This window comes from Streptomyces sp. NPDC008086 (assembly GCF_042957325.1).
GTDB lineage: Bacteria > Actinomycetota > Actinomycetes > Streptomycetales > Streptomycetaceae > Streptomyces.
Genome location: NZ_JBIBIA010000007.1, coordinates 56,044 through 111,449, shown reverse-complemented (window position 1 = coordinate 111,449; position 55,406 = coordinate 56,044). Strand labels below are relative to the sequence as shown.

Below are 55,406 nucleotides of genomic sequence, written 5' to 3'. Positions count from 1 at the left end.
CGCGCCGGTCCGGGCGAACGGCAGGGACGAGGTGCCCGTGCCGGCCGCCAGGTCGAGGACCTTCTGCGCGGGGCGGGCGTCGACCGCCTTCGCCACCTCCTTGCGCCAGACACGGTCCTGGCCGAGCGACAGCACGTCGTTCGTCAGGTCGTACCGTTCCGCCACGTCGTCGAACATCGAGGCGACTTCGTGCGGCTGCTTGTTCAGGGATGCGCGGGTCACGGGCCCATTGTGGCAGTCGGCATCACAGGGTCGCGGTACGGCCTCCCGGGAGGAGTCTCGGCTTCTTCTTCCCGGCCACGTCCTCGACCCAGCCGCACAGCAGCACGAAGCCGGCGATCAGGATCCAGCCGATGCCGAACATGAACCACTGGCTCTCCAGTGGCAGGTACGTCTCGAACGCGGGCACGTTCCAGAACTGGTCGATCAGCGGGACGGCGAGGATCAGGGCGATCTCGTGCCAGAGGTAGACCGTCACCGCGCGCGCGTTGAAGATCGTGACGAGGCGGTCGAGACGCGGGAACCTGGTCAGCCGGGCGAAGTCGATACCGAAGTGGTCCTTCGCGTACATCAGCAGCGTCACATAGCCCGCCGACCAGAACGCCTGCGCGAGCGGGATGTCGTCCAGGTCGTAGGAGCCCGTCTCGGCCTGGTGCGTGAAGGCGTACCAGCCGCCGTACGCGACGGCCGCGAGGGAGAGGGCGGCCACGGCGAACGGCTTGAGGCGGCGCAGGACGCCCTCGCGGTGCGCGAAGCCGAGGATCCAGCAGAAGAGGAACGTGGCCAGGTCGGTGAGCGCGCTGCCGAAGCGGTTGTCCGGGGGTTCCGAGGCGAAGTGGACGACCAGGATCGGGGCCGACGACAGCAGCAGCACCGGGACCGGGGCCAGGCGGAACAGCCTGAGCAGCAGCGGGGAGAGCAGGACGAACCAGAGGTAGGTGCGCAGGTACCAGAGGATCTCCCAGGCCTGCTCGCCCCACGCGTTGCCCGGCGGGTCGCCCAGCGGCACGACCCAGTAGATGATCTGCCAGCCCGGCATCCAGCCGTGGATCAGCATCGCCACGACCACGAAGAAACCCCAGAACCAGAACGGGGGCAGCAGGCGCCGCAGCCGCCCCCGGATCACCTTGGGCGCGGGGCGCTCCAGGGACTTCGCCATCAGGGTGCCGGCCAGGGCGAACATGACACCCATGGAGGGGAAGACCATGCCCGCCCAGGCCCAGCCGAAGGAGTGGTAGGTGACGACCCTGATCAGGGCCACGGCCCGGAGCGTGTCGAAGTACCGGTCACGACCGGTCGGTCTGGGTGCGGGTGACGGGTCGGCAGCCTGCTGGACGGAACTACCGGCCACAGTCGCCGGTACGACCCGCGCCGCGCCGCCTCTCCGGTGCGAACCCACCGTCAGCTCACCCCCGCCGGCGTCCCGACCTCACCGGTCCGCTTCAGCTTCTGCCAGCGCAGGCGGCCGCCCGTGAGCGCGGTGATGCAGGAGTGGATGAGGACGAGGTACATCATCTGGCGGTAGGCGAGCTGCTGGAGCGGCATCATCAGCAGATAGCGGTACTTCTCGCGGTCCAGCCGGAAGGCGTACGCCGCGCACAGCAGCTGCACCCCGAGCACCGCCAGCCATGCCAGCAGCGCCGCCGTGAAGTCGACGAAGATCATCGAGTAGACGGTGAAGACGTCGATCAGCGGGGCGAAGACCGGCGTGACGATCTGGAAGATCACGACGAGCGGCATGCCGACCCGGCCGAAGCGGCCCGAAGGACCCTTGTCCGTCAGTGACTTGCGGTGCTTCCACAGGGCCTGCATGGTGCCGTAGGACCAGCGGTAGCGCTGCGACCACAGCTGCTTCAGGGAGCCCGGCGCCTCGGTCCACGCGCGCGCGTGCTCCTGGTAGACGACCCGCCGGCCCGCGCGGTGCATGGCGATGGTGATGTCGGTGTCCTCGGCGAGGGTGTCCTCGCTCATGCCGCCGACCTCCAGGACCGCCTCACGGCGGAAGGCGCCGATCGCGCCCGGGATGGTCGGCATGCAGCGCAGCAGGTCGTACATACGGCGGTCGAGGTTGAAGCCCATCACGTACTCGATGTGCTGCCAGGCACCGATGACCGTGTTGCGGTTGCCGACCTTGGCGTTGCCGGCGACCGCGCCGATCCCGGGGTCGGCGAAGGGCTGCACCAGCTGCCGTACGGTGTCGGGCTCGAAGACCGTGTCGCCGTCCATCATCACGACGATCTCGTGACTGGCGCTGCGCACGCCGTTGTTCAGCGCGGCCGGCTTGCCCGCGTTCTCCTGGCGGATGACGCGGACGTTGGTCATGCCGAGTTCGTGGGCCGCGTCGCGCGCGATCTCGGAGGTGCCGTCCGTCGAGCCGTCGTCCACGACGATGATCTCGATCGGGTGGGTGCTCTTCGACAGCGATGCGAGGGTGTTGGCGATGCACTCCTTCTCGTTGTACGCCGGGACGATCACGCTCACCGGCTGGTGGACGGGCGGTCCCCAGCTGAACCGGCGTCTGTTGCGCTGCCGGTAGTGGCGGCGGGCGAGGAGCAGCATCATGCCGAAGCGGCCCATCACTGCGACGCCGACGACCATGAGGCCGACCGACAGCACCGGGACCGCCCATTCGGCGACCGCGACGGCCCCGATCAGGGCCTTGCCCTCGTAGAGGGTGGCGCCGGTGGCCTCGCGGTGGGCGGCCTGGAGGGTGGCGGTCCCCCCGCCACCGGCCTGTCCGCTCGGGAGCTGCTGCGGCTGCCCGTCGGGCTGCTGACCGGAGCCCGGAGCGGAGCCCTCCGCCTGCTGCCCGCCGCCGTCCGTCGCGCCGGTCCCGGTCTGCTGCCCGCTCGCCTGCTGCCCGTCGGCCTGCCCGCTCGCCTGCTGCCCGTTCGCCGACTCCGCCTGCTGGATGGCGCCGCTGATCGTGGTGAAGGTGTAGCCCTTCGCCTTCATCTTCTCGATGTACTTCGGCAGGGCCTTGATCGTCTGCGACCGCTCGCCGCCCGCGTCGTGGAAGAGGACGGACGCGCCCGCCCCGTCCTCCGGCGTCGCCCACTTGATGATCTTCGAGACGCCGGGCCGCTTCCAGTCGTCGCTGTCGGTGTCGACGAAGACGCTGGTGTAGCCGTCCTCGCCGAGCTTCTTGTAGACGGGCCAGCTGTAGTTGTCGATGGCGTCCGTCTCCGACGAGTACGGCGCCCGGAACAGCGTCGTCGTGATGCCGGCCGCGCCGGCGAGCGCCAGTTGCGTCTGCTGCATCTCCCGGTTGACGCGGGCGTCGCTCTGGTAGGAGAGGTCGACGTGGGTGAAGGTGTGAATGCCCACCTCGTTGCCCTGCTCGACCATGTCCCCGACGATGCCCGGGTAGCGCGAGACCATCGAGCCCACCACGAAGAACGTGGCCGGGATGTCGTACTTCTCGAGGATCTTCAGGACCTGCGGCGTCCAGGTGGGGTTCGGGCCGTCGTCGAAGGTGAGCGCGATCGTCTTGTCCGGGACGGAGACGGTGGTGGCCTGGCCGCCGCGGAAGGTGAGGATCGGTCCGCCGTCGAGGATCTTGTCGGGGACCTTGCTGGAACTGGCTCCGGTGCGCACCCGCTGGTCGCCGCCGACCTCGGCGCGCAGATAGCCGTCGAGCAGCATGACGCTGGTCAGCGCGAGCAGGAGCAGCAGAGCCAGGATGACCCGGGGTTTCTGGAGGGCCGCGGCCTTGCCCGCCACCCGCTCGATACGCGAGGGGGCGCGACGGCGGCGACGTGAGGGCGTCGTCGTGGACATGAGTGGGGCTGCGCTCCGGTCAGTTGGCGGCCGCGGCGGGCGATGCGGAGGTGGACGGGACGGGGGCGCCCGAGGGCGGCGCCGACGGGGTTCCGCTGGGCGGCGCGACCGGGTCGCCGCCACGGCCCTGGGGCTGGTTGCCCGGGCCCCCGCCGCCGGGGCCGCCCCGGCCGTTCGCGAACGGCAGCAGCTCGGACGGGGTGAGCGAGGTGCCGATGCCCATGAGGGCCATGCCCAGCACGACCGCGTACCCGAGACAGGCGACGCCGACCAGGAGGCCGAGGCGACGCAGCAGCTTGGAGCGGCGTCCGGAGTTGTCAACGAACACGGGACCCTCGGCGGACCCGTTGCCGCGTTTGCGGCGGCGACCGCGCACGGCGGGTGCGGCGGCGCGGTTTTCGATGGCAGGCTCGGAATGCATTCCCCGGATATTAGGGAGCCTTTATGTGCGCACGGCTCTGTGCTTCATGTGAGACGCCCATGAGAAACGTCTTAACCTGTCCGTTTCCTGAGAGTTTCGGCGAACCTCTGCCCACTTCACAGCCATGTGAAAGGAGTTGAGGGCCCGGACCTGGATGGGTGTGAGACATTTCCGTGCGGGATACGCACCGGGTTTTCCGGCCCGAGACAGAAATCACGAAAGCGGGTACACACGCAATGCGGAGTTTCCATACGGCGACGGCCGGGCTCACCTGTATGTTCGCTCTGGCCGGCACGGGGTGCTCCGCGGGCTCCGACAACACGGCGGACGCGGCACCGCCGACTCCGCGGCAGCCCACCGCGTCGGCCGACGCGTCGCCCTCCGAATCGGCCTCGACGACCACGTCGTACGCCCCCTACGTCAGCGCCACCGATGCCTCCGGCAACGACTCCGCCGGCTCCCCCGTCACGTACAACCTGGCCTTCGTCATCTCGGACGGCGGCGACTGCACCCCCAGGTGGAACGGCACGACCGCCCTCTCCGACTCGGCCACGAAGTCCCGTGTCGCGAAGCTCACCCAAGAGGGCGCCACCGTCCGCGTCTCCTTCGGCGGCGCCTCCGGCAAGGAGCTGGCGGCGAGTTGTGACAGCGCGTCCAAGCTGGCGGCGGCGTACGGGAAGGCGCTGGACGCGGCCGGTTCCCGTCAGGCGGACTTCGACATCGAGGGCGACGAGCTGACCGACTCCGACTCGGTGGACCTGCGATCCGAGGCGATCGCGCTGCTGCAGAAGGAGCGGGGCGATCTCGAGGTGTCCTTCACTCTGCCGGTGATGCCGTCCGGGCTGGACGACGACAGCGTGGCCTTGCTGGAGTCCGCCAACGAGCATGACGTTCAGGTCTCCACGGTGAACATCATGACCATGAATTACGGCGAGTCGTACGACGGGGACATGGGTGACTACGCCCTCACCTCGGCCAAGGCCGCGCACGCGCAGTTGAAGGAGCTTTTCGGGACGTCGGACGCGGGCGCCTGGAAGGGGATGGCGTTGACGTCGATGCTGGGGGTGAACGACGTGGACGGCGAGACCTTCACGGTTGATGACGCGGCGCAGGTGCGGGAGTTCGCGGAGGAGAAAGGGATCGGGTGGGTGTCCATGTGGGCGACGTTTCGGGATCAGGCGTGTGGTGATGATCCGTCTTCGGAAGACGCGTTGACGAATTGCAGTGGGGTGGATCAGGAGGAAGGGGCGTTTGCGGAGGCGTTTTCGGGGTGAGCTCGGGAGGTTCTGTCGTGTGCGGGGTGCGGGCCGTTCGTGGTTGATCGCGCCCACGCGGGGGAGCCGCAAATCGATACAGCCCCGCGCCCCTGAAAGCAGGCGTTCTCCTACCGTCGGCGGTAGACGATCCGGCCTTCCGCCACCGTTGCCACGCACGTTCCCGCACCGCGCTCCGCCAGTTCTGTCTCGTCCCGCACGTCGAACACCGCGAACCGGGCTGCGGAGTGACGTTCTCTCGGTTCCGCGAACGTCACCGGCCACTCGGCATCGTACGGATCGAGGGAGGGGGTTCCGCCGGGGCGTCCGATGCGGCCCATGACCGCCAGGCCGGAGCGGTGCACGGCGTCGCGCACCGCGCGGTTGCGTAGTTCCTCACAGGCCGCTCGGACCGTGCCGTACGCCAGCATGCGCTGCACCCCGCGGCGAGCGCTCGCGCCCCACCGGGCGTCGTCCATGTCCAGCGCCGCCAACGCGTCCCCGGTCAGCGGCTCGGTACCCAGCTCGTCGGCCTCGCGGGGGTCAGGGTGGTACGCCTCCTCCAGCAGCTCGTTGCCGTGGATGTTGACCAGGCCGGGCGTCAGAATCCCCGGCCACTCCCGCACCCGCGCCCGCGGATGCGCGGCGGCCAGTTCCTCCAGCGTCCCCGCGTCCGCGATCCACGCGCCCCGGACGACGAGCGCGTGGCCCCTTGAGTCGGCGTGGATCGTCAGCACGGGTACGTCAGTTGGAGGCCAGGAGCTTGAGCTCGGGGTGGGCCGTGCCGCCCTCGATGGCGGTGGACGAGATGTGGGAGGCGACCCGCTCGTCGACGGGGTCGTTCGCCGGGTCGTCGTGCACCACGATGTGCTCGTACGTCGTCGTCCGCTGGGCCGGAACACGCCCCGCCTTGCGGATGAGGTCGATGATCTCCAGCCGGTTGGAACGGTGCTTGGCGCCGGCCGAGGACACGACGTTCTCCTCCAGCATGATCGAGCCGAGGTCGTCGGCACCGTAGTGCAGCGACAGCTGGCCGATCTCCTTGCCGGTGGTCAGCCAGGAGCCCTGGATGTGGGCGATGTTGTCCATGAAGAGGCGCGCGATGGCGATCATCCGCAGGTACTCGAAGATCGTGGCCTGCGTGCGGCCCTTCAGGTGGTTGTTCTCGGGCTGGTAGGTGTACGGGATGAAGGCCCGGAAGCCGCCGGTGCGGTCCTGGACGTCACGGATCATCCGCAGGTGCTCGATGCGCTCGGCGTTGGTCTCGCCCGTGCCCATCAGCATGGTCGAAGTGGACTCGACACCGAGGTTGTGCGCGGCCTCCATGATCTCCAGCCAGCGTTCGCCGCTCTCCTTCAGCGGGGCGATGGCCTTGCGCGGCCGCTCGGGCAGCAGCTCGGCGCCGGCGCCCGCGAAGGAGTCGAGGCCGGCCTCGTGGATCCTGGTGATGGCCTCCTCGACCGACACACCGGAGATCCGGGCCATGTGCTCGACCTCGCTCGCCCCCAGGCTGTGGATGACGAGCTGCGGGAACTCCTTCTTGATCGCGGCGAAGTGCTTCTCGTAGTACTCGACGCCGTAGTCCGGGTGGTGGCCGCCCTGGAACATGATCTGGGTGCCGCCCAGCTCGACGGTCTCGGCGCACCGGCGCAGGATGTCGTCGAGGTCGCGGGTCCAGCCCTTGGCCTGGTCCTTGGGGGCCGCGTAGAAGGCGCAGAACTTGCACGCCGTGACGCACACGTTCGTGTAGTTGATGTTGCGCTCGATGATGTACGTCGCGATGTGCTCGGTACCCGCGTACCTGCGGCGGCGTACGGCGTCGGCGGCGGCGCCCAACGCGTGCAGCGGGGCGTCGCGGTAGAGGACGAGCGCTTCCTCGGGGGTGATGCGTCCGCCCGCCGCGGCACGGTCGAGCACGGCTGTGACATCAAACGACGTGAGGTCGGCCTTCTCGGTCACCGGGGGCGTCCCTTTCGTCAAGGGGTTGGACGGACCGGACCAGCCTACGCCAGCGGTCTCGCGCCCCCGAGGTCAGGCCGCGTACGCGCCGATCAGCAGCCCCACGAACGCCCCGCCGAGCAGGAACGGCCCGAACGCGATCGCCGTCCTGCGCCCGGCCCTGCGCAGCAGCACCAGGGCCCAGCCGTAGAGCGCCCCGAACAGGAACCCGGCGAAGGTGCCGAGCATGACCGTCGACCAGCCGTACCAGCCCAGCGCCGCCCCCACCCCGAGGGCCAGCTTCACGTCGCCGAAGCCCATGCCGCCGGGGTTGACGAGGTACAGCACGTAGTAGCCGGCGCCGAGCGCGAGCGTGGCCCACAGGGCGGTCGGCCAGTCACCGGCGTGCTCGGGGACGAGCGCGACCAGGCCGAGCAGGGCCGGTGCGGCGAGCGCCAGGGTGAGGGTCAGCGGGTTCGGCAGCCGTCGTACCCGGAAGTCGACGACCGTGAGCAGGACGCCGACGGGCGCCAGCAGCAGCCAGACGCCCAGCTCGGGCCGGGTGTCGGTGGCGGCGGCGAGGGTGGCGCAGACCAGGGCGGTGGCGGCGGCGAGCCCGGGGGCGCCGGGCCCGTACGGCGGCGTACCGGCCTCGCACCGCCCGCACCGGGCCCGCCCGGACCAGCCCCCGATCGGATGCCCACCCGGACACCGCTCCCGCCACTCCTCGCCCTCCGGCACGGAGAACCGGTACGCGGCCCGGGGCAGCAGCGCCCCCGCGGCGGCACCCCAGAGCGCGGCGACGAGCACCAGCAGGGCGGTGTTCATGGCGATGTCCTGGGGTCGGCTTCGAAGAGACGGGTGCGGCGGGGAAGGGGATATGAGGATCCGTTGAAGGTATCGAGATCTTATGGACTCCCACCCTCCCCGTCGAAGACGGCGCCGACGACGTACTCAGTAGAGTGCCGCGAGCAACAGCGGTCGGCGTGACACGGGGGAAGACAGCAGTGCGCACAACCATGGCGAACGGCACAGGCGGGACCCGGCACTCATGGCGCACCCGGGCCGCCCGCGTGCTCCTCGCGCTCTGCGCCCTGACAGCCCTGTTCGCGACCGCCACGGTCCCGGCCCGGGCTGCCGTCGACACCGCCCCGCAGGCCGCCTACCTCGCCGACCGCCTCCGCGAGAACCCGGTCCACGTCACCGACCAACTCCCCCGCGAGGTACCGCGGTCCACTGCCCGCGACTTCGCCGAGGTGGCCGAGCGCACCGGCGTACCGACGTACGTCCTCGTCCTCCCGAGCCTGAGCGGCGCCGAGCCGGGGCTGCTCGACGCGGTCCACGCGCGCCTCGGCCGGGACGGGCTGTACGTGCTCCTCGACGAGTCGAGGGTGACGGACGCCGTGGCGTACGGGGTCGACGCCCCGGCGGACGACGCCTCGACGGTCGCCCTCTACGAACTCCCCTACGACGCGGGCCCGCTGCGTCGCTTCGAGCGCTTCGCCGAGGTCGTCGCGCAGGGCGACGCGAAGGCGGCGGCGCGGGCGGAGGCGGCACGCGAGAAGTACGACGACGGCGCCGAGCCCGCGAACGCGTACATCGGCTCGACCGACCGCGGCGAGCAGTCGGCCTTCACGGGCGTCCTGCTCGTCGTCGTACCGCTGCTGATCCTGGTGCTGGTTCCGTACGTACGGCGCTGGTGGCTGCGCCTTTCGCAAGCCCCCCAGCCCAAGGGGGCCAAACTGACCAAGCAGGGAAAGCAGGGAAAGCAGAACAAGCAGGCCAAGGGGCCGGTGGTGCCCAAGGCGAGTCGCGCCCTGCGCTGGAGCGTCGCGGTGCTGGCCCTCGCCTCCGCCGTCGCCATCGTCGTGGCCGCCCCCCGCGTCTACGGCCAGACCAGGTCGAGCTGGTCGCCGCCGCCCCGGGCGTTCGAGCTCAACGCCCGTCTCGACCGGGTGGTGCAGGGCCTGGCCGAGGACCCGGTGTACGCGGACCCGGAGAGCCCGCGGGTCCTGGACGCCGCTCAGCTGGACCGGCTGCAGAGCCGCATCGGTGCGTTCGCGCGCTCCGAGGGCGGCGGCCCGGTGTTCGTCTCGCTCGTCCCGCAGCTGATGGAGGACGAGTCCGGCGGCGACGAGGCGGCGTTCGCCGCGGCCATCCACGACAAGCTGGGCGAGGACGGGGTGTACGTCGTCGCCGACCCGCTGAACGGCTCCATCGACGTCTTCAACTACGGCCTGCGGCTGGATGGTTACAGCCTCGCCTTCGAGCTGCCGGAATCCATCACGGTCGGCGACGCCAACGCCGTCGAGGCCGACGACCATCTGATGGGCAGCCGCCTCGCCGCCCTGATGAGCGTCCTCGACAAGACCGAGCGCTCCGACGAGCCGATGACGGCCGACAGCCCGTACCCGGTCACGGACGCCGTGCGCGAGGACGAACTGCCCCCGCTCTTCGGCCCCGACTTCTGGTCGGCGCTGTTCACGGGCGTTCTGGTGGCCGGGGCGGTCTTCGGGGTGGTGGCGGCTCTACTGGGGATCGTGGGCCGGGTGGTGCGGCGCCGGAAACCGAAACCGGCTGTGTGAGCGTGTGCTCTGGCGAGCCACATACGTACGGGGGGGTTGTCGTGAGCCAGGTGCTGTACGGCGAGCGGTCGTGGAATCCGCTGGCGCGGACCGTCGAGTTGACCGAGGACGGGCTGCGGCGCGGCGGTAGGGTGACGCCGCTCGCCGAGCTGAACCTCGCTGCCATGGCCGAGGCGTTCCGGCGCGGGTCCTGGCTCGGCGCGGGCGGGGCGGAACGCCCGTTTCAGCGGCTGGCCGAGGGTCCCGGCATCGTCCCGGTCACCCGCGTCACCGGGACCGGCATGCCGGTGAAGGTGCGGCAGGCCGCCCAGTTCGCCCGTGCGCTGGGCGAGTTGGCGGTACGGCGGTGTGGTGGGCCCGGGCAGGTGGCCGCGTTGGCTGAGCGGGCCCGGGCCGAGGGCGTGCCGTTGTGGATCGCCCGGCGGTTCGCGCCGGGTCCCGTCGGGCCGATCGCCGTCGCCGTGGACCGGCGCCTGGTGCGCGTGGACGTGTGGGGGCCGGGCGCCCCTGTCGTCCGCATCCGGGCACCGCACGGGTTCCGCCGTGACTCCCCCCAGCCGGCCAAGGGCCTGCGGCTGACCGTCGGCGACATGACCGCGCAGCTCACCCTCGACAAGAGGCGGCGCAGGTCGAAGAGCTCCGTCGAGGTGCGGCTGCCCGGGCAGCGCTGGGTGCTGCGGCGGGAGAACGCGACGAGTTCGTGGCTCCTGCGCGACGAACGCCCCGTCGCCCTGCTGACCCGGCCCCCGCGCCGCCAGGTGCCCGAGCCGGGCTCGGTGCTGCTGCCGCTGACCCCGGTGCGATGGGAGAGCGCCGACCCGCTGGACGCCGTCATGGCGCACGTCTTCGCCGTCGCCTTCGGGCTCGGGGACACGACGGGCCTGGCGCGTTTCCGGTCCCAGCGGCGCCCGGCGGCGGGCGGGGACGAGCCGATCGCCTTCGACGAGTGGTGGGACCGGCCCTGGTTCACCAACCTCGGGAGCGGCAGCGACGACAACGAGCCCGGCGGCGGCGACGGCTGGGGCTCGGACGGCGGGGACGGCGGCAGCGGGGACTCCGGTGGGGGCGGCGGCGACGGCGGGGGTGACGGCGGAGGCGGCGGCGGGGGCGGGGACTGAGGGGCGGGGCCCGTCGGCCGCCAGGGTCCGTCAGGCCCGCTCAGACGGCGGGCATGGCATAGATCTCCGCCCCGTTCGCCACCATCAGCCGGTTCCCGGCGAGGGCGATTTGCCACTCGTCGTAGTCGCTGTCGTCGGTGAAGGTCCAGCGGACCTTGCCGGTCCTCGCGTCGATGGCGGCGACACCGCCGGCCAGCGAGGAACCCGCCCCGTACAGGGTCGTCCCGGCCTTGAGGAAGGTCCGCGCTCCCCTGTTGTTCTCGTCGCAGAGCCAGATCCGCTTGCCGGTCCTGACGTTGACGGCCCAGACGCCGCGGTCGTGGTCCCTGACGTAGAGGACGCCGTCGATGACCGTCGGGTCGTCGAAGCCGCGCCGCCCGTTCGGGGACAGGATCCAGCGGGTCCTCCCCGTCTCGGCGTCCACGGCCGTCAGCTTCTCGCCCGGCAGGAAGACCAGCCCGTTCGCGACCGTGGGGCGCCAGCTCCAGTCGTCGCCGATCTTCTTGGACCACAGCTGGGTGCCGGTGGCGGTGTCGCGGACGGTGACGTTGAACTTGGAGTCGGTGTAGACCAGGTACCGGCCGGAGACCGTGCCCTCCACGTCGTAGTCGTCGGTGCCCCAGTCCCGCTTCTGCAGCCACACCCTCTTGCCGCTGGTGTGGCTGATGGCGGCGACGGCCGTGCGGTGGTCGGTGGCGGACTTGGCGTCGCTGTAGTCGGTCACCGTGACGTAGACGTTCTTGTCGTCGATGGCGATCGTGTCCTGGACGTCCAGCGACTTGCCGAGCCGGCTCCGCCACGCCTCCTCGCCGGTGCGGACGTCGTACGCGACGAGGATGCCGTCGATGCCGCCGTCTGACAGGAACACCTTGCCGCCGTGGAAGAGGAGTTGAGCGCCGGCGGGGCAGATGTCCAGCTTGGACCAGCGGGCCTTGCCCGTCCTCACGTCGTACGCCACCAGCGGGTCGCCGCTGACCAGGAGCATGCCGTCGTGGACGAGCAACGGTACGGACGTGCTGGTGCTGTCGTCGGCGACCGTCTTGCGCCACAGCGGCTGCGGTGCCACTCCGGCCGGCGGAGTCGTGAACGTCTCGCGGGCTGGTTCGGCGGAGGCGCCCTTGCCGCCCTTGCCGCCCTGGCCCGACGCGGTGGGGGAGGTGTCGTCGTCCCGGCCGAACCACCACGCCGTGCCACCGCCGACCGCGGCGACGGCGGCCGCGCCGCCGAGGGCGAGGGAGAGGGCGCGGCGGCGGGAGGGCGCGGGCGCGGGGGACGCGCCGAGCCGGACCGTGCCGGGCTGCGGGGTGCCGTATCCGGGGGCCGGGGTGCTGGGTACGGGGGCGCCGTGTGGTGTGCCGTAGCCGGGCACGGGCACCGTCGGGGCGGGCGCCGCCTGTGGGTAACCGTATCCCGGCGCCGGCCCGAACTCTGCCGCCGCCCGCGCCTGCTGCTCCGGCGCCTCCAGGTCCAGGATCCCCGCGGCGTGCGTGGCGATCGTCGACGCCACCGCAGAGGGCAGCCAGTCGTGCAGGGCGTCCCCGACGCCCTGCGGTGCCAGCGCCGCCACGACCTCGGCGGGAGCCGGCCGCTGTGCCGGGTCCTTCAGCAGACAGGCCCGGATCAGCCCGAGGAGCGACGGCGGTACGTCCGCCAGGTCGGGCTCGCCGTGGACGACCTGGTAGAGCAGCGCCGCCTGCGAGGCGGCGCCGTCCCCGAAGGCGCTGCGGCCCGTCGCGGCGAAGGCCAGTACCGCGCCCAGCGAGAAGACGTCACCGGCCGGCCCGAAGTCCTGCCCGAGGGCCTGCTCCGGCGGCATGTAGCCGGGCGAGCCGACCACGACTCCCGTCTGTGTCATACGGCTTCCGTCCACCGCACGCGCGATGCCGAAGTCGATGACCCGGGGGCCGTCGGCGGCCAGCAGGACGTTCGAGGGCTTCAGGTCGCGGTGGATCAGGCCCGCCGCGTGGACCTCCTGGAGCGCGGCCGCGAGCCCCGCGCCCAGCGCGCGGACCGTGCGCTCGGGCAGCGCCCCGTGCGCGGCGACCACGTCGGTGAGGTCGGGACCGAGGACGTACGACGTCGCCAGCCACGGCAGCGCGGCGTCCGGGTCGGCGTCCACGACGGGTGCGGTGTGGCGGCCGGAGACCGCCCTGGCTATGTCGACCTCGTGCCGGAAGCGTTCCCGGAAGTCGGCGTCGGCCGCCAGATCAGGGCGGATCACCTTCACCGCGACGGTGCGGCCACCGGGCGAACGAGCCAGGTAGACGCGCCCCATGCCGCCCGCGCCGAGCCTGCGCAGCAGTCGGTACCGGCCCAACTCCCGTGGATCGTCGGCTTGCAGTGTCTCCATGGTGGGTCTCCCCCGTCGGCGTGCTCGCGTGCGGGGACACAGTAGTAAGCGCGGTTACGGGAGTTGCCACCGCTACTGGACCTCCGGCCCCGCTTGCCGGACCTACGGCCCAGCTACTCGTCGACCTTCGACAGCCGCGCCTCGGGGTTCCCCTCCGCGTCGCTCTCGGACCGGTACAGCAGGTCGTCGCCGGTCGGCGAGATCCGGACGGTGTGCGGTTTCGGGTTGCAGCCGCCGTGGTTGGTCTCGCGGCCCACGGACGTCACGACGAGCTCCTTCGCCGTGACCTTCTTCAGCGTCAGTACGTCGTTGCAGGCGAGGCCGAGCAGGTCCGTCGCCCGGAGGGTGCCCAACTCCGCGCCGACGGCGGCCTTGTGCACGGTGAGCCGGAAGGTACCGGCCGGCAGGGCACCGTTCAGGGCGTTGGCCTTGCCCTCCCAGGTGCCGACGTAGCGGGCGGGCACGTCGCTCCCGATCGGTGCGCCGGAGACGCCGTCGCCCGGCGCCGCGGGGTCGGGGGCATCGGAACCGACGTTGGTGTCCTGGTCCTTGCCCGGCAGCAGCTCGAACACGAACACGGTCCCCACCGTCACCGCGGCCAACGCCCCCGCCACCGCGAGCGCCACTGTGCAGCTCAGCCGCCGCCCGCGGCCGCCCTCCGCCGACGTCGAGGCCGCCGCGACCGAGAGGGACACCTTGCCGGGGCGGTCGCCGGACGCGGGGGCCGTGTCCTGCGGCACGGCATCGCGCGGTTCGGGCACGACCACGGGCGGCCCGGTCTCCGGCACGGACGCGCCCCCCACGGGCACCCCGGGCATCACCGGCGGCGGCCCGAACTCCCCCACCGCCGCCGCCCGGCTGAACGCCACCGGCCCCGAGCCGGCCTCCGCCCCGGTGTCGGCCGCGTCCAGGTTCAGCAGCCGCACCGCACTGCGGCTGACCTGCTCGACCAGCCCGCCCGGCAGCCACCCGCCCGCCACCAGCCGGGCCGCCCCGTCCGGAGCCAGCCGTCGCGCCAGCTCGGCCGGGGTGGGCCGGGCGCCCGGGTCCTTGGCCAGGCAGGCCTCCACCAGCTCACGCACCTCGCCGCCCAGCGAACCGTCCGGCGCCCCGTCCGGCGGACCGAGTTCGGGCTCCTCGTGCACGACCTTGTACAGCAGCGCCGCCGACGAGTCCCCGGAGAACGGCGGCCGACCGGTCGCCGCGTACGCCAGCACCGCGCCCAGCGAGAAGACGTCGGCCGCTCCCGTGATGCCCTTGCCGATGATCTGCTCGGGCGACATGTAGCCGGGGGAGCCGATGGAGACCCCGGTCGACGTCAGGGACGCGGTGCCGTCGGTGGCCCGGGCGATACCGAAGTCGATCAGCACGGGGCCGTCGAGGGTCAGCAGGACGTTCGACGGCTTCACGTCCCGGTGCACCAGCCCCAGTTCGTGCACGGCCGCCAGTGCCTCGGCCAGCCCGGCGCCCAGCGCCCGTACGGAGTGGGCGGGCAGCGCGCCCGAGTCCGCGACAGCGGCGGCCAGCGAGGGACCCGCCGCGTACCCGGTGGCCACCCACGGCACCGGAGCCTCCGGGTCCGCGTCCAGCACGGGCGCCGTCCAGGCGCCGCCCACCCGCCGCGCGGCCTCCACCTCCCGGCGGAACCGGGCCCGGAACTCCTCGTCCAGCGCGAAGTGCGGATGCACGATCTTGACGGCGACCGTACGGCCGCCCGCGCTGCGGCCCAGGTACACCCGGCCCATGCCGCCGGAGCCGAGCCGGCCGAGCAGCCGGTACGGTCCGACGGCTGTGGGCTCGTCAACTCCGAGCGGCTGCATCGGCGTCCACCCTTCCCCCGTACGGCTCAATACGCCGGTAAAACTCTCCAGAAGGTTAGTGCGCGAGCGCCCCGGCCTTCACGGCTGGAGCAGATCCACCTTCACGTCCGCCGGGAACCCCGTGGTCGGCCCTACCCGGCGCGCGAACTCCGCGACCGCCTCAAGCTGCGGGCCGCCGAAGCGGAAGTCGAGGGTAGTGAAGTACCGCTCCAGGATCCGCTCGTCGAAGGCCTCCCAGCGGGCCGCCTGCTCGGCGACCTTGCCGACCTCCTCCAGGGAGAGGTTGCGGGAGTCGAGGAAGGCCTCGTGCACCTTGCGGGTGATGACCGGCTCGCGCTCCAGGTAGTCCCGGCGCGCCGCCCAGACCGCGAAGACGAACGGCAGCCCGGTCCACTCCTTCCAGAGCGCGCCGAGGTCGTGCACCTCGAGGCCGTAGCGCGGGCCGTCGAGGAGATTGGCCCGCAGCGCGGCGTCCCCGATGAGCACGGCCGCCTCCGCCTCCTGCATCATCAGGCTGAGGTCGGGCGGGCAGGTGTAGTAGTCGGGGCTCACGCCGTAGCGCTCGGCGAGCAGCAGCTGGGCCAGGCGGACCGAGGTGCGCGAGGTGGAGCCGAGGGCGACCCGGGCTCCGTCCAGCTCGTCCAGCGGGACCTGCGAGACGATCACGCAGGACATCACGGGGCCGTCGCAGCCGACCGCGATGTCGGGGAAGGCGACCAGGTCGTCGGCGTTGCGCAGGAACTCGACGAGGGTGATCGGCCCGATGTCCAGGTCGCCGCGCACGAGCTGCTCGCTCAGCTTCTCCGGGGTGTCCTTGGTGAGCTCGAAGTCGAGGAGCGTGCCCGTTCTCGCGAGCCCCCAGTACAGGGGCAGGCAGTTCAGGAACTGGATGTGGCCTACGCGCGGCCGGGTGCGAGAATTGTCCACATCGCGACAGTAGACCCCATGGGGTAGCGTGCAGCCCTCAGGGTCGTGACACCTCGGTCACAGCCGCCCTTAACCCCCGGCTCGTCAAACCGACACGGGATCTTTCCGTCAAGCCGACACTCGATCTTCAAACATCCGGGTGACGTGATCTTGACCTCTATTGCTTTCGGCTGCCCGCGTGCTAGGCTCGCCGCAAGTTGCAGTTTGGTTTCCCTTGCAGTACAGAGCCTGCGGAGCATGTGACCGCGGGCTCTCGTCGTTTTCAGACGTATGCAGTTGTGCGGCATCTTGTTTTCACACTTGCAGGGTTCTGGAGCAGGGCAACCCTTTGGGCCCAAGGAGGGCTTATGGCTACCGGAACCGTGAAGTGGTTCAACGCCGAAAAGGGCTTTGGCTTCATCGCCCAGGAAGGCGGCGGCCCCGACGTCTTCGTTCACTACTCCGCGATCAACGCGAGCGGATTCCGTTCGCTGGAGGAGAACCAGCAGGTCTCCTTCGACGTGACGCAGGGCCCGAAGGGTCCGCAGGCGGAGAACGTCACCCCGGTCTGAGTCTTCGGTCTCGGAGCCTGGTGCTTTGATCCGGAACAGATAGCAGTACCCAAGGAGCCCCGCGCCGCAAGGCAACGGGGCTCCTGCCTTTTCCGTGCGCCGCGTGAATCGGCTCACACGTGCTGCATGATCAGCACGAACGTCGTCCCGGGCAGCAGCGCCTCGTAGGTGTGCGGCACATCCCCGCGGTACGTCATGTAGTCCCCGGGCCCCAGCTCCACCGCCTCCCCGCGCGGCCCCGCCTTCAGCCGCCCCGTGCTGACGACCAGATGCTCCACGGATCCCGGAATGTGCGGCTCCGACTCCCGGGCCGCCCCTGGTTCGGCGCGCAGATGGTAGATGTCCCGGCGGGCGCCGGGCGGGCTGGCCGAGAGCAGGGTGGCGACGTAGTCCGCCCGTTCGGACGCGACGGCGGGCCCCTCGCCGGACCGGATCACCTGGACCGCGGGCGACGGCGGCTCCACCAGCGTGCTGAACGGCACGCCGAGCGCGACCCCGAGCGCCCACAGCGTCTCCACGCTGGGGTTTCCGCCACCCGCCTCCAGCTGGGAGAGCGTGGACTTGGCGATGCCGGCCCGTTTGGCCAGCTCGGACAGGGACAGCCCGGTCCGGCCGCGCTCGCGCCGCAGGGACGCCGCGATCCAGTCGAGGGGCAGCCGGGAGGGCGGGGGCGCCGCATCGGACATGGTGTTCGCTCCATCGGTACGACCGTTCGCCTTGACGAACGGTGGACTTACTGTCCATTGTAGAAAACATGCGTTCGCCACTCCGAACACCCCTGTCCCCCTCACGCGTCCCCCTCGACACCTCCCTGGTCCGCGACAGCTCGCTCGTCTGGCTGGCCAGCGGTGTCGTCGGCGTCTCCTTCGGCGCCATCTCGGTCGCCGGCGGGCTGCCCGTGTGGGTGCCGGTGGTGATGTCGCTGGTCGTGTACGCGGGCTCGGCCCAGTTCAGCGCGGTCGGGGTGCTGCTCGCCGGGGGCGGGCCGGTGGCCGCGGCGGCCACGGGGCTGCTGCTCAACACGCGCACGCTGGCCTTCAGCCTCGCCGTCGCGGACATCCTCGGCCGGGGCCGCCTGGCCCGACTCCTCGGCGCGCACCTGGTGACCGACGAGACGGTGGCCTTCGCCCTCGCCCAGTCGGATCCGGCGCGGCGGCGGGCGGCGTTCTGGATCTCCGGGCTCGGCCTGTTCGCCGTCTGGAACCTCGGTGTCGTGGCCGGGGCGCTGGCCGGCGACGCGCTCGGCGACACCGGCGCCTACGGCCTGGACGCCGCCTTCCCCGCCGTACTCGTCGCCCTGGTCCTGCCCGCCCTGCGCGCGGATCCGGCCGTCCGGCGCTGCGCGCTGGTCGGCGCCGGGCTCGCGCTGGCGGTGACGCCCGCCGTCCCGGCCGGGGTGCCGGTGCTGGTGGCACTGGCGGGGCTCCTCGGGCACGGGCGCGGCAGGGGGCGTACGGCATGAGCGCGACGGTGGCCATGATCCTCGCGCTGGCGGTCGGGACGTATGCCTTCCGGCTGGCGGGACCGGTGCTGCACGGCCGGGTGGCGCTGCCGCCGCGGGTGCGGGAGCTGCTGTCGGCGGGGGCGATCGTCCTGCTGGTGGCCCTGTTGGCCACGGGTGCGCTGACCGAGGGCGGCGGCTTCGCGGGGTGGGCGCGGCCGGCCGGGGTGCTGGTGGCGGGCGTACTGGCCTGGTGGAGGGCGCCGTTCCCGGTGGTGGTGCTGGGGGCGGCCGGGGTCACGGCGGTGCTGCGGGCGGTCGGGGTGGCGTGAGAGGGGCCGTGGGAGAATTGCAGGGTGACCAGCGATGACGAGAACAACCACGGGGAGAGCGGCGGAAGCGCCGCGGGCAACAAGCTGGCGACGGGGATGTCCGTCGGGCTCAGCGTCGGCGTGAGCATCGGCCTTGTCCTGGGGATGACCGTCTTCGACAACCTGGCCCTGGGGCTGTCGCTGGGGATGTGCATGGGCATCGCCGTCGGCACCGGGGTCGGTGTGGGCCGGATGCGGGCCGGGGAGCAGAAGGACGCGGGCGACTAGCCGCACTCCTTCGCTAAGGTCCCGGGCCATGACCGACTCCGACTTCCTGACCACCACCCGCACCTTCTACGACGCCATCGCCGAGGACTACGCGACCCTCTTCAAGGACGCGCTCGCGAACAGGCCCCTGGAGCGGGCGATGCTCGCGCTGTTCGCCGAACTCGTCGACGGGGACGGCCCGGTGGCCGACCTCGGCTGCGGTCCGGGCGAGGCGACCGGCCATCTCGCCTCGCTGGGGCTGCCGGTGTTCGGTATCGACCTGTCGGAGTCGATGCTCACGATCGCCCGCCGCGAGAACCCGGGGCTGCGTTTCGAGCGGGGCTCCATGCTGGAGCTGGACCTCCCGGACGGTACGCTGGCCGGCGCCATGTCGTTCTACTCGTCCATCCACACACCGGTGGAGCAACTCCCGGCGCTCTTCGCCGAGTTCCATCGCGTGCTGGCCCCGGGCGCGCCGCTGCTCGTCGCGTTCCAGGCCGGCGACGAGCACCGCCACCACGACCGGCCCTTCGGCCACCCGGTCGCCCTCACCTTCCTGCGCCGCCGCCCCGAGGACATCGCCGAACTGCTGACGGCGGCCGGATTCGCCCTCGTCTCCCGGACGGTCCGCGAGCCGGACCCGGCGTTCGACGAAACGGTCGCGCAGGCGTTCCTGATCGTCCGCAAACCCGCCGCCTGACGCCGCTCAGAGAGCCCCGGCGATGTCCCGCGCCGCGATGTACCCGAACGTCATCGCCGGGCCGATCGTCGAGCCCGCGCCCGCGTAGCTGTGCCCCATGACGGCCGCGCTCGCGTTTCCGGCGGCGTACAGCCCCCGGATCACCGAGCCGTCCTCGCGCAGCACGCGGGCGCGGGCGTCCGTGACGAGGCCGCCCTTGGTGCCGAGGTCGCCGGGGACGATGCGGAAGGCGTGGTAGGGCGGGAGCCAGAGGGGGGCCAGGCAGGAGTTCGGGAGGACGGACGGGTCCGTGTAGTAGTGGTCGTAGGCGCTGTCGCCCCGGTGGAAGTCGGGGTCCTTGCCGCGCCAGGCCTGGGAGTTGAAGCGGTCCACGGTGGTGCGCAGGGCCGTCGCCGGCACGCCGATGGAGGTGGCGAGCGCGTCCAGGGTCCAGGCCTTGTGCGCGGCGCCGGAGTCGTACCAGCCGGCCGGGAAGGGCAGGGTCGGCAGGACGTCCTTGAAGAGGTACCGGTTGCGGTAGTTCTGGTCGACGATCAGCCAGGCCGGGATGGCGGGGCTGGTGTCCTGGACGTCGTACATGGTGTGGACGACGTCGCTGTAGGGGGCGGCCTCGTTGACGAACCGCGCCCCGGCCGCGTCGACCAGCAGGCCGCCGGGAAGGGTGCGTTCGGACAGGCAGAAGTACGGCTGGCCGGGGAGCGGGATCGCCGGGCCCCACCAGGCGTCGTCCATGAGGCCGAGGGCGGCGCCGAGCCGGTGGCCGGCCCGGATGCCGTCGCCGGTGTTCTCCTTCGCACCGACCGTCCAGTCCGTGCCGATCGGTTGGCGCTGGTACCGCTCACGCATCGCCGCGTTGTGCTCGAAGCCGCCCGAGCCGACGATCACGCCCCGGCGGGCGCGCACCAGGCCGGGCGTGCCGTCCCGGGTGACGACCGCCCCGCTCACGGCGCCGCCCTCGACGTACAGGTCGGTGAGGGGCGTGTCGAGCCACACCGGGACCCCGGCCGACCGGAGCCCCAGCCGTAGCCCGGCCGCCAGCGACTGCCCCATGGTCAGCGGCTTCTCCCCGCGCAGTGCCGCCGCCGTGCCCCGCGCGAGGCACTCCGCCGCCACCGCGGCCCCCTTGACGTTCACCGCGGCCAGGGCCAGCCACTTGTAGTCGGCGCTGAAGACGACCATGCCGGCGGGCACGTCCATGTACGGCGGGTTCAGCCGGGCCAGTTCGGCGCCGAGGAGGTTGCCGTCGAGCTGGTCGGGCTCTACGGAGCGGCCGTTGGGGAGGCCGCCGGGCAGCTCGGGGTAGTAGTCGCTGTAGCCCTCCATCCAGCGGAAGCGGAGGGGGCTGTGGGCCATGACGAAGGAGAGCATCGCCGGGCCGTGAGTGAGGAAGGCCCGCTGCCGGTCGACGGGCACGTCCGGGCCGACGACGGCGGCGAGATAGGCGGCCGCCTTCGCGGGGGTGTCCGGTACGCCCGCCGCGACCAGCACGGAGTTGTTGGGGATCCAGATCCCGGCACCGGACCGGGCGGCGGATCCGCCGAAGGTGGGCGCCTTCTCCAGCACCACACAGCTCAGTCCCTGCCTGGCGGCGGTGAGGGCGGCGGTCATGCCGGCGGCCCCGGAACCGATGACCACGACGTCGTACGTGCCGAGCAGGGGCAGATCGGCCGCGTGGGCCGCGGTGAGCCCCAGGGAGGCCGTGACCGTGCCGGCGGCACCGGCGGCGAGGACGTGTCTTCGGGAAGGGCGCGCGCTGATGGCCATGGGGCAGCTCCCGCCTGGGCTCGCATTTCTGAGGATGTGTCAGAAATGCGAATGTGACGCGGATGCGTGGTGAAGTCAAGCGCGGAGCAAGGCAGTTGACGTACGACGTACGCGGTGGGTCGGCACCCGCCCCCTCCCCGCCATCGTCCGGACTCCGGCGGAGGCGAGGAGCGGGTTGCCGCCCGGGCCCTTCCGAAATCGTCGTCCATCGGGCAAAGCCCAGTCAATCCTTGGGATTTGTCACCGGACCCAAGCATTAACTTGGAGGTCATGACCCTCGATGACCTACGGGTGTTCGTGGCCGTGTGCCGGGCCGGAAGTCTCAGCTCGGTGGCGCGGGAGCTGGGCTGCACCCAGTCCGCGGTGAGCCAGCATGTGAAGCGGCTGGAGCGGGAGACCGGCGTCGCCCTGCTGGAGCGCCAGCCCCGGGGCGTGGTGCCCACGCAGGCGGGGCGGGTGCTGGAGGAGGCCGCCGCCGAGGGGATCTCGGGGCTGGATCTGGCGGTACGGCGGCTGCGGGACCTCGTCGACGGGGAGAGCGGGTACGTGCGCGTGGCGACCGGGGCCACGACCGTACGGCACTTCATGTCGGAGGCGGTCGTCGCATATCGGCGGCGGCACCCGCGGGTCAACCTGGAGTTCCGCACGGTCAGTTCGGGCCGGGGCAGCTTCGACGCGCTGGCCGACGGCACGCTCGACCTGGCCTGGATCACCCTCGGCCCACCGGTCCGCGGCATCGAACAGCGGCCGGTGGTGGAGCTGCCCTGGGTGCTGGCGGTGCGCGCCGACGATCCGCTGGCGCGGCGGCCGTACGTCGACGTCGGCGCCGACCTGCGGGACGTACGGCTGATCCGGCTGCCGCCGAACTCCGCCTCGGCGGCTCATCTGGACGCCGCCTGCGCGGAACTGGGCGTCCGCCTCGCGCACGACACGAGCGTCGCCGACTGGGACACGGCGCTGCTGCTGGCCGAGCTGGGGGTCGGGCGGGCGGTGCTGCCCGCGCTGCCGGGGCTGCCCGTCCCCGGCGGCGACGGCGACCTGAGGCTGATCCCGCTGCCCGCCCTGCGCCCGCTGCCCGTGGGCTGGGCGGTCCGCCGCTGGGACGCGCTCAGCCCGCCGGCCCGCGCGTTCGCCGACCTGGTGGAGAGCCGGCGCAGGGCGGCGGGCGGCTCCGGCTCCCCAGGGGGGACGAACGGCTAGGGCCTGTCGTTTGGATCAGGCTGGCTGAAAGAGACAGCGCCTTTCTGCCAACCCGAGCGGGGCGATGGGGGTGCCCCCGCGCGAGCCGGGCGAAGCCGGTTCGAGCGGGGGGAGCGTGCAGCTGCAAGGCGGAGGAGGGCGTCGACGCGGAGCGTCGGCAACCGACGACAACGCCGCAGATGCGCGTGCCACGCCCCGCGACGCCGGCATGATCCAAACGACAGGCCCTAGTTCAGGCCGATCGCCGCGCAGTCCGCCGCGTACTCGGGGGTGCAGATCTGCTTGACGGTGTAGACGTCGTCCTGGATCACCGTCTCCTCGATGTTGCTCTTCGTGAGGGCGACCACCGGCACCAGCTGCGCCGGGATGCCCTCGTCGGTCGGGCTGTCGACCGAGTCCTGGGTCAGCGCGTCGAACTCGATGTCGCGGCCCTGGACCTTGTACACGGCCATCTTCGCGGCGTTGGTCGCCTCCAGCAGGAAGGACTTGTACACCGTCATGAACTGCTCGCCGGAGACGACCCGCTGCACCGCGTCCAGGTTCGCGTCCTGCCCGGTCACCGGCGGGATCTTGCTCGCGCCCGCCTCCTTGAAGGCGTCGATGACGCCGTCCGCCAGGCCGTCGCTCGCCGAGTAGACCGCGGCGATGTTGTTCAGCCCGACGGCGGCGATCGCCTTCTTCATGTTGGCCTTGGCCACCTCGGGCGACCACTTGTCGGTGTCGTACCGCTTGACGATGTTCACCTCGCCCTCCAGCTCGCCGAGCGCGCCCCTCCTGACCAGGCCCGTGTTCGGGTCGGCGGGATCGCCGTTCATCATGACGACCTTGCTGGACGCGGCCTTGGAACCGAGCTCCTCGACCAGCGCGCGGCCCTGCACCTCGCCGACCTGCTCGTTGTCATGGGAGACGTACGCGTCGATCGGCCCCTGGGCGAGACGGTCGTAGGCGATGACGGGGATACCGGCGTCCTTGGCCTTCTGCACGTCCGGGGCGATGCCCTTGGCGTCCAGCGCGTCCACCAGGATCACGTCGACCTGGCCCTCGATCATCTTCTGGAACTGCTGGCTCTGTCTGTCCGGGCTCGCTTCGGCGTTGGCGTACTCGACCTTGCCCTTGCCGTCGGTGAGGGCGCCGACCTCCTTCTTGATGAGCGGGTAGTCGAACTTCTCGAAGCGTGCCGTGTCCTTGTCGGGCAGCAGCAGGCCCACCGTGATGTCGTCGCCCTTCTTGGGCGACTCGGAGCTGTCACCGCCCGCGATACCGTCGACGACACCGCACGCGGTGAGCGACAGCGCCGAGGCCGAGGCGGCCAGGGCTATCGCGACACGGCGTACGGCGGGGGTGTGGGGGGTACGTGCGTTCACTACTGGTGCCTTCCGAGCGGGTGAGCGGCCGTGCTGACCCGGGGGGCGGCAAACCCGGGTGGCGGTAGCCAACGCGGCATCGGCATGTCACGTCAAGCAGTTGTCGTAACGAGACGGCAACCGTTTTCCGTACTCACCAGTACTGCCCGCTACTTCTCGTACAGCTCCTCGACCTCCGTCGCGAAGTCCCGCATGACGGCTTCCCTGCGCAGCTTCATCGACGGCGTCAGATGGCCGTCCATCTCGGTGAAGTCCGCTGGGAGGATCGCGAAGCGGCGGATGGACTCGGGTCGGGAGACGAGCTTGTTGGCCTCGTCGACCGCACGCTGGAGGATCGCCCGCAACTCGTCGTCGTTCACGAGGAGTTCGGCGGGCACGGGGTGCTTGCCGTTCATGCGGCGCCAGTGGCTGACGCCGTCCATGTCCAGGGTGATCAGTGCGGAGACGTAGGGGCGGCGGTCGCCCAGGACCATGCACTGGGAGATCAGGGGGTGCGAGCGCAGCCAGTTCTCCAGCGGCGCCGGGGCGACGCTCTTGCCGCCCGCGGTGATCAGGAGTTCCTTCTTGCGGCCGGTGATCGTCAGGTAGCCCTCGTCGTCGAGGGTGCCGATGTCGCCCGTCGGCAGCCAGCCGTCCGCCGCCGCCGGGACCACGCCGCCCGCCGACGGGTCCCAGTAGCCGCGCAGCACCTGGTCGCCGGCGACGAGGATCTCGCCGTCCGCGGCGATCCGGACGCGGGTGCCGGGCAGGGGCCAGCCCACCGTGCCCAGGCGGGGCTTGAGGGGCGGGGTGACGGTCGCGGCACCGGTCGTCTCGGTCAGGCCGTAGCCCTCGTAGATCTCGATGCCCGCGCCGGTGTAGAAGGCGGCGAGACGGCGGCCGAGCGGTGAGCCGCCGCAGATCGCGTACCGCACCCGGCCGCCCATGGCGTTGCGGATACGGCGGTAGACCAGCGGGTCGTAGAAGGCGCGGGCGGTCTTCAGCGCCGTGTTCGGGCCGCTGCCCGTGCCGGCCGCCCGGGCCTCCATCGCCTCGCCGTAGCGCTCGGCCACGGACGCGGCGCGGTCGAAGGACGACGCCCGGCCGCCCGTCTCGGCCTTGGCGCGGGCGGAGTTGAAGACCTTCTCCAGCATGTAGGGGATGGTGAGCAGACAGGTGGGCCGGAAGGCCGCCAGGTCCGGCAGCAGGTCCTCCGCCTTCAGGCTCGGCGCGTGGCCCAGGCGGACCCGTGCCCGGACGCACGCCACCGCCACCATGCGGCCGAAGACGTGCGACATGGGCAGGAAGAGCAGCACCGAGGCCTCGTCGCTCGTCCTCGCCTTGAAGATCGGGTAGAGGAGCTCGATCGCGTTGTCGACCTCGGCGAAGAAGTTGCCGTGCGTCAGCGCACAGCCCTTGGGGCGGCCCGTGGTGCCCGAGGTGTAGATGAGCGTCGCGAGCGTGTCCGGCACCAGCATGCCGCGCCGTACGCTCACCTCCCCGTCGGGCTCCTGCCTGCCGTGCTCCGCCAGCCGCTCCACATGGCCCTTCTCCATCACCCACATGTGGCGCAGGTCGGGCACGCGGTCCAGTTCGGGGCCGAGGGCGGCCGCCTGGGCGGCGGTCTCGGTGACCAGGGCGACCGCGCCCGAGTCCTGGAGGATCCAGCGGGTCTGGAAGGCGGAGGAGGTGGGGTAGACGGGAACGGTGACGAGTCCGGCCGCCCACGCGCCGAAGTCGAGGAGCGTCCACTCGTACGTCGTACGCGCCATGATCGCGATCCGGTCGCCCGGCACCAGCCCCTCGGCGACCAGCCCCTTGGCCACCGCCTGCACCTGCTCGGCGAACTCCGCCGCCGTCACGTCCGTCCAACGCCCGTCCGCGCCCTTGCGGCTGAGGACCACGGCGTCCGGCGTCGCCGCCGCGTTGTCGAAGGGGAGGTCCGCGAGCGACCCGTGGGTCACCGGCGGCGCGAACGGCGGTACGTACGCCTCCCGTACGGCACCGTCCAGTCGCCGCGTCTCGGGCTGAACCAGGTTCGGTCCCGGAGCGTCGTCGTAGGCGGCCGACGGGGCGAAGGAGGGAAGCGGGGTGGACACGGGCGGCTCCTGCGGCGGGCGTGCAGCGACGGAAACACTGCTTGCTGCATGACGTACGTGCCTCGCGCACCGTGGCGTTCACCTGCGGAGGCATGCGGAGGTCTGCGGAAAGGGTTACCGCTGGTTAGGCAGGAGATCGTACGGCGCCCGCGTGTGGGGGTTGTGCGGGTTCGGCGGCGGTCCGGAGCCGGGTATGTGCAACGTCGGGGGTTATGTGAGGGCCCCTCAGCTTCGTCTCACCTGATCCTTACCCACGCTCCACCACGGCCGTCACCCGCGTTCCAGAACGGCCGTCAGGCCCTGCCCGCGCGCGCCGCGCAGACGGAGATCAGCCCGCGTCGTCCGGTGAGGCGAGAGTGCGTGCCGGGTGCCGTGGGGGCGTGCCCGCACCGCCCCGGGGTCGCTTGGGTCGAGATCGCGGCTGTGCTTGAGGACGGCCCCGGCGACGAACTCGCCGACCACACCCGGATCGCCGAGCCGGTGCCGCTCGACCAGTCCGTCGACCACGGCCGTGAGCATGTCCTGGTGGGAGGCGGTGGCGTACGGGCCGTCGGAGCGGGCGAACGGGACGCGGGTGCCGCCGATGATCGCGACGCGCCGTACCGACGGTGGTTTCACGGGCCCCATCTCCACCCGCTCCTCACGTCACCATGGGCTTACCTCGGGTAACCTTACTCCGGAGTCAGCACCGGATCAGCACTGGAGTGGCACATGGCCGACCGCTATCTGACCTTCACCGGCACGACGCCCGGCCGCTTCCTGACCCGCCGTCTGGGGTTGCCGCAGCCGGCCACGCTGAAACGCTGGTCACCTCAGCGGCCCGCGCTGGAGGGCGAGCGGCTGCTGCTCACGGCCGGCAAGTCGGACCTGGAGTGGAGGGACGCGGGCCTCGATCTGACGGCCTCCGCCGGGAAGCCGGCCGCCGTGCTCCTGGACGCCACCGGGGTACGGGACGTGGAGACGCTCGCCGAGGTGCACGCCGCTCTCCACCCCGTCGTACGGTCCGTCGCCGAGAGCGGCCGGATCGTCGTCCTCGGCGCGCCCCTGTCCGCCTCCGACCATCACCAAGCGGCCGTCCAACAGGCCCTGGAGGGCTTCACGCGCTCGCTCGGCAAGGAGATCGGGCGGGGCAGGACCGTGAACCTCGTCCGACTGACGGACGTCCGCGCCGCCGGGTCGACCCTGCGGTTCCTGCTGTCTCCCAGGTCGGCTTATGTCAGTGGTCAGGTGATCGTGGTGGGTGCCTACGGCGAGGGGGCCCATGGCGGACGCGAGGGTGCTCACACCGGCGGTGCTCGCGACGCGGGTGAGGCGCCCGCGGGGTCCGACCGCCCCCTCATCGACCCGGACCGCCCGCTCACCGGCCGCACCGCCCTGGTCACCGGCGCCGCGCGCGGTATCGGTGAGGCGGTCGCCGAGACGCTGGCCAGGGACGGTGCCCGGGTCGTCGTGCTCGATGTGCCGCAGGCCGAACAGGACGCCCGGCGCGTGGCCGACCGGCTCGGCGGCACCGCCCTCGCGCTCGACATCACCGCCTCCCACGCGGGCGAGCGCATCGCGGCCGCGCTGCCGGACGGGCTGGACGTCCTGGTCCACAACGCCGGGATCACCCGGGACCGGCGCCTGGTCAACATGCCCGCCGAGCGCTGGAGTTCGGTGCTCGACGTCAACCTGGCAAGCGTGCTGCGCACGACGGACGCCCTGTTGGAGAGTGGGACGCTGCGGCGGGGCGGGCGGATCGTGGCGACGGCGTCGATCGCGGGGCTGGCCGGGAACGCCGGGCAGACCAACTACGGCGCGAGCAAGGCGGGCGTCGTCGGTCTGGTCCGCTCGCTCGCGCCGCGTGCGCTCGCCGAGCACGAGGTCACCGTCAACGCGGTCGCGCCCGGCTTCATCGAGACCAGGATGACCGCCGCGATCCCCCTGTTCATCCGTGAGGCGGGCCGCCGTATGAACTCCCTCGCGCAGGGCGGCCTGCCGGTCGACGTCGCCGAGACGACGGCGTGGCTGGCGCACCCGGAGTCGGGCGCGGTCAACGGGCAGGTCGTCCGGGTGTGCGGCCAGAGCCTGCTGGGGGCCTGATGACGACCGCGACCGTCCTGACCGGATCCCCCTCCCTGCCGGGGCTGCTCGCCCGGGGCGCTGTGCTCTCCCCCTTCAAACGCCCCCGCCCCGACGCGGAGTTCCCGCGGACCCGGCTCGTCCTGCCCGGCCTGCGCGTCGACCTGGCGCGGCTCGCGGCCTACGAACGGGTCTGCGGCTTCGCGACGGGCGACGACGCACTGCCGGTCACCTATCCGCATGTCCTCGGATTTCCGCTGGCCATGCGGCTGATGAGCACCCGGGAGTTCCCCCTGCCGCTGCTCGGCCTCGTCCACACCTCCATCGGCATCACCCGGCACCAGCGGCTGACCGCCACGGGCGCGTACGAACTGTCCGTGCACATCGACGCCCTGGTGCCGCACCGCCGGGGCACGGAGGCCGTCGTGGTCACCGAGGTGCGGGACGGGGAGGCCGTCGTCTGGGAGTCGCGCAGCAGGTATCTCGCCCGGCACCGCACGGAGGGGCAGCGCGGCGAACCGTCCGCGTCGGGCGAACCGTGCGCGTCGGGCGGGGCGCCCGAGCCGCCCAAGCCGCTCCCCCCGGTCGCCGAGTGGCGTCTCGCCGGTGACGTCGGCCGCCGCTACGGCGCCGCCTCCGGTGACCGCAACCCCATCCACCTCCACCCCCTCACCGCCCGGCTGTTCGGCTTCCCGCGCGCCATCGCCCACGGCATGTGGACGGTGGCCCGCTGCCTCGCGGCGCACGGCACTCCGGAACGGGCGCTGGTGGAGGCCCAGTTCCGGGCACCCGTGCTGCTTCCGGGGACCGTGACCTATGCGGCGGAGGGCGGGCGGTTCGAGCTGCGGGGCGCCAAGGGGCGCGTCCACCTCGCCGGGGAGGTCTACCCGCTCGCCTCGTGAGCGGCGGCCGACGGCGCCTCGACCGACGTCGCTCCGGCCACGGCCGGGGGTGACCATGGTCGGCCTGCCATGAGGTTGCCGAGGCCCGACCAGGAGAAGTTCATGAGGGTCGCCGCGGCCTCTCGCGCCGTCACCCCGGGTGTGGCGTTGGCCCAGTCCGCCAGGGACTCGGCCGCGCCGACCAGGGCCTCGGCCAGCCCCGCGACCTCACTCTCGGGCAGGTCGGGGTCGCGATGGGCCTCCCGCGCGGCCGCGAGGATCAGCTGCGTCACAAACGCGACGATCTCCGCGCGCATCGCGGCGACCTCGGAGGCGAACGGCTCCCCGTGGGTGCGGGCCTGGAGGTGCAGTACGGCCCAGCCGTCCGGGTTCTGCGCGGTGTGCGTGAAGAACGCGCCGAGCCCTTCCCAGAGCTGACGGTCGGCCGGCGCGTCCCGCCGGACTCCGGCCCGGACGGCCTCGGTGAGCGCGGCCGCCTCCCGCCGGATGCAGGCCGTGAAGAGGTCTTCCTTCGAGTTCAGATACAGGTACACCAACGGCTTGGAGACGCCCGCGAGTTCGGCGATCTCGTCCATCGACGCGGCCATGTACCCCCGCCGGCCGAAGGTCCGCACGGCGGCGTCCAGCATCTGCTGCTCACGGACGGCGCGCGGCATCCGCTTGGTCTTCACGGCACCCATGCCGATTAGCGTACGGGCCGGGAGGGGTGATCCCACCCGGCCCACCGCACATCGCCGCCCACGCGAACGGCTACTCCTCGCCTCTCGCCTCGTCCGCGAACCGCGCCACCTGGTCGATCAGCGGCCGCCCCTCCCCCGACGGCAGCGCCGTCAGCCGGGGCAGCAGCTGTGCGGTGAGCAGGGTGGACAGGGCCGAGGTGTCCGCGCCGGAACCGTCGGTCCGTACGACCACCGGCTGCGGTGCCTTCCCGGCGAGCTTCGCGCCCACTTCCAGGCGGCGCCGGGCCAGTTCGTACTGAAGAACCGCGCGGTTGTCCCGGTAGGCCTTGGCGAGGGCGCGCTGGGCGCGGGCCTCGTTCTCGGCGGCGATCAGGCCGCTGCGGCCCCGCGTCTCGATCTCGAACCGCACCCGCTGGGCGTTGGTCTCCTGCTGCTCCAGCAGCTGGGCGACCTCCTCGCGGGCCCGGTTCAGCGCCGCCTTGACCTCGACGATCCGGGCGTCCCGCACCTTCTTGGCCCGCTCGATGTCCATGCCCAGCTGGTCGATGCGGCGCTTGCGGACGAGCCCCCACTCCTGGTCGTACGCCGTGCGCTCCTTGGCGACCCGCTCCCGGGTGGCCAGGTGCTGCTGGTACTGCGTCGGCAGCTGCACGTCCGGGATGTTGCAGCCGGTGATGCGCACGCCGTAGCCGGACAGCTGGCGGTTGAGGAGCTCCTGCATGTCGGCCACGTCCGAGCCGCGCAGGTCGTAGGCGCGCTCGGTGCGCATCTTGCGGGCGCGCTGCCGGATCGCGTCCTGTACGGCGCTGGAGAGCACCAGGTCGAAGTTGCCCGCGCCGATCGTGCGGACGAACAGCACGGCGTCGTTGATGCGGAACTTCAGGAAGAACTCGATGGACCTCAGCGGCACGTTCTCCTGCGTCGGGCAGGCCATCACCGGTGCGGAGTACGGGATCTCGGTGGCCGTGTCGACCACGAAGTCGACCCGGGACCAGGGGTGCCACAGGTAGTGGCGGCCGGCGTCCAGAGTGCGGACCACGGCGCCGTAGCGGGTCAGCACGCCGTTGGTGCCCTGCTCGATCTCGACGATCGAGGAACGCCACCACCACAGCACGCCGATCAGCAGCAGTACCGCGCCGCCGGCGTAGGACACGGTGGCGAGGGTGCCGTAGGCGAGGTCCCCGGCGACCGACTCGGACTCCGCCGCGCCCAGCGTCAGCATCAGGCCCATGAACAGGGCGTAGACGCCGAGCCACAGCGGCAGCATCCACCACAGGCGGCGCCGGTGGCGGGGGATGATCACCGGGATCAGGGTGTCGGCCTCGCCGCCGCGCAGCAGCCGCGCGATGTCGGCCCAGGGGGCGACCTTCTCGGAGATGACCGACCTGCGCTGGGAACGGGCGGTGCTCATCGGGTGGCCTCCTCGGCGGTGTCGGAGCCGGCGTCACGGGCGTCGTCGCCTGCCGGTGCGGGCTGGTCGGGGACCTGCGGCACCGTCGGCCGGTCGGCGGCCAGCAGCGCGCCGATCTCCGCCTCGCGCGCGGCGATCCGCTCGGACACCTCGGCGAGACGCGCCCGCACGGCGGCCATGTCCTCGTCGGTGAACAGTTCCGTGCCCCGCTCGCCGATCAGTTCGCGGGCCAGCTCCAGGAAGTCGATACCCGCGTCCGCGGTGCCGCCGATGCGGACCAGGCGCGGCAGATGGTCGGCGACCTGCTCCAGCGTGTCCAGCACCTGCTGCTGGTAGCGGTACTCCAGGATCTCGGGGGCCTCCGCGGCGGTCACCGCGCGGATGTCGAGGGCCTGCGCCTCCAGCAGGGCCGCGTTGGCCTTGGCCTCCGACTCGGCCTGGACGTACCGCTGCCGGGCGAGGGCCTCGGCGCGGTTGGTCTCGCGCTCCACGGCCGTGTCCATCTGCGCCTGGTACTGGGCGATGTCGGCCTGGATCGCGGACAGGGTCTCCTGGCTGGAGGCGAGTTCCCGGGTGAGGTCGCCCTCGTCCTGCTCCTTGCGGAGCTGGAGCGCGTACTCGTGGGTGTACGCCTCCTTGGCGACCCGCACCATCTCGGGCGCCGCCAGGTCCATGCGGTAGCGCTGGTCGGAGGGCTCGGCGTGCGTGATGTTGGCGTTGGTGAGCTCGACGGCCGGGCGGAACTGCTGGTTGAGCTGCTCCAGCAGCCGGCCGGAGTCCTCGCCGACCATGTCGTAGATCCCGGCGGCCTCCTGCTCGTAGATGAGGCTGCGGATGGTCTCGCTCACCGCATTGCTCAGCTTCTCCTCGAAGCCGCGGACCGCGCCCAGCGTGTAGACGAACTCGGTCGGGTCGCTGATCCGGAACTGGATGAACAGGTCGATCGACGCCTTCACGCCGCCCCGGGTGGGTGCCTCGCGCACCGGCGCGTTGAACGGGTACTCGATCGTGGTGTTGACGATGTACGACACCCGCTTCCACGGGCTGAGCAGCACGATCCGGCCGGGGCCGACGACCTTCTCCAGCTTGCCGAACCGGGTGATCAGCGCCTGGCAGCCGTCCGGCACCATGACCATGCCCTGGCGCCACCAGACGAAGGCGACGGCGAGCAGGGCGATGAGCCAGGAGTGCACGCCGAACAGCGGGTTGGTCAGCACGTCGGCACCGGAGGCCCCGACGAGGGCCGCGCCCACCAGGCTCAGCACGAGCAGCGTCAGCACCGGCAGCATGGAGATGATCGAGCGGCCCTTGGGGATCACCATCGGGCAGATGGCGTGCACCACCTCGCCGCCCTCGCGGATCTGCTCGCTACGGCCGAGCGCCTCCCCCGCCTCGTCCAGCGGCACCGTCTTCTGACGCATGACGGTGGAGGTGGATCCGCCCTGTTCCCGGGCTGCCAGGAAGTCGGCCGGGTCGATGGCCCAGCCCTGCGCGTCGTACTCCTCGCCGCCTTCGCGTGCTCCCCGTCCGCCGATCTGCCGCTGCAGTTCCTCCTGCGCGGCCTTCCGCGGATCGGTGCCGGAGGCGACGGCCTCGGCGACGCGTCGTGCGCCCTGTTTGGCGCGCGCTCGTGCCACGGTTCCCCCTTGTGTTCCGATGCCCGTTGGATGCGGGTCCTACTGGTGATACACCGGTCGGCCCGATGCGGTTCCAGTCATCCCACATCATGATCCGGACAAAGGTAAGGGGGGCGCTCGGCACAGTTACCGATCGGTATCACTGCCGGGACCCGGAAGAGGGCCCGGTGTCAGGGACGGGTGGAAGGACTAGGAGGAAGCCTGGCCCTGCGCCCGCGTCGCCTCGTCGACCACGTCGTCCTCCTGGCTGCGGTTGGCCTCCAGATTGGCCTTCACGCGGTCGACCTTCTGCACGATCTGGACGGACGCGCGGTCACGTTCCTTGCGCAGGACGACGAAGCTGATCGGGGCGGAGATCACCAGGGCGAGCAGGACGACCCACATGCCGTTGGAGTCGCCGAGGCCGCGCGGCGCGACGCCGGAGTAGACGAGGCCCCAGACGACCACGAGGCAGCCCACGAAGATCCCGAGGCGCATCAGTGTGTAGCGGAGCATCTCAATCCACTCTTCCGATTCCAAAAAGGGCCGCTGTCCAGTGAAGCACGCGCGGCCCTCGATCTTGCAGGGGGGTCGGCGGGCCGTCAGCCGAGGGGCAGCAGCATGATCACGTCGTCCCGGTCGTCGCCGGGCTCGACCCTGATGGCGTCCGGGATCCGGCCGACCTCCTTGTAACCGCAGGAGCCGTAGAACCGCTCCAGGCCCAGGCCGCCCCGGCAGGTGAGCCGCAGCGCCTCGATGCCGTCGAAGGTGCGGGCCTCCCGCTCGGCGGCCGCCAGCAGGTCGCGGCCGTAGCCCTTGCCCTGGTGCCGGGGGTGCACCATCACCGTGTACAGCCAGGCCCAGTGGGTCATCAGCCGGTGGGTGTTGAAGGTGAAGAACGCCGTCGCGGCCACCTCGCCCGCCTCGTCCTGCCCGACCAGCAGCCGGGTGCGGCCGTCGGCCATCGCCGCGAGGTGCTGCAGCAGCGCCGGCCGGACCGCCTCACGGGTCACGGGCGGCACGAAGCCGACGGCCCCGCCCGCGTTGGAGACGTCGGTCCACAGGTCGAGGATGCCGTCGCGCAGGGCGGGAGTGACGGCCGGGTCGAGTGTGAAAGTAAGGGACACCGCGCCATGGTAGCCATTACGGCAGGGCTCGTGCCGCCACTTTCAGATCGGAGACCAGGCCCTCGTACGCGGCCTTGCGCTCCGCGTCGTCCCGCGCCCGCAGCACCGACGAGGGATGCACCGTGGCCACCAGCTTCTCCGGCCGGCCGTGGACCTCCCGCTCCAGCAGCGCCCCACGCGCCTCGCCGACCCGGAACGACGACCCCAGCAGCGCCTTGCCCGCGGTGGCGCCCAGGGTCACGATCAGCTCGGGCTCGACGACGGCCAGCTCGGCGGCCAGCCACGGGCCGCAGGCCGTCATCTCCCGCAGGGACGGCGCCTTGTGGATGCGGCGCTTGCGGGGTTCGGCCTGGGTGAACTTGAAGTGCTTCACCGCGTTGGTCACGTAGGCCTCGGCGGGGTCGATGCCCGCCTCTGCGAGTGCCCGGTCGAGCAGCTTCCCCGCGGGACCGACGAAGGGTTTGCCCTGGCGGTCCTCCTGGTCGCCGGGTTGCTCGCCGACGAGCATGACGCGGGCGTCGGCGGCGCCCTCGCCGAACACGGTCTGGGTCGCGTCCCGGTGCAGGGGGCAGCCCCTGCACTCCGCTGCGGCCCGGCGCAGGGCGGACAGGCTGCGGGCCCCGTCCGGGAGGAAGGGTTCTGCGGTGTAGGCGTCCTCAGGAGCCTTGGTGCGCACCATGGCGTCCGGGTACCCGCCGTGGGAACTCGGACCCATGTCGTCTGCGGGTGCGTGGGAGCTGGTCGCGGCGCGGCGGAGCCGCATATCGATACGGCCCGCGCCCGTTCGTTGGCCGGTCCCGCTCCCTGCAACAGCAGGCGACCTCACACCCGCATCGGCTGCGGGGCCTCCCTGCGCGCCGGGTCCGGGCCCTCGTACTCCCGGATGATCTCGTACCGAGTGTTCCGCTCCACCGGTCGGAAGCCCGCGTCCCGGATCAGGTCCAGCAGATCCTCGCGGGTCAGCTTGTTCGGCGTGCCGTAGTTGTCGGCGTCGTGCGTGATCTTGTACTCGACGACCGAGCCGTCCATGTCGTCGGCGCCGTGCTGGAGGGCCAGCTGGGCGGTCTGGACGCCGTGCATCACCCAGAAGACCTTGACGTGCGGGACGTTGTCGAAGAGCAGCCGGGAGACCGCGAACGTCTTCAGGGCCTCCGCGCCGGTCGCCATCTGGGTGCGCGCCTGGAGGCGGTTGCGTACCTTGCCGTCCTTCATGTCGACGAAGTCGTGCTGGTAGCGCAGCGGGATGAAGACCTGGAAGCCGCCGGTCTCGTCCTGGAGCTCACGCAGGCGCAGAACGTGGTCGACGCGGTGCCGCGGCTCCTCGATGTGGCCGTACAGCATGGTGCACGGGGTCTTCAGACCCTTCTCGTGCGCCAGGCGGTGGATGCGGGACCAGTCCTCCCAGTGGGTGCGGTGGTCCACGATGTGCTGACGGACCTCCCAGTCGAAGATCTCGGCGCCACCGCCGGTCAGCGACTCCAGGCCCGCGTCGATCAGCTCGTCGAGGATCTCGGACGCCGACAGGCCGCTGATCGTCTCGAAGTGGTGGATCTCCGTGGCCGTGAAGGCCTTCAGCGAGACGTCCGGGAGGGTGGCCTTGAGCTCCCGCAGCGAGCGCGGGTAGTAGCGCCAGGGGAGGTTCGGGTGCAGGCCGTTGACGATGTGCAGCTCGGTGAGGTTCTCCGACTCCATCGCCTTGGCGAGCTTGACGGCCTCCTCGATGCGCATCGTGTACGCGTCCTTCTCGCCCGGCTTGCGCTGGAAGGAGCAGTACGCACAGGAGGCCGTACAGACGTTCGTCATGTTGAGGTGCCGGTTGACGTTGAAGTGGACGACGTCACCGTTCTTGCGCGTCCGCACCTCGTGCGCGAGCCCGCCGAGCCACGCCAGGTCGTCCGACTCGTACAGCGCGATGCCGTCCTCACGGGACAGCCGCTCACCGGAGCGGACCTTCTCCTCCAGCTCGCGCTTGAGCCCGACGTCCATGCGTGCACCTCTCCTAGACAGACTTCGACAACCGTACTCCCCCACCCTCCGGGCGGCGGGACCCCCGAACGCGCTCCGCGCCTACGCCTCTTCGGGCAGTTGCCCGACCCGGTTCTCCCACTTCGTGGAGAGCACGATCGTCGTACGGGTCCGGGAGACGCCCACGGTGCCGCTGAGCCGTCGGATGATCTTCTCCAGGCCGTCCACGTCGGCCGCGCGCACCTTGAGCATGTACGAGTCGTCGCCCGCGATGAACCAGCAGTCCTCGATCTCGCCCAGGTCCCGCAGGCGGTTCGCCACGTCCTCGTGGTCGGTGGCGTCGGAGAGCGAGATGCCGATCAGCGCGGTGACGCCGAGGCCGAGCGAGGCGGCGTCGACGGTGGCGCGGTAGCCGGTGATGACGCCGGCCGCCTCCAGCCGGTTGATGCGGTCGGTGACGCTGGGTCCCGACAGGCCGACGAGGCGTCCCAGCTCCGCGTAGGAGGCCCGGCCGTTCTCCCTCAGGGCCTGGATGAGCTGCCTGTCCACCGCGTCCATGCGATTCGAAGCCTTCCGCTGAAGAGTTCCAGAAGTGATGAGAGTCAACTGACGAGAGTCGAGTGACGACAGGTACCGCGACCTGCCCGTCGTGCCTTATGTGCCGTTCCCGAGCTCGCCCTTCCACCGCCGGTACAGCCCGTGCTCGACGCCCGCCGCGTCCAGCACGCGTCCGGCGACGAAGTCCACGAGGTCCTGGATGTGGGTCGCGCCCGCGTAGAAGGCCGGGGACGCCGGTACGACGCTGGCGCCGGCGTCGTCCAGTGCGACGAGGTGCCGGAGGGTCTGGCCGTTCAGCGGGGTCTCCCGTACGGCCACGACCAGCTTGCGGCGTTCCTTGAGGGTGACGCTCGCCGCGCGCTGCAGAAGATCCTTGGACAGCCCGAGCGCGACGCCCGCGACACAGGCCGCCGAGGCGGGCACGATCAGCATGCCTTTGACGGGGTACGACCCGGACGACGGCCCGGCCGCGAGGTCACCCGCGCTCCAGTGCCGTACGCCGGCGATGTCGACCTGGAAGGTCCCGGGCTTGCCGTCGGCCCCGCGTGACAGCCATTCCCGCAGGTCGGCCTGCCAGTGGGCGTCCCGGAACGGGATCCCCGTCTCATCGAGCAACGTGAGCCGTGACGCCCGGCTGACGACCAGGTCGACGCTCTCCCCGGCGACGAGGAGCGCGCGCAGCACCGCGGCGGCGTATGGGGTGCCGGAAGCGCCGGACACCCCTACGATCCAAGGCGTACGCGGCGTCTCTCCTGGCTTGACTGGGTTCACGACACCGAGCCTATCCGGCGCCGCCGGGTGAGAACCGACCAAGGGTGGCCGGGCGTTCCTTGGACGGGACGAGTTGGGGGGTGGGGTCGCGATGACTGGTACGCCGGTGGTGCGGACTGCGGAGGGCGAGTGGTCGCGGGGTGACCGCGCGAAGGCCGCCGCCAAGTTGATGCTGGGCTGGGTCGCACTGCTGTGGCTGCTGGAAGTGGCCGACGTGGTCAGCGGGCACGCCCTCGACGGCTTCGGCATCGTCCCGCGCACCCCGTCCGAGCTGGTGGACGTCGTTCCGGCGTCCTTCATCCACTTCGGCTTCGCCCATCTCGCCGCGAACAGCGTGCCGCTGTTGATCCTCGGATTCCTCGCGGCCCTCGGTGGGATACGCCGGTTCGTCGCCGTCTGCGCCCTGGTCATCGTCGCCGACGGCCTCGGTGTGTGGCTGATATCGCCGTCCGGCACCAACACCGCGGGCGCCTCCGGCCTGGTCTTCGGCCTCTTCGGCTTCCTTCTGCTCACGGGCTTCGTGGAGCGCCGCCCGCTCGGCGTCGTGGTCGGCCTCCTGGTGGCCGCCGTCTGGGGCGGCTCCATGCTGGCGGGCCTCGCCCCGACCCAGTCCGGCGTGAGCTGGCAGGGGCATCTGGTGGGGCTGGTGGCGGGGGTCGCGGCGGCGTTCGTGCTGGGGCGCCGGGAGGGTGGGGCTGCGCTCAGGACGCGCCGGGCGACTCAGGGTCCACAGGAAGGCGGCTGGTATCGACCGTGAGGCGTCCGATCTTGGTCTCCACAGTGACCTTGCCGCCGTAGGGAAGCGTGTCCCGCCCGCGGTAGCCGTCGGGGCCCGGATTCCAGAGCGTGACGAGATGCCCCTTCTGCGGATCGAAGATCAGGTAGTTCGGGATGCCCCGAGACGCGTACTGCTTGTTCTTGACCTCGTAGTCGTTGCGAACGCTGCTGGGGGACACGACCTCGACGGCGAGTTCAATGAGGTCAGGCGCGTAAGAGGGCTGGTTTCGGTTCTTCTCCTCCGCGGGGATGAGCGCGAGATCGGGGCAGAACTCGAAGTCGTCGCTGAACGGGACGGCCACATCGCTGATGAAGCCCCACTCCGGGCCCATCTGAACTTCCAGCTGCGTCCACAGCCGCACGATGGTCTCGTTGTGGAACGGCCTGAGCGGACTCATCACGATGTTGCCCTCGACAATCTCCATCCGGTACCCGCGGAACATGTCCTCGTACCGGGCGAGCTGCGAGTGCAGGCGGTCGCTGTCCGAGATGGTCACATCGGCCTCCCTCTCTCTGCACTCGATGGTAGGCCGCACCGTAGTCACACGGTCAGACCCCGAACCAGGAGATCAAGCAGCGCACACACGAACAGGGCAATCCCGATGAACCCATTGACGCTGAAGAACGCCCTGTTCAGGCGCGACAGGTCATGCGGCCGCACGATCGAGTGCTCGTACACGAACGCGCCGGCCACGATCAGCAGGCCCAGCCAGAAGAAGGAGCCCGCGTCCGTGGCGAGGGCATACCAGACGAGCAGGGCCGTCGTGATCGCGTGGCAGACCCGGGCGCCCCGGATCGCCGCCGGGATACCGAAGCGGGCCGGGACCGACATGACGCCGGTCTCGCGGTCGGTGTCGACGTCCTGGCAGGCGTAGATCAGGTCGAAGCCGCCGATCCAGATGCCGACGGCGAGGCCCAGGATGACCGCGTCCCAGGACCAGGCGCCGGTGATGGCCAGCCAGCCGCCGACCGGGCCCATCGCCTGGGCGAAGCCCAGGATGGCCTGCGGGAAGTTCGTGAACCGTTTGCCGTAGGGGTAGACCACCATCGGGATCACCGCGATGGGGGCGAGGGCGAGGCACAGGGGGTTCAGCAGGGCCGCCGAGCCCAGGAAGATCACCAGGGCGATCAGGGCGCCCGTCCAGGCGTGCCGGACCGACATCGCGCCGGTCACCAGCTCGCGGTGGGCGGTGCGCGGGTTCCGTGCGTCGATCTCGCGGTCGATGATCCGGTTGACCGCCATGGCGAAGGTCCGCAGGCCCACCATGCAGACGGTGACCAGCAGCAGCCGGCCCCAGTGGATGTTCCTGTCCCACTGGAACATGGCCGTCAGCGCGGCGATGTACGCGAAGGGCAGCGCGAACACCGAGTGCTCGATCATCACGAGGCGCAGGAACGCCTTGGTACGTCCTGGCTGCGGGATCGCGGCGGAGGCGCTGCTCACAGTCCGTACTCCTTCCAGCGGCGGTCGACCTTCGCCGCCGTCTCCGGGTCGGACTCCACCATGTCGGGCCAGCCGCCGTCACGGGTGTAGCCCTCCTCGGGCCACTTCTTCGTGGCGTCGATACCCGCCTTGCCGCCCCAGAACTGCTGGTAGGAGGCGTGGTCGAGGTGGTCCACCGGGCCCTCGACGACGGTCAGGTCGCGGGCGTAGTCCGTGTTGCCGAGCGCCCGCCAGGAGACCTCGTGCAGATCGTGGACGTCGCAGTCGGAGTCGACGACCACGATCAGCTTGGTCAGGGACATCATGTGGGCGCCCCAGATCGCGTGCATCGTCTTCTGGGCGTGCTTGGGGTACTTCTTGTCGATCGAGACGATCGCGCAGTTGTGGAAACCGCCGGACTCCGGCAGGTGGTAGTCCACGATGTCCGGGACGATGATCTTGAGCAGCGGAAGGAAGAAGCGTTCCGTCGCCCGGCCGAGCGGTCCGTCCTCCGTCGGAGGCCGGCCCACGACGATCGACTGGAGCAGCGGCCGCCGCCGCATCGTCACACAGTCGATCTTGAGGGCGGGGAACGGCTCCTGCGGCGTGTAGAAGCCGGTGTGGTCGCCGAACGGGCCCTCCGGCAGCATCTCGCCGGGCTCCAGCCACCCCTCCAGCACGACCTCCGCCTGCGCCGGGACCTGGAGCGGAACGGTCTTGCAGTCGACCATCTCGATCCGCTTGCCCGCGACGAAGCCCGCGAACAGGTACTCGTCGATGTCCCCGGGAAGCGGGGCGGTTGAGGCGTACGTCACGGCGGGCGGGCACCCGAAGGCGATCGCGACCGGCAGCCGCTCGCCCCTGCGCGCCGCCACCTGGTAGTGGTTGCGGCTGTCCTTGTGGATCTGCCAGTGCATGCCGATGGTGCGCTTGTCGTGGCGCTGGAGGCGGTACAGCCCGAGGTTCCGTACGCCGGACTCCGGGTCCTTGGTGTGGGTGAGCCCCAGGTTGAAGAAGGAGCCGCCGTCCTTGGGCCAGGTGAACAGGGCCGGCAGCCGGTCCAGGTCGACCTCTTCCCCGTGCAGCACGACCTCCTGCACCGGCGCGCTGTCCGACTTCACCTTCTTCGGCGGTACGTGCGTCATCGCGCCGAGCTTGCCGAAGGCCTCGCGCACCCCGACGAACCCGTGCGGCAGCTCGGGCTTGAGCAGCCCGCCGATCTTGTCGGAGATGTCGCCGTAGGACTTCAGGCCGAGGGCCTTGAGCAGTCGTCGGTCGGTGCCGAAGACGTTCATCGCGAGGGGCATCGAGGAGCCCTTCACGTTCTCGAAGAGCAGCGCGGGACCGCCGGACTTCTGGACCCGGTCGACGATCTCCCCGACCTCCAGATACGGATCGACCTCAGCCTTGACGCGCTTGAGGTCACCTTCGCGCTCCAGTGCCCTGAGCAGGGAACGAAGATCGTCGTAAGCCATGGGGTCAAGTATCCCCGAGCGGCTACCCTGGCCCTGAACCCGGGGGCCATGCCCCCGGCCCCGACGACCGTTTCGCTGGAGAGGGCCCATGCTCCGGGTGCTGATGTTCCTCGTGCCACTGGCGCTGAGCGTGTACGCGTTCATCGACTGCATCAGCACGAAGGAGGACGACATCCGCCACATGCCCAAGCCGCTGTGGGCGATCCTCGTCCTGCTCTTCCCGCTCGTCGGCTCGATCTCCTGGCTCATCGCGGGCAAGAAGCGCAGCCCGGCCGCCGAGGGCTGGTCCGGCGTACGGGACCAGCGTCGGCGTCAGCAGTGGGTGGCGCCCGACGACAACCCCGAGTTCCTGAAGTCCCTGGACGAGGACGACGACAAGCGGGACGACAAGCGGAAGGACGACGGGCCGAAGCGCGACGAGCCCTGACGGGACCGTCCCGGCACACTCCCCACGAGCGCCCCAACTCTCCACGACAGCCTCACAGTTGACCGTGGATACCGGCTTGCACCCGGCGCCACCTTGAGTAGTTAATGGCCATCAGGCAGTGATGGGCATCAGTGATGGGTTGTCATCACCCATACCTCAGGGGGACCGTTGGAGAGAGTCGAACCGCCCGGACATCACGACATACCGCCCCCGCCCGCCGTACCGCCGAGGGCGGCGACAGCGGTCGACCTGCGGGTCGGCAAGCGGCTGCTGTGGGTCGACGGGGCCGCGTATCCGCTGGAGAACGTGACACGCGTGTACACGTACACGCTCACGCCCCGGCGCAAGGAAGCCACCCTGCTCTTCGTCAAGCGCGTGGGGGTCATCCTGTCGGTGGCGTTCGCCCTGACGATCCTCGGTGGTCTCACGAGCATCGCCAACGAGGGCGCGGGCGGCACGATCCTCACGTTCGTCTGGCTGGGTGCGCTGGCCGCGCTCGCCTTCAGCATCGTGGAGCTGGTGTCCGTCCTCACGGCGCCCTCGCAGTACGTCCTGGCCGTCGAGACGTCCGGCCCGTCGATCGCCATGGTCACGAGCGCCGACCCGCGCCAACTGGACCAGCTCGTCGGCTCGATCGTGCACGCGATCGAGAACCCCGAGGTGGAGTTCCAGGTCAGGGTGGACCGGCTCATGGTCAACCCCCGTAACTACTACTTCGGGGACAACGTCAACATGTACGGCGGCACGGGCAACGTGGGGGTGGCGCACGGATGAGCGGCGACAACTACTACTTCGGCGACAGCGTCACCCTGCACGGCGGCCGGAACAACGTGGGCATCGACAAGCGGCAGATGGTGTCCGACGAGGCGTCGGCGGCGTCCGCCGAGATGCTGGCGGCGGTCCGGGAACTGCTGCGGCTCGTCGAGGAACTGCGCACCCAGGTCCCGGCCGCCAGCGCCCGGACCATCGAGGACTCGGTGCCGGCCCTCAGCCCCGACACCGAGACGGCACCGCAGGACCGGCACCGCGCCCTGATGGCCATCGCGGGCATCGCCGCGACGGTGGGGGCGGTGGGACAGCCGGTGCTGGAGGCGGTCAACAGGGTCCTCGGGCTGCTCGGCGGTCAGTAGGAGTCCCGTCCGGTCCGGCCGCCGTTCCGGTGGGTGACGCTCCGCCGTCGAGGCACGCAAGGCGTGCGGCGCGGGTACATTTCCGCACGTTGGCCCTCGTGTTCCGAGCACTGGAGAGTCGGTGAGGATGGAGCTCCTGGATCAGGCGACGGCCCGGACCTGGCTGGCCACCGCCGTCACGGAGGCCCGTGCCGGGCTGGCCGAGGGCGGTATCCCGATCGGCGCCGCGCTGTACGGGGCCGACGGGACGCTGCTGGGGCGCGGCCGCAATCGGCGCGTCCAGGACGGTGACCCGTCGCTGCACGCCGAGACGGCGGCGTTCCGGGCGGCCGGGCGGCGGCGGTCGTATCGCGGCACGACCATGGTGACCACGCTCTCGCCCTGCTGGTACTGCTCGGGACTGGTCCGGCAGTTCGGCATCTCCCGGGTGGTGATCGGCGAGGCGGTCACCTTCACCGGAGGCCACGACTGGCTGGCCGAGCACGGCGTGGAGATCGTGCTCCTCGACGATCCTGACTGCGTGGAGCTGATGCGCGGCTTCACCAAGGACCACCCCGACCTGTGGAACGAGGACATCGGTGAGTGACCTGCCCAGCACCCCTCAGACCCCCCGCCCCCACCAGGCCCCCGGCGCCCCTCAGTCCCCCCGCATCCCCACGATCGACCTGCGCCCCTGGCTCGACGGCGACCCCGACGCCCGCCGGGCCATCGCCCGCACCGTCGACGAGGCCCTCCAGACCGCCGGATTCCTCCTGGTCACCGGGCACGGCGTGGCCCCGGCCCTGCGCGCCCGCATCCGCGCGGCGGCCCGCGCCTTCTTCACGCTCCCCGTCGAGGTCAAGCAGGCGTACGAGGCGAAGGTCGGCGGCCGCGGCTGGCTCGGGCCCGGCGCGGAGGCCAACGGATACGCGGAGGGCACCGAGACCCCGCCGGACCTGAAGGAGTCGCTCACCTTCGCCACGCACGAGCCCTTCGACGACCCGGTGATCAACGCCGAGTGGTACGCGCCGAACGTCTGGCCCGCGGAGACACCCGAACTGCGGTCGCTGTGCGAGGAGTACCTGGCACGGATGGGCGAGCTGGAGAACCAGCTGCTGTCCCTGCTCGGCGAGGCCCTCGGCCTCGAACCCGACTTCTTCTCCCGGCACATGGACCATCCGACGTACGGCTTCAACATCAACTGGTACCCGGGGACGGAGGTGATCGGCGCCCCGGAGCCCGGTCAGTTCCGCATCGGGCCGCACACCGACTTCGGCACCGTGACGATCCTCGACCGGCAGGCGGGCAAGGGCGGCCTGCAGGTCTACACGGACGACGGCGGCTGGGAGGACGCGCCCTTCGACCCGGAGGCGTTCACCATCAACATCGGGGACCTGATGGCCCGGTGGACCGGTGACCGCTGGCGGTCCGGACGGCACCGGGTGCTGCCGCCGCCCGCGGACGCGCCGGCCGAGGAGCTGATGTCCCTCGTCTACTTCGGTGAGTGCACCCCCGGCACGCTCGTGGAGTCCGTACCGGCTCCGGTGGGGCGGGTGGCGTACGAGCCCGTCGACTCGCACGTGTATCTGCGGGCGAAGCTGGACTCGATCACCGTGGACTGACGCCGGTCACCGTCGACCGACCGCAGCCGCCGTCACCGCCACCGTCACCGTCACCCGGGAACGGTCCTCACGGGCCCTCTTGGAGTACGCCGATCAGCCGCTCGAAGCGCGCCCGCCACCGGGGCTCCGACTCCTCCCCGCCCTGGAACTCATGGGTGAAGCGCAGGACGCTGCCCTCGTCCCCGTCCCGCTCCAGGTGGAACCTGATCCGGCCGCCGGTCCCCACCGTGTACTCGGCGACCCGCTCCACGTCCCACGCGGTGATCGAACCCGACCCGATGTCACGCAGCGTGACCGCGCCGCCGAGCCGTGGCTCCAGGACGTCGGCGGCCGTGAACCAGGACGCGAGCCCCTCCGCGCTGGTCAGCGCGGGCCAGACGGTCTCCATGGCCTGGGGAAGCCGCACCAGGAAGTGCAGGATGTGCGTGTTTCCATGGGTCTGGCTGATGCCCTGTTCCACCGAACCGGTCATGACACCAGCCTGACCCCACGGGGCGCGGAACGCACCCCGCTCCGGGCGCCCCCGGACCTACACCCCGGCGTAGGAGTGCTTGCCGGAGACGAAGATGTTGACACCGTAGTAGTTGAAGAGCCAGCAGCCGAAGGCGATCAGCGCCAGGTAGGCGGCCTTGCGGCCCTTCCAGCCGGCCGTGGCGCGGGCGTGCAGGTAGCAGGCGTAGGCGACCCAGGTGATGAAGGACCAGGTCTCCTTGGGGTCCCAGCCCCAGTAGCGGCCCCACGCGTCGCCCGCCCAGATGGCGCCCGCGATGATCGTGAACGTCCACAGCGGGAAGACGGCGGCGTTGACGCGGTAGGAGAACTTGTCCAGGGACGCCGAGGCGGGCAGCCGGTCGAGGACGGAGTTCGCGAAACGGCCCGGGGTGCCGCCGTTCGCCAGCTTGTTCTCGTAGGAGTCCTTGAAGAGGTAGAGCAGCGTGGAGACGGCGCCGACGTAGAAGACCGCGCCGCAGAAGATCGCGGTCGAGACGTGGATGTACAGCCAGTACGAGTGAAGAGCGGGAACCAACTGGTCGCTCGCGGTGTACAAGACAGTGACGGCGAGGCCGAGATCGAGGAGGACCGTGGTGATCAGGAACAACCCGAGCCAGCGCACCTTCTTCTTCAGCGCGAGCAGGGAGAGGTACACACCGACGGCGACCGTGGAGAAGGTGATGTTGAACTCGTACATGTTGCCCCACGGCGCCCGCTCCACCGACAGAGCCCGCGTGAGCACACCACCGAACTCGACGAGGAAGGCGAGGACGGTGAGGGAGATGGCGATACGCCCGTAGAGGTCGCCCTGCGCGTCCCCGCCGTGCGCCCCGGGCCCGTCCGGCACGTCCCGCTGGCCGGCCGCGGCCCGCACGACGACCTTCGGCCGCTCCAGTACGGCGGTGGAGCCGCCCTTCTTCACGGTGACGGCGGGCGCCTCGGCCTTCCCGCCCTTCCCGGCCTTCGCCGGGGTGAGCGCAGCGGCCGTGCGGCCGACCTTGCTGCGGCTGCCGAGGAGCCATTCGGCGATGTAGGCGAAGAAGGCCAGGGTGTAGACGGCCATCGACGAGTAGATCAGCGTGTTGCTGATGTTCGCGAGGTTTTCGTTGGTGGCGGCGGCCAACTCGGTCGCGGCGGCGAGAGTCACTTGCTGTCAGCCCCTTCGGCGGGTGCGACTTGGGGGTCGGGGGAAGCTGCGGAATCTGCGGGGTCGTCTTCGGGGTCGGGTGCGCCCGGAGCCTGCTCGTACAGGATCCCGGCGAGGTCGCCGAGCTCCTCCGGCACCTTGGCGGACTCGCTGCGACCGAGACCGGCCATCTCGACGACCGTGACGCCGTCGCTGCCGGTGGTGGCCCGAACCCACACGCGGCGGCGCTGGATGAAGAGGGAGGCGGCGAGACCGAAGATCGCGGCGATCGCACCTGCGAGGGCCCAGCCGCTGCCGGGCTGGCGGGCGACCTGGAAGCCGGCCCACTCCTTGATCTCCTTCTCGAAGGTGATCGAGCCGGCGCCGTTCGGGAGCTTCATGGTCTCGCCGGGCTTCAGGTTCTCCCGGACCTGGGCGCCCTTGGCGTCCTTGAAGCCCTTCAGGTTCTTCTTGTCCAGCTGGTACACGCTCTGCGGGATGCCGGCGTCCACCCCGAGGTCGCCGTGGTAGGCCTCCAGGTTCAGCACCGGGTTCAGCAGGGCGGGGAACTGGGAGACGACCGCGGTGCCCGCGCCGCCGTACGACGGAAGGAAGAAGGCTTGGAAGCCGAGCTGCTCCCGTTCGCCCTTGGGGTTGCGGTAGCCGTCCATGACCTTGATCGCGCCGGTGGAGGTGACGTTGCCGTCGAGCGGGAGGAGAGGTACCGCGTCCTGGTAGACGATCTTGCCCTTGCCGTCGCGGATCGTGACGACGGGGGCGTAGCCGTGGCTGACGAGGTAGACCTTCGAGCCGCCGATCTCCAGCGGCTCGTTGACCTTGATGGTGGTCTTCTTCTCCTTGTCGGAGGAGCCCACGCTGTAGGTGATGTCGGCCTTGTAGACGCGCGGGGTGCCCCGGTTGGGGCCGGAGGGCTCGTAGCTGCCGACGAAGTTCTTCAGGTTGAAGCTGAACGGGTCCAGGTCGTCCTGGGTGAACAGGCTGCCGGACTTGAAGTCGTCGTACTGCGTGAGGGTGTTGGAGAACCCGTCGCCCTCGACGACCAGCTTGTTGCCCTCGGACTTGAACAGCTGGCCCCAGGCGAAGGCGATCAGCATCACGATCAGCGCGATGTGGAAGGCGAGGTTGCCGACCTCGCGCAGATAGCCCTTCTCCGCGGCGACGGCGTCACCGGCGAGGTGGGCGCGGAAGCGGCGCTTCTTCAGCAGGGCGAGCGCGGCCGCGCGGACCTGCTCGGGCTCGGCCTCGGTGCGCCAGGTGGTGTAGGCGGGCAGCCGGGTCAGCCGCTTGGGGGCGCCCGGCGGCCGGCCGCGCAGCTGGCCGACGAACTGCCAGGTGCGCGGGATGATGCAGCCGATGAGGGAGACGAACAGCAGGATGTAGATCGCGGAGAACCACACCGAGCTGTAGACGTGGAAGAGGCCGAGCTTGTCGTAGATCGGCGCGAGCGTCTCGTGGGCCTTGCGGAACTCGGCGACCTTCGTCTCGTCGATCCCGGTCTGCGGGATGAGCGAGCCGGGGATCGCGCCGAGGGACAGCAGCAGGAGCAGCAGCAGCGCGACCCGCATGGAGGTCAGCTGCCGCCAGAACCAGCGGGCCCAGCCGATGACGCCGAGGGACGGCAGATTGGGGGCGTCCTCCGCGGGGGCGGTGGAGAGCTGGGAGCCCGCGGCGCCCAGGTCCTCGTCGGCGGCGGCCGACGTGGTGTCGGGTGCGCCGGTCTTCGTCTCGCTCATCGATCAGATCCCCACACTGAAGCCGGTGGACCAGACCTGCATCTCCTGCACGATGCGGTCCCACGCGCCGGTCAGCAGCAGCACACCGGTCGCGATCATCATGGTGCCGCCGATGCGCATCACCCAGACGTAGTGGCGCTTGACCCAGGCGAAGGCGCCGAGGGCCTTGCGGAAGGCTACGGCAGCGAGCACGAAGGGCAGGCCGAGGCCCAGGCAGTAGGCGACGGTCAGTATTGCGCCGCGGCCGGCGCTCGCCTCGTTGTAGGACAGCGCGATCACGGAGGTCAGCGTCGGTCCGAGGCAGGGCGTCCAGCCGATGCCGAACAGCGCACCGAGGAAGGGCGCGCCGACCAGCCCGGTCACGGGCCGCTGGTGGAAGCGGAACTCACGCTGGGTCATCCAGGGCATCAGGCCCATGAAGAAGACGCCCATGGCGATCATGAGCACGCCCAGCACCTTGGTCAGGACGTCCTTGTGCTCCTGGAGGGTGGCGCCGAAGAAGCCGAACAGGGCTCCGCTGGAGACGAACACCGCGGTGAAGCCGAGCACGAACAGGGAGGCGCCCGCGACCATCCGTCCGCGTCGGGCCTCGGCGAGGTCGGTGCCGGTGACTCCGGTGACGTAGGAGAGATAGCCGGGGACCAGCGGCAGCACACAGGGCGAGAAGAAGGAGACGAGGCCGCCGAGCAGCGCGATGGGCAGAGCGAGCAGCAGGGCGCCGCTCATCACCGTCTCGTTGCGACCGGCGACCTCGGCGAGCGTGGTCAGTGCGCTCACGTCACTTCTCCGCGAGGACGGGCTTGAGCATGCTGCGCAGGGTTTCCTCGCTGAGCGGCGTCAGCGCACGCGCGGCGAGCCTGCCCTTGCGGTCGATGACGAGCGTGGAGGGGATCGCCTGCGGGTTGAGCGTGCCCTTCTTGAAGCGGAGCATCTGCTTGCCCGTGGGGTCGTACAGGCTCGGGTAGGTGATCCCGAACTCCTTCTCGAAGGCCTTGGCGACCGTGGTGTTGGTGTCCCGGGTGTTGATGCCGATGAACTCGACGCCCTGGCCCTTGACATCGTCGTAGACGGTCTGGAAGTTCTTCGCCTCGGCGCGGCAGGGCGGGCACCACGATCCCCATACGTTGATGACGAGGACCTTGCCCTTGGTGCCGGCGGTGGAGAGCTGCTTGCCGTCGATCGTCTCGCCGGAGAGGACCGGCGCCACCGCCCGCTTGCCCTGGGCGACCGTGTCGATGCCGTTGTCGCCGGGGACGAAGCCGGTGTCGCCGCCACCGCCCGACGGGCCGCCGGAGCTGCACGCGGACAGGGTCAGCGCGGCCACGGCTGCGGCGGTGGTGAGCAGGGCGGTACGGCTACGGGCGCGGCTGGCGGCACTCATGTGAAAAGTTTCGCATGCCCGTTCCGGGGATCTTTGGCACCCCCCTCTCGGACGTAGACCCGCATTTCAGGCGGCGTTCTGCGTCCCCGCGGAAGCGTCCTGACCGCTCTGACCGCTCCCCTGGCCACCTTGGCTTCCCTGGGTGCCCCTGAGGAAGGTCTTCCAGCCGCCGACGGGCTGCTGGCCGACCTCCAGCGTGCGCAACTTGTCCAGAATGCCCGGCTTCTGTACGTCCATCCAGTCCACGAACTGCCGGAAGGAGACGAGACGGATGTCTGCGCCCTTCTCCCTCTCCCGCGCGATGTACTTCAGGGCCTCCTCGACGGCGTCCATGTATATGCCGCCGTTCCACTGCTCGAAGTGGTTGCCCACGAAGAAGGGTGCACGGTTTGTCTCGTACGCCCGCTTGAATCCCTGGATGTACGCCTGCGCCGACTGCTGGCGCCAGCCGGGGTAGTTGTGGCTGGGCGCGTTCGTCGAGTTGATCGACTGGTTGGCGAGCATGTTGTAGTCCATGGAAAGGACCTCGAACGAACGTCCGGGGAAAGGTATCTGCTGCAACGGCAGGTCCCACAGCCCCTGCTTCTTCCCCGGCCACACCTGACGGCCGCCGGGCGAGGAGGCGTCGTAGCGCCAGCCCAGCTCACGGGCGGTGGGCAGCAGGTTGTCCTGGCCGAGGAGACAGGGCGTACGGCCGCCGACGAGCTCCTTGTCGTAGTCGAAGGGCAGCGAGGGCAGGTCGGTCCAGCCGGAGTTGGTCCGCCACTCCTTGACGAAGGCCTTGGCCTGGTCGATCTCGCTGCGCCACTGCTGCGGGGTCCAGTTGCCGACGGTGCCGTTGCCGGCGCAGAAGTGGCCGTTGAAGTGGGTGCCTATCTCGTGGCCGTCGAGCCAGGCCTGGCGGACGTTCTTCAGCGTCGCCTTGATGTGCTCGTCGGTGAGGTAGCCGATGTCGGAGGCGCCGCGCGGGTTGTTCGGCGGTTCGTAGAGCCGCTTCTTCGACTCGGGGAGCAGATACAGCCCCGAGAGGAAGAAGGTCATGTGCGCCTCGTGCTCCTTGGCGAGTTCGAGGAAGCGCGGGAAGAGGCCGTTGCCGACCTCGCCGGCGCCGTCCCAGGAGAAGACGACGAACTGCGGGGGCTCCTGACCCGGCTCCAGCGGCTCGGGCTTGCCCGGCTGGTTCGGCTGCTTGCCGGTGTAGGAGGTGGAGCCGTCGCCTATGGGACGGGCGCGGTGGGTCTGGGCTCCGGGCTGGTTGCCCGTACCGCCGTTGGAACCCTCGGCGTGGTCCGACCCGTCTGACGAGGTGAGCGTGCCGCATCCCGCGAGTCCGAGGGCGGCGGCCGCTCCGGCACCGAGTCCGATGACTCCCCTTCGGCTGAAGTTGCGCATTGCTGCCCCGTCCGTCGTGCTTCTGTGGTGGTCACCCAGTCAGAGGGCACGACGAACGGGGAGGTTCCTCCTCCATCGCGGAGGAACCGCAACAAATGTCACAACCGTGTATTGAGCACGCCGAAGGGGCGCCGCGCCGTATCGCTGTGCGGCTCCGCCGCGTGGGCGCGGCCGGCCCCCGCGGCGCGCGGACGCGTGATGGCGCTCCCAGCGGAGCGTCTAAGCGCCGAAGGCCTTGTCCTTCCCCTTCACCGGCTTGGCGCCGGCGCGGAGATGGGCGGGGACGAGGTCGATGGCCGGCTCGCTGTAGCCGACGGACACGATCCGGTCGCCCTGGTACGTGAAGCTCGTCAGGGACGCGAGCGTGCACTGCCGCTTGCGCGGGTCGTGCCACAGCCGCCGCTTCTCGACATAGCTGCGCACGATCCAGATCGGCAGCTGATGGCTGACCAGCACCGCCTCGTGCCCGCGCGCCGCGTCCTTGGCGGAGTCCAGCGCGCCCATCATCCGCACGACCTGGTCGACATACGGCTCACCCCAGGACGGCTTGAAGGGGTTGACCAGGTGCTTCCAGTTCTCCGGCTTCTTCAGCGCCCCGTCCCCGACGCCGAAGGTCTTGCCCTGAAAGACGTTGTCGGCCTCGATGAGCCGCGCGTCGGTGGCGAGGTCGAGACCGTGCGCCTTGGCGATCGGCGTCGCGGTCTCCTGCGCCCGCTCCAGCGGGGAGGCGCAGACGTACGTCACATCGCGGGAGGCGAGGTGCTCGGCGACCCGGTCGGCCATCTGCCGCCCGAGCTCGGAGAGGTGGTACCCGGACAGCCGCCCGTAGAGGATCCCGTCCGGGTTGGCGACCTCGCCGTGCCGCATGACGTGTACGACGGTGACGTCGCCGTTCTCGGTCGTGGAGTTGTCGCTCATGCCGCCGTGGCCTCCGCCGCTGCTCGGGCCGCCGCCGGGAGGGCGTCGGCGATCCGCTGGACGGCCCGCTCGTCGTGGGCCGTGGACACGAACCAGGACTCGAAGGACGAGGGCGGCAGATAGACGCCCTGCGCCAGCATCGAGTGGAAGAAGGCGGTGAAACGGAAGGATTCCTGGCGCTTGGCGTCCTCGTAGTTGCGCACTTCCCGGTCCGTGAAGAAGACGGAGAACATGTTGGAGGCGTTCTGCAGCCGGTGCGCGACGCCTTCCTTCGCGAGGGCCTCCGTGACGAGGAACTGGATCTGCGCGGAGACGGCGTCGACCGTGTCGTACGCGGCCTCGTCGAGGAGCCGGAGCTGGGCGAGGCCGGCGGCGGTGGCGACCGGGTTCCCGGAGAGGGTGCCGGCCTGGTACACGGGCCCGGCCGGGGCGAGGTGGGCCATCACGTCGGCGCGTCCACCGAACGCGGCGGCCGGGAAGCCACCGCCCATGACCTTGCCGAAGGTCATCAGGTCGGGCTTGACACCGTCGACGCCGTACCAGCCGGCGCGACTGGTCCGGAAGCCGGTCATGACCTCGTCGGAGATGTAGAGGGCGCCGTTCTTGCGGCAGGCGTCCTTCAGCCCCTCGTTGAAGCCGGGCAGCGGCGGGACGACGCCCATGTTGCCGGGCGAGGCCTCGGTGATCACGCAGGCGATCTCGCCGGGGTAGCGGTGGAAGGCCTCGTGGACGGACTCGAGGTCGTTGTAGGGGAGGACGATCGTGTCGCCGGCCTGGGCGCCGGTGACGCCGGGGGTGTCGGGCAGGGCGAAGGTGGCGACGCCGGACCCGGCCGCGGCCAGCAGCGAGTCGACGTGCCCGTGATAACACCCGGCGAACTTGATCACCTTGGTCCGCTGGGTGAACCCGCGGGCGAGCCGGATGGCGGACATGGTCGCCTCGGTGCCGCTGGAGACGAGCCGGACCTGTTCGAGCGGCTCGATCCGGTCGACCATCTCCTCGGCGAGCGCGACCTCGCCCTCACCGGGCGTACCGAAGGAGGTACCGCGGGAGACGGCGTCCTGGACGGCGGCGATCACGTCCGGGTGGGAGTGCCCGAGGATCATGGGGCCCCAGGAGCAGACGAGGTCGACGTACTCACGTCCGTCGGCGTCGGTCAGGTACGGACCGGTACCGGACACCATGAACCGGGGCGTACCGCCCACGGCACGGAAGGCGCGGACCGGGGAGTTCACGCCGCCTGGGGTGACGACCGCCGCACGGTCGAACAGGGCCTGCGAGGCCGGTGCTTCGTATGGATAGGGCGATTCGCTCATGGCCTGCGACTTCTCCGACCTTCTCGGGCTCCGATGGGCAGTGACCTCCTCAGGGTAGGCCAGCGGGAGGTCGCGGCAGCGGGACGGCCGCCGCCCCGCCGAACGGGCTCCCTCCGCCTCCCCCGCTGTCCACTTCCCGGCGGCTGCCCGCCCGCGATCTGCGAGACTGGGCGTGATACACACAGCTCATGCGGGGCGTGGTGGTCAGGGACTGAAAAGATCCTGCGGACAGGTGTTTCAACGCACGTTTCGGCGGGCGGCCGTGGGGGAGGTCACTGACACGATGATCGGGTTGCGCGGCGGGCGCCACGCGTCCTAGAAAAGCAGTCGGGTGGAGATATGCATCGCGGTGGCGGACTGGGCGAGGGGACTGATGACCTGGGTCCTCGACGTGCCCGGCGGGGAAGGCACCGGCGCGACGCGGAGGATTCGAACGAAGCACGTCAGGGACACGTAGTACCGGATATGCCGGGTGTACCGAACGAATCAGAGCGGGCCGACCGTCACAGTGATCGGCTGAGGGCGAGCAGGAATGGTGGTCGGGTGGGGGTGACGTACAAGTACTTCGGCGCGCCGGACGGTGCGACCGCGGCCCGCGTCCCGATCTCGATGCGCCCCGAAGAACTCGGCGGCGACGAACTCGGCATGAACGGCATGTTCACCAAGATCAAGCCGGAGACGATGGCCGCGATGGTCCTCACGGGCATCGAGGGCGTCCCCCTGCACAAGGTCCCGCCCCTGGAACTGGTCGTCCTCCACCCCGACTACGCGGTGGTCAAGCTCCCGATGACGGTGGTCGACCCGCTGCGGGGCATAGGAGAGGAAGCGGTGGGCGCGGCCGCGTTCATCTGGTCCACGGTGCCGGATCGGGGTGGGCCGCGGGATGCGTTCAACGTGTACCAGTTGCTGCACGAGTGGCAGGACTTCAGCCATCGCCTCCATGAGGCGGGGCATCAGCCGTACTGCCTTGTGTGGCCCTGACCAGGGGCTTCAGGGGTTTCGGGCGGGGTTTCGACCCCGCCCTCGTCATGTGCCGAGACGCTGCGGTGGTAGGCCCGCCAGGGTGCGCTCGCCCACCGTCCGCAACGGATCTCACCGGACCCGGCGGTCCCGCCGGTACGGCCGACAGATCTGAACCGATACCGGGAATCAGGCCGCGACGAGCTCCTGCTCGCGGTCCGGCGTCCTGACCGCGGGCTTCTTGTTCGGCAGCGAGAGCCGGAAGACCTTGCGCCACGCGGAGAACACCTGCTTGGGCAGCGGCCCGGTGACGTACTCCAGCTCGTACTTCTCGAACAGGGCGCGCACCTTCACCGCGACCTCGGCGTACCGGTTGCTCGGCAGGTCCGGGAACAGGTGGTGCTCGATCTGGTGCGACAGGTTGCCGGTCATGAAGTGCATGGCCTTGCTGCCGCTGATGTTCGCCGAGCCCATCATCTGGCGCAGGTACCACTGGCCGCGCGTCTCGCCCTTGATCGACCGGCGCTCGAAGACCTGGACGCCCTCGGGGAAGTGCCCGCACATGATGACCGAGTGGGACCAGAGGTTGCGAACCAGGTTCGCGGTGAACGTGGCGGCGAGCGTGGGGAGGAACGACGGGCCCGACAGCAGCGGGTGGATCACGTAGTCCTTGAGCACCTGCTTGCGGATCTTGCGGCCCACGGCCTTGGCCCGCGCGCGGAACTCCGGGTTCTTGCGGCGGCGCTTGTGCAGGTTCTTGCCGAGCTCCAGGTCGTACGCCGCGATGCCGTACTCGAAGAAGCAGGCGTTGAGGAAGTTCCACAGCGGCTGGCCGAGGTGGAACGGGTGCCACTTCTGGTCCTCGTCGACGCGCATGATGCCGTAGCCGAGGTCGTTGTCCTTGCCGATCACGTTGGTGTACGTGTGGTGCAGCTCGTTGTGCGAGTGCTTCCACTGGTCGGCCGGCGAGACGTGATCCCACTCCCAGGTGGTGGAGTGGATCTTCGGGTCCCGCATCCAGTCCCACTGGCCGTGCAGGATGTTGTGGCCGATCTCCATGTTGTCCATGATCTTCGCCACGGACAGCCCGGCGGTGCCGATCAGCCACGCGGGCGGGAAGATCGAGAACAGCAGTACGCCCCTGCTGACCAGCTCGAGCTTGCGCTGCGCCGAGATGACCTTGCGGATGTAGGCGGCGTCTTTCTCGCCGCGACCGGCGATCACCTCGTCGCGGATCGCGTCCAGCTCGCGGCCGAGTTCCTCGATCTGCTCCGCGGTCAGGTGAGCGGTCGGGTCGATGGCGGTCAAGGTGCTCCTACCGTTCGATGTCGCAGGGGCCCGCCGCGGCGGACACACAGGTCTGGATGAGGACGCCCGGCTCGGCCTCGGTGATCTCGCCGGTGCGCAGGTCGCGGACGGCGCCCGCCTTGAGCGGCGTGACGCAGCCGAAGCAGATGCCCATGCGGCACCCGGAGGGCATGAGCACGCCGGCCTCCTCGCCGACGTCCAGCAACGGCGTGGCGCCGTCCGCGTCGACGGTCTTGCCGGTGGCGCTGAACGTGACCTCGCCGCCGTCACCGGCGGCGAGGATGGTGGGGCGGAAGCGTTCGGTGTGCAGGCGCTCCGGGACGCCGTGCTCGCTCCAGTGCTTTTCGGCGGCGTCGAGCAGGCCCGCGGGCCCGCAGGCCCAGGTCTCGCGCTCGGCCCAGTCGGGCACGAGTTCGTCGAGCCGGGCGATGTCGAGCATGCCGTCGGTGTCGGTGTGCACCTCGGTGAGCCGCAGCTTCTTGTCCGCGACCAGGTCGTGCAGTTCGTTGCGGAAGATCACGTCCTGCGGCTGTGGCGCGCAGTGGACCATGACGACGTCGTCGAACTCGGTGTCGCGCAGCATGCCCATCACGGGCGTGATGCCGCTGCCGGCCGTCAGGTAGAGCACCTTGGCGGGCTTGGCCTGCGGCAGCACGAAGTCACCGGTCGCCTGGTCGAGCTGGATCAGCGTGCCCGGTTTCACCCTGCGGACCAGGTGGTTGCTGACCTTGCCGTCCGGGATCGCCTTCACGGTGATCGTGACGCGGCCGTCCCGGCGGTTCGTCGGCGAGGTGAGGGAGTAGGCACGCCACAGGCGCACCCCGTCGACGTCGACGCCGATCCGCACGTACTGACCGGCCGTGTGGCCGCGCCAGCCCCGTCCCGGCCTGATCACGATGGTCGCGGCGTCACCCGTCTCGGGGTGCACGGCCTCGATGCGCCCACGCAGGTCGGCGCCCGCACGCAG

The 55,406-nt window shown here is 70.8% G+C and carries 54 protein-coding genes and 1 pseudogene (2 of these 55 only partly in view); 18 read left to right on the top strand and 37 right to left on the bottom strand.

Annotated elements, in window-relative coordinates:
* The 4 genes in view from ACFZBP_RS25045 to ACFZBP_RS25030 are tightly spaced (at most 50 nt apart) and all read right to left on the bottom strand, a layout consistent with a single transcriptional unit that may run on beyond the window.
* Window positions 1-222, bottom strand: the 5' portion of a protein-coding gene (locus tag ACFZBP_RS25045; protein ID WP_383452090.1) for a demethylmenaquinone methyltransferase. 474 nt of this gene lie to the left of the window's left edge; 222 of the gene's 696 nt are visible here — the first part of the coding sequence; it begins with the start codon at window positions 220-222; its stop codon lies off the left edge, out of view.
* Window positions 223-244: 22 nt separating this feature from the next.
* Window positions 245-1,351 (bottom strand): acyltransferase family protein, encoded by a 1,107-nt coding sequence (locus ACFZBP_RS25040; RefSeq protein WP_391416265.1) that lies wholly within the window; start codon window positions 1,349-1,351, stop codon window positions 245-247.
* A 50-nt stretch (window positions 1,352-1,401) separates the two neighbouring features.
* Window positions 1,402-3,780 carry a glycosyltransferase gene (locus ACFZBP_RS25035; protein WP_391416263.1) on the bottom strand — a complete coding sequence of 793 codons (2,379 nt, stop codon included), beginning with the start codon at window positions 3,778-3,780 and terminating at the stop codon, window positions 1,402-1,404.
* 19 nt (window positions 3,781-3,799) lie between these two features.
* Window positions 3,800-4,201 carry a hypothetical protein gene (locus tag ACFZBP_RS25030; RefSeq protein ID WP_391416261.1) on the bottom strand — a complete coding sequence of 134 codons (402 nt, stop codon included), beginning with the start codon at window positions 4,199-4,201 and terminating at the stop codon, window positions 3,800-3,802.
* A 236-nt stretch (window positions 4,202-4,437) separates the two neighbouring features.
* Here ACFZBP_RS25030 and ACFZBP_RS25025 point away from each other — a divergent pair, with 236 nt between their 5' ends.
* Complete coding sequence (locus tag ACFZBP_RS25025; RefSeq protein ID WP_391416259.1) at window positions 4,438-5,475, top strand: chitinase; 1,038 nt, start codon at window positions 4,438-4,440, stop codon at window positions 5,473-5,475.
* A 110-nt stretch (window positions 5,476-5,585) separates the two neighbouring features.
* Here the strand turns inward: ACFZBP_RS25025 and ACFZBP_RS25020 are convergent, their stop codons facing one another.
* From ACFZBP_RS25020 to ACFZBP_RS25010, 3 genes are all read right to left on the bottom strand, one after another.
* Window positions 5,586-6,191: a hypothetical protein gene (locus ACFZBP_RS25020; RefSeq protein ID WP_391416257.1), complete on the bottom strand. Its 606-nt coding sequence runs from the start codon at window positions 6,189-6,191 to the stop codon at window positions 5,586-5,588.
* 7 nt (window positions 6,192-6,198) lie between these two features.
* Window positions 6,199-7,413, bottom strand: coding sequence for a cyclic dehypoxanthinyl futalosine synthase (gene mqnC / locus ACFZBP_RS25015; protein ID WP_383452080.1), 1,215 nt, complete (start codon window positions 7,411-7,413; stop codon window positions 6,199-6,201).
* Window positions 7,414-7,485: 72 nt separating this feature from the next.
* A complete protein-coding gene (locus ACFZBP_RS25010; protein ID WP_391416254.1) occupies window positions 7,486-8,220 on the bottom strand; it encodes a prepilin peptidase in 735 nt (244 codons plus the stop codon).
* 191 nt (window positions 8,221-8,411) lie between these two features.
* Between ACFZBP_RS25010 and ACFZBP_RS25005 the strand changes: the two genes are divergently transcribed.
* Window positions 8,412-9,977, top strand: a complete 1,566-nt coding sequence (locus ACFZBP_RS25005) for a hypothetical protein (RefSeq protein WP_391416252.1) — start codon at window positions 8,412-8,414, stop codon at window positions 9,975-9,977.
* 41 nt (window positions 9,978-10,018) lie between these two features.
* Window positions 10,019-11,095 carry a hypothetical protein gene (locus tag ACFZBP_RS25000; protein WP_391416250.1) on the top strand — a complete coding sequence of 359 codons (1,077 nt, stop codon included), beginning with the start codon at window positions 10,019-10,021 and terminating at the stop codon, window positions 11,093-11,095.
* A gap of 40 nt (window positions 11,096-11,135) precedes the next feature.
* Here ACFZBP_RS25000 and ACFZBP_RS24995 read toward each other — a convergent pair whose 3' ends face one another.
* The 3 genes from ACFZBP_RS24995 to ACFZBP_RS24985 all read right to left on the bottom strand — a co-directional run bounded on the left by ACFZBP_RS24995 (window position 11,136) and on the right by ACFZBP_RS24985 (window position 16,192).
* The gene (locus ACFZBP_RS24995) at window positions 11,136-13,445 is read right to left on the bottom strand and encodes a PQQ-binding-like beta-propeller repeat protein (protein WP_391416248.1); all 2,310 of its coding nucleotides are present in this window, start codon (window positions 13,443-13,445) and stop codon (window positions 11,136-11,138) included.
* 113 nt (window positions 13,446-13,558) lie between these two features.
* Window positions 13,559-15,265, bottom strand: a complete 1,707-nt coding sequence (locus ACFZBP_RS24990; RefSeq protein WP_391416246.1) for a protein kinase — start codon at window positions 15,263-15,265, stop codon at window positions 13,559-13,561.
* Window positions 15,266-15,343: 78 nt separating this feature from the next.
* Entirely contained in the window at window positions 15,344-16,192 is an 849-nt protein-coding gene (locus ACFZBP_RS24985) for a menaquinone biosynthetic enzyme MqnA/MqnD family protein (protein ID WP_383452068.1), read from the bottom strand.
* A gap of 347 nt (window positions 16,193-16,539) precedes the next feature.
* Here ACFZBP_RS24985 and ACFZBP_RS24980 point away from each other — a divergent pair, with 347 nt between their 5' ends.
* Window positions 16,540-16,743: a cold-shock protein gene (locus tag ACFZBP_RS24980; RefSeq protein WP_003992177.1), complete on the top strand. Its 204-nt coding sequence runs from the start codon at window positions 16,540-16,542 to the stop codon at window positions 16,741-16,743.
* Window positions 16,744-16,856: 113 nt separating this feature from the next.
* Here ACFZBP_RS24980 and ACFZBP_RS24975 read toward each other — a convergent pair whose 3' ends face one another.
* Window positions 16,857-17,429: a helix-turn-helix domain-containing protein gene (locus ACFZBP_RS24975; RefSeq protein WP_383452066.1), complete on the bottom strand. Its 573-nt coding sequence runs from the start codon at window positions 17,427-17,429 to the stop codon at window positions 16,857-16,859.
* A gap of 68 nt (window positions 17,430-17,497) precedes the next feature.
* Here ACFZBP_RS24975 and ACFZBP_RS24970 point away from each other — a divergent pair, with 68 nt between their 5' ends.
* The 4 genes from ACFZBP_RS24970 to ACFZBP_RS24955 are packed head-to-tail and all read left to right on the top strand — an operon-like array spanning window position 17,498 to window position 19,462.
* Window positions 17,498-18,205, top strand: a complete 708-nt coding sequence (locus ACFZBP_RS24970; protein ID WP_383452064.1) for an AzlC family ABC transporter permease — start codon at window positions 17,498-17,500, stop codon at window positions 18,203-18,205.
* The gene (locus tag ACFZBP_RS24965) at window positions 18,202-18,516 is read left to right on the top strand and encodes an AzlD domain-containing protein (RefSeq protein ID WP_391416243.1); all 315 of its coding nucleotides are present in this window, start codon (window positions 18,202-18,204) and stop codon (window positions 18,514-18,516) included. The genes ACFZBP_RS24970 and ACFZBP_RS24965 overlap by 4 nt, the downstream gene beginning before the upstream one ends.
* A 24-nt stretch (window positions 18,517-18,540) precedes the next feature.
* Complete coding sequence (locus ACFZBP_RS24960) at window positions 18,541-18,783, top strand: hypothetical protein (RefSeq protein WP_383452060.1); 243 nt, start codon at window positions 18,541-18,543, stop codon at window positions 18,781-18,783.
* Between the two features lie 28 nt (window positions 18,784-18,811).
* Window positions 18,812-19,462 carry a class I SAM-dependent methyltransferase gene (locus ACFZBP_RS24955; RefSeq protein WP_383460710.1) on the top strand — a complete coding sequence of 217 codons (651 nt, stop codon included), beginning with the start codon at window positions 18,812-18,814 and terminating at the stop codon, window positions 19,460-19,462.
* 6 nt (window positions 19,463-19,468) lie between these two features.
* On the opposite strand, the gene kstD is transcribed toward ACFZBP_RS24955, so the two are convergent.
* Window positions 19,469-21,226 (bottom strand): 3-oxosteroid 1-dehydrogenase, encoded by a 1,758-nt coding sequence (gene kstD, locus ACFZBP_RS24950; RefSeq protein ID WP_391416240.1) that lies wholly within the window; start codon window positions 21,224-21,226, stop codon window positions 19,469-19,471.
* Between the two features lie 270 nt (window positions 21,227-21,496).
* On the opposite strand from kstD, the gene ACFZBP_RS24945 reads away from it, so the two are divergent.
* Window positions 21,497-22,426, top strand: coding sequence for a LysR family transcriptional regulator (locus ACFZBP_RS24945; protein ID WP_383460704.1), 930 nt, complete (start codon window positions 21,497-21,499; stop codon window positions 22,424-22,426).
* Window positions 22,427-22,653: 227 nt separating this feature from the next.
* On the opposite strand, the gene ACFZBP_RS24940 is transcribed toward ACFZBP_RS24945, so the two are convergent.
* From ACFZBP_RS24940 to ACFZBP_RS24930, 3 genes and pseudogenes are all read right to left on the bottom strand, one after another.
* A complete protein-coding gene (locus ACFZBP_RS24940) occupies window positions 22,654-23,790 on the bottom strand; it encodes a substrate-binding domain-containing protein (RefSeq protein WP_391416238.1) in 1,137 nt (378 codons plus the stop codon).
* Window positions 23,791-23,939: 149 nt separating this feature from the next.
* The gene (locus ACFZBP_RS24935) at window positions 23,940-25,868 is read right to left on the bottom strand and encodes an AMP-binding protein (RefSeq protein ID WP_391416236.1); all 1,929 of its coding nucleotides are present in this window, start codon (window positions 25,866-25,868) and stop codon (window positions 23,940-23,942) included.
* 282 nt (window positions 25,869-26,150) lie between these two features.
* A pseudogene (locus ACFZBP_RS24930) lies at window positions 26,151-26,495 on the bottom strand (acetyl-CoA C-acyltransferase); the annotation flags it as partial.
* 84 nt (window positions 26,496-26,579) lie between these two features.
* Here ACFZBP_RS24930 and ACFZBP_RS24925 point away from each other — a divergent pair.
* Both ACFZBP_RS24925 and ACFZBP_RS24920 read left to right on the top strand, forming a co-directional pair.
* Window positions 26,580-27,950 (top strand): 3-oxoacyl-ACP reductase, encoded by a 1,371-nt coding sequence (locus ACFZBP_RS24925; RefSeq protein ID WP_391416234.1) that lies wholly within the window; start codon window positions 26,580-26,582, stop codon window positions 27,948-27,950.
* A complete protein-coding gene (locus ACFZBP_RS24920) occupies window positions 27,950-28,831 on the top strand; it encodes a MaoC/PaaZ C-terminal domain-containing protein (RefSeq protein ID WP_391416232.1) in 882 nt (293 codons plus the stop codon). Before ACFZBP_RS24925 ends, ACFZBP_RS24920 begins: the two co-directional genes overlap by 1 nt.
* Here ACFZBP_RS24920 and ACFZBP_RS24915 read toward each other — a convergent pair.
* The 9 genes from ACFZBP_RS24915 to ACFZBP_RS24875 all read right to left on the bottom strand — a co-directional run bounded on the left by ACFZBP_RS24915 (window position 28,813) and on the right by ACFZBP_RS24875 (window position 36,959).
* Window positions 28,813-29,511 carry a TetR family transcriptional regulator gene (locus ACFZBP_RS24915; protein ID WP_391416230.1) on the bottom strand — a complete coding sequence of 233 codons (699 nt, stop codon included), beginning with the start codon at window positions 29,509-29,511 and terminating at the stop codon, window positions 28,813-28,815. The two genes, ACFZBP_RS24920 and ACFZBP_RS24915, sit on opposite strands and share 19 nt — an antisense overlap.
* 70 nt (window positions 29,512-29,581) lie before the next feature.
* Entirely contained in the window at window positions 29,582-30,922 is a 1,341-nt protein-coding gene (locus tag ACFZBP_RS24910; protein WP_383460687.1) for an SPFH domain-containing protein, read from the bottom strand.
* On the bottom strand, window positions 30,919-32,559 hold the full coding sequence (locus ACFZBP_RS24905) for an SPFH domain-containing protein (RefSeq protein WP_391416227.1): 1,641 nt from the start codon (window positions 32,557-32,559) through the stop codon (window positions 30,919-30,921). The genes ACFZBP_RS24910 and ACFZBP_RS24905 overlap by 4 nt, the downstream gene beginning before the upstream one ends.
* 189 nt (window positions 32,560-32,748) lie before the next feature.
* Window positions 32,749-33,054 (bottom strand): DUF4229 domain-containing protein, encoded by a 306-nt coding sequence (locus tag ACFZBP_RS24900; RefSeq protein ID WP_383460682.1) that lies wholly within the window; start codon window positions 33,052-33,054, stop codon window positions 32,749-32,751.
* A gap of 86 nt (window positions 33,055-33,140) precedes the next feature.
* The gene (locus ACFZBP_RS24895) at window positions 33,141-33,665 is read right to left on the bottom strand and encodes a GNAT family N-acetyltransferase (protein WP_391416225.1); all 525 of its coding nucleotides are present in this window, start codon (window positions 33,663-33,665) and stop codon (window positions 33,141-33,143) included.
* 16 nt (window positions 33,666-33,681) lie between these two features.
* Complete coding sequence (locus ACFZBP_RS24890; protein ID WP_383460676.1) at window positions 33,682-34,344, bottom strand: UdgX family uracil-DNA binding protein; 663 nt, start codon at window positions 34,342-34,344, stop codon at window positions 33,682-33,684.
* 143 nt (window positions 34,345-34,487) lie between these two features.
* On the bottom strand, window positions 34,488-35,651 hold the full coding sequence (gene mqnE, locus ACFZBP_RS24885) for an aminofutalosine synthase MqnE (protein WP_391416221.1): 1,164 nt from the start codon (window positions 35,649-35,651) through the stop codon (window positions 34,488-34,490).
* An 81-nt stretch (window positions 35,652-35,732) separates the two neighbouring features.
* A complete protein-coding gene (locus ACFZBP_RS24880; protein ID WP_062724142.1) occupies window positions 35,733-36,188 on the bottom strand; it encodes an Lrp/AsnC family transcriptional regulator in 456 nt (151 codons plus the stop codon).
* A gap of 96 nt (window positions 36,189-36,284) precedes the next feature.
* The gene (locus tag ACFZBP_RS24875; protein WP_391416219.1) at window positions 36,285-36,959 is read right to left on the bottom strand and encodes a UbiX family flavin prenyltransferase; all 675 of its coding nucleotides are present in this window, start codon (window positions 36,957-36,959) and stop codon (window positions 36,285-36,287) included.
* Window positions 36,960-37,050: 91 nt separating this feature from the next.
* Here ACFZBP_RS24875 and ACFZBP_RS24870 point away from each other — a divergent pair, with 91 nt between their 5' ends.
* Window positions 37,051-37,716, top strand: coding sequence for a rhomboid family intramembrane serine protease (locus tag ACFZBP_RS24870; protein WP_391416217.1), 666 nt, complete (start codon window positions 37,051-37,053; stop codon window positions 37,714-37,716).
* Here the strand turns inward: ACFZBP_RS24870 and ACFZBP_RS24865 are convergent.
* Genes ACFZBP_RS24865 through ACFZBP_RS24855 form a run of 3 tightly spaced genes read right to left on the bottom strand, consistent with a single transcriptional unit; the run spans window position 37,661 to window position 40,634 of the window.
* A complete protein-coding gene (locus tag ACFZBP_RS24865; protein WP_383460663.1) occupies window positions 37,661-38,233 on the bottom strand; it encodes a Uma2 family endonuclease in 573 nt (190 codons plus the stop codon). The genes ACFZBP_RS24870 and ACFZBP_RS24865 overlap by 56 nt on opposite strands.
* 44 nt (window positions 38,234-38,277) lie before the next feature.
* The gene (gene mqnP, locus ACFZBP_RS24860; RefSeq protein WP_391416215.1) at window positions 38,278-39,180 is read right to left on the bottom strand and encodes a menaquinone biosynthesis prenyltransferase MqnP; all 903 of its coding nucleotides are present in this window, start codon (window positions 39,178-39,180) and stop codon (window positions 38,278-38,280) included.
* Window positions 39,177-40,634, bottom strand: a complete 1,458-nt coding sequence (locus ACFZBP_RS24855; protein ID WP_391416213.1) for a menaquinone biosynthesis decarboxylase — start codon at window positions 40,632-40,634, stop codon at window positions 39,177-39,179. The genes mqnP and ACFZBP_RS24855 overlap by 4 nt, the downstream gene beginning before the upstream one ends.
* 88 nt (window positions 40,635-40,722) lie before the next feature.
* On the opposite strand from ACFZBP_RS24855, the gene ACFZBP_RS24850 reads away from it, so the two are divergent.
* The 5 genes from ACFZBP_RS24850 (at window position 40,723) to ACFZBP_RS24830 (ending at window position 43,792) form a co-directional block, all read left to right on the top strand.
* Window positions 40,723-41,061 carry a PLD nuclease N-terminal domain-containing protein gene (locus tag ACFZBP_RS24850; RefSeq protein WP_383460654.1) on the top strand — a complete coding sequence of 113 codons (339 nt, stop codon included), beginning with the start codon at window positions 40,723-40,725 and terminating at the stop codon, window positions 41,059-41,061.
* Between the two features lie 168 nt (window positions 41,062-41,229).
* Window positions 41,230-41,835 (top strand): DUF6232 family protein, encoded by a 606-nt coding sequence (locus ACFZBP_RS24845; RefSeq protein WP_391416211.1) that lies wholly within the window; start codon window positions 41,230-41,232, stop codon window positions 41,833-41,835.
* The gene (locus ACFZBP_RS24840; protein WP_383460648.1) at window positions 41,832-42,191 is read left to right on the top strand and encodes a hypothetical protein; all 360 of its coding nucleotides are present in this window, start codon (window positions 41,832-41,834) and stop codon (window positions 42,189-42,191) included. Before ACFZBP_RS24845 ends, ACFZBP_RS24840 begins: the two co-directional genes overlap by 4 nt.
* Window positions 42,192-42,318: 127 nt before the next feature.
* On the top strand, window positions 42,319-42,777 hold the full coding sequence (locus tag ACFZBP_RS24835) for a nucleoside deaminase (protein ID WP_383460646.1): 459 nt from the start codon (window positions 42,319-42,321) through the stop codon (window positions 42,775-42,777).
* A gap of 1 nt (window position 42,778) precedes the next feature.
* Window positions 42,779-43,792 (top strand): isopenicillin N synthase family dioxygenase, encoded by a 1,014-nt coding sequence (locus tag ACFZBP_RS24830; protein ID WP_383460716.1) that lies wholly within the window; start codon window positions 42,779-42,781, stop codon window positions 43,790-43,792.
* A gap of 67 nt (window positions 43,793-43,859) precedes the next feature.
* Here ACFZBP_RS24830 and ACFZBP_RS24825 read toward each other — a convergent pair whose 3' ends face one another.
* From ACFZBP_RS24825 to hemL, 8 genes are all read right to left on the bottom strand, one after another.
* Window positions 43,860-44,264: an SRPBCC domain-containing protein gene (locus ACFZBP_RS24825; protein ID WP_391416206.1), complete on the bottom strand. Its 405-nt coding sequence runs from the start codon at window positions 44,262-44,264 to the stop codon at window positions 43,860-43,862.
* Window positions 44,265-44,321: 57 nt separating this feature from the next.
* A complete protein-coding gene (ccsB, locus tag ACFZBP_RS24820) occupies window positions 44,322-45,431 on the bottom strand; it encodes a c-type cytochrome biogenesis protein CcsB (RefSeq protein ID WP_391416204.1) in 1,110 nt (369 codons plus the stop codon).
* Window positions 45,428-47,164 carry a cytochrome c biogenesis protein ResB gene (locus ACFZBP_RS24815; RefSeq protein ID WP_391416202.1) on the bottom strand — a complete coding sequence of 579 codons (1,737 nt, stop codon included), beginning with the start codon at window positions 47,162-47,164 and terminating at the stop codon, window positions 45,428-45,430. The genes ccsB and ACFZBP_RS24815 overlap by 4 nt, the downstream gene beginning before the upstream one ends.
* A gap of 3 nt (window positions 47,165-47,167) precedes the next feature.
* Complete coding sequence (locus tag ACFZBP_RS24810) at window positions 47,168-47,941, bottom strand: cytochrome c biogenesis CcdA family protein (protein ID WP_383460633.1); 774 nt, start codon at window positions 47,939-47,941, stop codon at window positions 47,168-47,170.
* Between the two features lies 1 nt (window position 47,942).
* Complete coding sequence (locus ACFZBP_RS24805; protein ID WP_383460630.1) at window positions 47,943-48,545, bottom strand: TlpA family protein disulfide reductase; 603 nt, start codon at window positions 48,543-48,545, stop codon at window positions 47,943-47,945.
* A 66-nt stretch (window positions 48,546-48,611) separates the two neighbouring features.
* Entirely contained in the window at window positions 48,612-49,937 is a 1,326-nt protein-coding gene (locus ACFZBP_RS24800; RefSeq protein WP_391416199.1) for a hypothetical protein, read from the bottom strand.
* A gap of 219 nt (window positions 49,938-50,156) precedes the next feature.
* Window positions 50,157-50,855, bottom strand: coding sequence for a histidine phosphatase family protein (locus ACFZBP_RS24795; protein ID WP_217205841.1), 699 nt, complete (start codon window positions 50,853-50,855; stop codon window positions 50,157-50,159).
* Complete coding sequence (gene hemL, locus ACFZBP_RS24790) at window positions 50,852-52,171, bottom strand: glutamate-1-semialdehyde 2,1-aminomutase (RefSeq protein ID WP_391416196.1); 1,320 nt, start codon at window positions 52,169-52,171, stop codon at window positions 50,852-50,854. The genes ACFZBP_RS24795 and hemL overlap by 4 nt, the downstream gene beginning before the upstream one ends.
* 339 nt (window positions 52,172-52,510) lie before the next feature.
* Between hemL and ACFZBP_RS24785 the strand changes: the two genes are divergently transcribed.
* Window positions 52,511-53,152, top strand: coding sequence for a hypothetical protein (locus tag ACFZBP_RS24785; protein ID WP_078504104.1), 642 nt, complete (start codon window positions 52,511-52,513; stop codon window positions 53,150-53,152).
* A 168-nt stretch (window positions 53,153-53,320) separates the two neighbouring features.
* On the opposite strand, the gene ACFZBP_RS24780 is transcribed toward ACFZBP_RS24785, so the two are convergent.
* Both ACFZBP_RS24780 and ACFZBP_RS24775 read right to left on the bottom strand, forming a co-directional pair.
* Entirely contained in the window at window positions 53,321-54,439 is a 1,119-nt protein-coding gene (locus tag ACFZBP_RS24780; RefSeq protein ID WP_391416194.1) for a fatty acid desaturase, read from the bottom strand.
* A 7-nt stretch (window positions 54,440-54,446) separates the two neighbouring features.
* A protein-coding gene (locus tag ACFZBP_RS24775) for an FAD-binding oxidoreductase (RefSeq protein WP_391416192.1) crosses the window boundary here: on the bottom strand, window positions 54,447-55,406 show its 3' portion. 96 nt of this gene lie beyond the right edge of the window; 960 of the gene's 1,056 nt are visible here — the last part of the coding sequence; the start codon falls outside the window, past its right edge — the gene reads right to left on this strand; the stop codon is at window positions 54,447-54,449.

Bases quoted from the DNA above. Each gene is read 5' to 3' on its own strand.
- ACFZBP_RS25035 (WP_391416263.1), bottom strand. From the start codon at position 3,780: ATGTCCACGACGACGCCCTCACGTCGCCGCCGTCGCGCCCCCTCGCGT.
- ACFZBP_RS25030 (WP_391416261.1), bottom strand. From the start codon at position 4,201: ATGCATTCCGAGCCTGCCATCGAAAACCGCGCCGCCGCACCCGCCGTG.
- ACFZBP_RS25025 (WP_391416259.1), top strand. From the start codon at position 4,438: ATGCGGAGTTTCCATACGGCGACGGCCGGGCTCACCTGTATGTTCGCT.
- ACFZBP_RS25010 (WP_391416254.1), bottom strand. From the start codon at position 8,220: ATGAACACCGCCCTGCTGGTGCTCGTCGCCGCGCTCTGGGGTGCCGCC.
- ACFZBP_RS25005 (WP_391416252.1), top strand. From the start codon at position 8,412: ATGGCGAACGGCACAGGCGGGACCCGGCACTCATGGCGCACCCGGGCC.
- ACFZBP_RS24995 (WP_391416248.1), bottom strand. From the start codon at position 13,445: ATGGAGACACTGCAAGCCGACGATCCACGGGAGTTGGGCCGGTACCGA.
- ACFZBP_RS24990 (WP_391416246.1), bottom strand. From the start codon at position 15,265: ATGCAGCCGCTCGGAGTTGACGAGCCCACAGCCGTCGGACCGTACCGG.
- ACFZBP_RS24980 (WP_003992177.1), top strand. From the start codon at position 16,540: ATGGCTACCGGAACCGTGAAGTGGTTCAACGCCGAAAAGGGCTTTGGC.
- ACFZBP_RS24975 (WP_383452066.1), bottom strand. From the start codon at position 17,429: ATGTCCGATGCGGCGCCCCCGCCCTCCCGGCTGCCCCTCGACTGGATC.
- ACFZBP_RS24970 (WP_383452064.1), top strand. From the start codon at position 17,498: ATGCGTTCGCCACTCCGAACACCCCTGTCCCCCTCACGCGTCCCCCTC.
- ACFZBP_RS24965 (WP_391416243.1), top strand. From the start codon at position 18,202: ATGAGCGCGACGGTGGCCATGATCCTCGCGCTGGCGGTCGGGACGTAT.
- ACFZBP_RS24955 (WP_383460710.1), top strand. From the start codon at position 18,812: ATGACCGACTCCGACTTCCTGACCACCACCCGCACCTTCTACGACGCC.
- kstD (WP_391416240.1), bottom strand. From the start codon at position 21,226: ATGGCCATCAGCGCGCGCCCTTCCCGAAGACACGTCCTCGCCGCCGGT.
- ACFZBP_RS24945 (WP_383460704.1), top strand. From the start codon at position 21,497: ATGACCCTCGATGACCTACGGGTGTTCGTGGCCGTGTGCCGGGCCGGA.
- ACFZBP_RS24925 (WP_391416234.1), top strand. From the start codon at position 26,580: ATGGCCGACCGCTATCTGACCTTCACCGGCACGACGCCCGGCCGCTTC.
- ACFZBP_RS24920 (WP_391416232.1), top strand. From the start codon at position 27,950: ATGACGACCGCGACCGTCCTGACCGGATCCCCCTCCCTGCCGGGGCTG.
- ACFZBP_RS24915 (WP_391416230.1), bottom strand. From the start codon at position 29,511: ATGGGTGCCGTGAAGACCAAGCGGATGCCGCGCGCCGTCCGTGAGCAG.
- ACFZBP_RS24910 (WP_383460687.1), bottom strand. From the start codon at position 30,922: ATGAGCACCGCCCGTTCCCAGCGCAGGTCGGTCATCTCCGAGAAGGTC.
- ACFZBP_RS24900 (WP_383460682.1), bottom strand. From the start codon at position 33,054: ATGCTCCGCTACACACTGATGCGCCTCGGGATCTTCGTGGGCTGCCTC.
- ACFZBP_RS24890 (WP_383460676.1), bottom strand. From the start codon at position 34,344: ATGGTGCGCACCAAGGCTCCTGAGGACGCCTACACCGCAGAACCCTTC.
- mqnE (WP_391416221.1), bottom strand. From the start codon at position 35,651: ATGGACGTCGGGCTCAAGCGCGAGCTGGAGGAGAAGGTCCGCTCCGGT.
- ACFZBP_RS24880 (WP_062724142.1), bottom strand. From the start codon at position 36,188: ATGGACGCGGTGGACAGGCAGCTCATCCAGGCCCTGAGGGAGAACGGC.
- ACFZBP_RS24870 (WP_391416217.1), top strand. From the start codon at position 37,051: ATGACTGGTACGCCGGTGGTGCGGACTGCGGAGGGCGAGTGGTCGCGG.
- ACFZBP_RS24855 (WP_391416213.1), bottom strand. From the start codon at position 40,634: ATGGCTTACGACGATCTTCGTTCCCTGCTCAGGGCACTGGAGCGCGAA.
- ACFZBP_RS24850 (WP_383460654.1), top strand. From the start codon at position 40,723: ATGCTCCGGGTGCTGATGTTCCTCGTGCCACTGGCGCTGAGCGTGTAC.
- ACFZBP_RS24840 (WP_383460648.1), top strand. From the start codon at position 41,832: ATGAGCGGCGACAACTACTACTTCGGCGACAGCGTCACCCTGCACGGC.
- ACFZBP_RS24835 (WP_383460646.1), top strand. From the start codon at position 42,319: ATGGAGCTCCTGGATCAGGCGACGGCCCGGACCTGGCTGGCCACCGCC.
- ACFZBP_RS24825 (WP_391416206.1), bottom strand. From the start codon at position 44,264: ATGACCGGTTCGGTGGAACAGGGCATCAGCCAGACCCATGGAAACACG.
- ACFZBP_RS24815 (WP_391416202.1), bottom strand. From the start codon at position 47,164: ATGAGCGAGACGAAGACCGGCGCACCCGACACCACGTCGGCCGCCGCC.
- ACFZBP_RS24805 (WP_383460630.1), bottom strand. From the start codon at position 48,545: ATGAGTGCCGCCAGCCGCGCCCGTAGCCGTACCGCCCTGCTCACCACC.
- ACFZBP_RS24800 (WP_391416199.1), bottom strand. From the start codon at position 49,937: ATGCGCAACTTCAGCCGAAGGGGAGTCATCGGACTCGGTGCCGGAGCG.
- ACFZBP_RS24795 (WP_217205841.1), bottom strand. From the start codon at position 50,855: ATGAGCGACAACTCCACGACCGAGAACGGCGACGTCACCGTCGTACAC.
- hemL (WP_391416196.1), bottom strand. From the start codon at position 52,171: ATGAGCGAATCGCCCTATCCATACGAAGCACCGGCCTCGCAGGCCCTG.
- ACFZBP_RS24785 (WP_078504104.1), top strand. From the start codon at position 52,511: ATGCATCGCGGTGGCGGACTGGGCGAGGGGACTGATGACCTGGGTCCT.